This window comes from Proteiniclasticum aestuarii, from assembly GCF_017368455.1.
In the GTDB taxonomy this organism is placed as follows: Bacteria; Bacillota; Clostridia; order Clostridiales; family Clostridiaceae; genus Proteiniclasticum; species Proteiniclasticum aestuarii.
The window spans coordinates 112,727-170,123 of record NZ_JAFNJU010000005.1 but is presented as its reverse complement, the minus strand read 5'-3'; the positions used below and the strand labels follow the sequence as shown (position 1 = coordinate 170,123).

At 47.1% G+C, this 57,397-nt stretch carries 58 protein-coding genes, 2 tRNA genes, 2 riboswitches and 3 other annotated features (2 of these 65 cut by a window edge); of the genes, 20 read left to right on the top strand and 40 right to left on the bottom strand.

What is annotated here, in order from left to right:
• Together J3A84_RS08140 and J3A84_RS08135 are read right to left on the bottom strand one after the other, a co-directional pair.
• Positions 1–2,205 carry the 5' portion of a glycoside hydrolase family 2 protein gene (locus J3A84_RS08140; RefSeq protein ID WP_207599514.1) on the bottom strand. It extends 207 nt beyond the left edge of the window, so only the first 2,205 of its 2,412 coding nucleotides appear in the window; it begins with the start codon at positions 2,203–2,205; its stop codon lies beyond the left edge, outside the window.
• A gap of 192 nt (positions 2,206–2,397) precedes the next feature.
• Entirely contained in the window at positions 2,398–3,291 is an 894-nt protein-coding gene (locus J3A84_RS08135) for an AraC family transcriptional regulator (protein WP_207599513.1), read from the bottom strand.
• 294 nt (positions 3,292–3,585) lie between these two features.
• On the opposite strand from J3A84_RS08135, the gene uxuA reads away from it, so the two are divergent.
• Positions 3,586–4,632: a mannonate dehydratase gene (gene uxuA, locus J3A84_RS08130; protein ID WP_207599512.1), complete on the top strand. Its 1,047-nt coding sequence runs from the start codon at positions 3,586–3,588 to the stop codon at positions 4,630–4,632.
• A 92-nt stretch (positions 4,633–4,724) separates the two neighbouring features.
• Here uxuA and purR read toward each other — a convergent pair whose 3' ends face one another.
• Positions 4,725–5,534 carry a pur operon repressor gene (purR, locus tag J3A84_RS08125; protein WP_207599511.1) on the bottom strand — a complete coding sequence of 270 codons (810 nt, stop codon included), beginning with the start codon at positions 5,532–5,534 and terminating at the stop codon, positions 4,725–4,727.
• A gap of 190 nt (positions 5,535–5,724) precedes the next feature.
• On the opposite strand from purR, the gene murC reads away from it, so the two are divergent.
• The 4 genes from murC (at position 5,725) to J3A84_RS08105 (ending at position 10,494) form a co-directional block, all read left to right on the top strand.
• Complete coding sequence (gene murC / locus J3A84_RS08120; protein WP_207599510.1) at positions 5,725–7,122, top strand: UDP-N-acetylmuramate--L-alanine ligase; 1,398 nt, start codon at positions 5,725–5,727, stop codon at positions 7,120–7,122.
• Between the two features lie 30 nt (positions 7,123–7,152).
• Entirely contained in the window at positions 7,153–7,692 is a 540-nt protein-coding gene (locus J3A84_RS08115; RefSeq protein WP_207599509.1) for a GNAT family N-acetyltransferase, read from the top strand.
• A gap of 89 nt (positions 7,693–7,781) precedes the next feature.
• Positions 7,782–7,998 (top strand) — a binding site (T-box leader).
• A 74-nt stretch (positions 7,999–8,072) separates the two neighbouring features.
• Positions 8,073–9,458, top strand: a complete 1,386-nt coding sequence (gene asnS / locus J3A84_RS08110; protein ID WP_207599508.1) for an asparagine--tRNA ligase — start codon at positions 8,073–8,075, stop codon at positions 9,456–9,458.
• A 169-nt stretch (positions 9,459–9,627) separates the two neighbouring features.
• Positions 9,628–10,494: a universal stress protein gene (locus J3A84_RS08105; protein WP_207599507.1), complete on the top strand. Its 867-nt coding sequence runs from the start codon at positions 9,628–9,630 to the stop codon at positions 10,492–10,494.
• 60 nt (positions 10,495–10,554) lie between these two features.
• Here J3A84_RS08105 and J3A84_RS08100 read toward each other — a convergent pair whose 3' ends face one another.
• Complete coding sequence (locus tag J3A84_RS08100; RefSeq protein ID WP_207599506.1) at positions 10,555–11,631, bottom strand: M24 family metallopeptidase; 1,077 nt, start codon at positions 11,629–11,631, stop codon at positions 10,555–10,557.
• A 44-nt stretch (positions 11,632–11,675) separates the two neighbouring features.
• Positions 11,676–13,112: a leucyl aminopeptidase gene (locus tag J3A84_RS08095; protein WP_207599505.1), complete on the bottom strand. Its 1,437-nt coding sequence runs from the start codon at positions 13,110–13,112 to the stop codon at positions 11,676–11,678.
• 205 nt (positions 13,113–13,317) lie between these two features.
• Between J3A84_RS08095 and J3A84_RS08090 the strand changes: the two genes are divergently transcribed.
• Together J3A84_RS08090 and thiT are read left to right on the top strand one after the other, a co-directional pair.
• On the top strand, positions 13,318–14,169 hold the full coding sequence (locus J3A84_RS08090; protein ID WP_207599504.1) for a DegV family protein: 852 nt from the start codon (positions 13,318–13,320) through the stop codon (positions 14,167–14,169).
• 35 nt (positions 14,170–14,204) lie between these two features.
• A riboswitch (TPP riboswitch) is annotated at positions 14,205–14,302 on the top strand.
• Between the two features lie 74 nt (positions 14,303–14,376).
• Positions 14,377–15,060: an energy-coupled thiamine transporter ThiT gene (gene thiT / locus J3A84_RS08085; RefSeq protein WP_207599503.1), complete on the top strand. Its 684-nt coding sequence runs from the start codon at positions 14,377–14,379 to the stop codon at positions 15,058–15,060.
• A 70-nt stretch (positions 15,061–15,130) separates the two neighbouring features.
• On the opposite strand, the gene J3A84_RS08080 is transcribed toward thiT, so the two are convergent.
• The 6 genes from J3A84_RS08080 to J3A84_RS08055 form a co-directional block, all read right to left on the bottom strand.
• A complete protein-coding gene (locus J3A84_RS08080; RefSeq protein WP_207599502.1) occupies positions 15,131–16,021 on the bottom strand; it encodes an Mrp/NBP35 family ATP-binding protein in 891 nt (296 codons plus the stop codon).
• 12 nt (positions 16,022–16,033) lie between these two features.
• The gene (locus tag J3A84_RS08075) at positions 16,034–16,858 is read right to left on the bottom strand and encodes a YhfM domain-containing protein (protein WP_207599501.1); all 825 of its coding nucleotides are present in this window, start codon (positions 16,856–16,858) and stop codon (positions 16,034–16,036) included.
• Positions 16,842–17,687 (bottom strand): 16S rRNA (adenine(1518)-N(6)/adenine(1519)-N(6))-dimethyltransferase RsmA, encoded by an 846-nt coding sequence (rsmA, locus tag J3A84_RS08070; protein ID WP_207599500.1) that lies wholly within the window; start codon positions 17,685–17,687, stop codon positions 16,842–16,844. The genes J3A84_RS08075 and rsmA overlap by 17 nt, the downstream gene beginning before the upstream one ends.
• A complete protein-coding gene (rnmV, locus tag J3A84_RS08065; protein ID WP_207599499.1) occupies positions 17,680–18,231 on the bottom strand; it encodes a ribonuclease M5 in 552 nt (183 codons plus the stop codon). Before rnmV ends, rsmA begins: the two co-directional genes overlap by 8 nt.
• A gap of 129 nt (positions 18,232–18,360) precedes the next feature.
• On the bottom strand, positions 18,361–19,551 hold the full coding sequence (locus J3A84_RS08060; protein WP_207599498.1) for a resuscitation-promoting factor: 1,191 nt from the start codon (positions 19,549–19,551) through the stop codon (positions 18,361–18,363).
• Between the two features lie 154 nt (positions 19,552–19,705).
• Positions 19,706–20,473 (bottom strand): TatD family hydrolase, encoded by a 768-nt coding sequence (locus tag J3A84_RS08055; RefSeq protein WP_207599497.1) that lies wholly within the window; start codon positions 20,471–20,473, stop codon positions 19,706–19,708.
• A 464-nt stretch (positions 20,474–20,937) separates the two neighbouring features.
• On the opposite strand from J3A84_RS08055, the gene J3A84_RS08050 reads away from it, so the two are divergent.
• Complete coding sequence (locus J3A84_RS08050) at positions 20,938–21,267, top strand: PadR family transcriptional regulator (protein WP_207599496.1); 330 nt, start codon at positions 20,938–20,940, stop codon at positions 21,265–21,267.
• Positions 21,264–21,788, top strand: a complete 525-nt coding sequence (locus tag J3A84_RS08045) for a DUF2812 domain-containing protein (protein ID WP_207599495.1) — start codon at positions 21,264–21,266, stop codon at positions 21,786–21,788. Before J3A84_RS08050 ends, J3A84_RS08045 begins: the two co-directional genes overlap by 4 nt.
• Before the next feature lie 88 nt (positions 21,789–21,876).
• On the opposite strand, the gene metG is transcribed toward J3A84_RS08045, so the two are convergent.
• Entirely contained in the window at positions 21,877–23,796 is a 1,920-nt protein-coding gene (metG, locus tag J3A84_RS08040) for a methionine--tRNA ligase (protein ID WP_207599494.1), read from the bottom strand.
• Between the two features lie 46 nt (positions 23,797–23,842).
• Positions 23,843–24,077, bottom strand: a binding site (T-box leader).
• A 179-nt stretch (positions 24,078–24,256) separates the two neighbouring features.
• Here metG and J3A84_RS08035 point away from each other — a divergent pair.
• Both J3A84_RS08035 and J3A84_RS08030 read left to right on the top strand, forming a co-directional pair.
• Positions 24,257–24,332: transfer RNA gene (locus tag J3A84_RS08035), tRNA-Ala, on the top strand.
• A gap of 213 nt (positions 24,333–24,545) precedes the next feature.
• Positions 24,546–24,632, top strand: a tRNA-Leu gene (locus J3A84_RS08030).
• Positions 24,633–24,772: 140 nt separating this feature from the next.
• Here J3A84_RS08030 and J3A84_RS08025 read toward each other — a convergent pair.
• Positions 24,773–26,014: an aminopeptidase P family protein gene (locus tag J3A84_RS08025; RefSeq protein WP_207599493.1), complete on the bottom strand. Its 1,242-nt coding sequence runs from the start codon at positions 26,012–26,014 to the stop codon at positions 24,773–24,775.
• Between the two features lie 250 nt (positions 26,015–26,264).
• Positions 26,265–26,366, top strand: a riboswitch (THF riboswitch).
• 55 nt (positions 26,367–26,421) lie between these two features.
• On the opposite strand from J3A84_RS08025, the gene J3A84_RS08020 reads away from it, so the two are divergent.
• Positions 26,422–26,973 (top strand): folate family ECF transporter S component, encoded by a 552-nt coding sequence (locus J3A84_RS08020; RefSeq protein WP_207599492.1) that lies wholly within the window; start codon positions 26,422–26,424, stop codon positions 26,971–26,973.
• A gap of 146 nt (positions 26,974–27,119) precedes the next feature.
• Here J3A84_RS08020 and J3A84_RS08015 read toward each other — a convergent pair whose 3' ends face one another.
• The 4 genes from J3A84_RS08015 to J3A84_RS08000 all read right to left on the bottom strand — a co-directional run bounded on the left by J3A84_RS08015 (position 27,120) and on the right by J3A84_RS08000 (position 30,692).
• Positions 27,120–27,557 carry an ACT domain-containing protein gene (locus J3A84_RS08015; RefSeq protein WP_207599491.1) on the bottom strand — a complete coding sequence of 146 codons (438 nt, stop codon included), beginning with the start codon at positions 27,555–27,557 and terminating at the stop codon, positions 27,120–27,122.
• Positions 27,558–27,585: 28 nt separating this feature from the next.
• Positions 27,586–28,548: an L-threonine 3-dehydrogenase gene (locus J3A84_RS08010; protein ID WP_207599490.1), complete on the bottom strand. Its 963-nt coding sequence runs from the start codon at positions 28,546–28,548 to the stop codon at positions 27,586–27,588.
• A 12-nt stretch (positions 28,549–28,560) separates the two neighbouring features.
• Positions 28,561–29,748, bottom strand: coding sequence for a glycine C-acetyltransferase (locus J3A84_RS08005; RefSeq protein WP_207599489.1), 1,188 nt, complete (start codon positions 29,746–29,748; stop codon positions 28,561–28,563).
• A 185-nt stretch (positions 29,749–29,933) separates the two neighbouring features.
• Complete coding sequence (locus tag J3A84_RS08000) at positions 29,934–30,692, bottom strand: HNH endonuclease (protein WP_207599488.1); 759 nt, start codon at positions 30,690–30,692, stop codon at positions 29,934–29,936.
• 323 nt (positions 30,693–31,015) lie between these two features.
• Here J3A84_RS08000 and J3A84_RS07995 point away from each other — a divergent pair, with 323 nt between their 5' ends.
• The 3 genes from J3A84_RS07995 to J3A84_RS07985 all read left to right on the top strand — a co-directional run bounded on the left by J3A84_RS07995 (position 31,016) and on the right by J3A84_RS07985 (position 32,275).
• Positions 31,016–31,258 (top strand): metal-binding protein, encoded by a 243-nt coding sequence (locus J3A84_RS07995; RefSeq protein ID WP_207599487.1) that lies wholly within the window; start codon positions 31,016–31,018, stop codon positions 31,256–31,258.
• A gap of 9 nt (positions 31,259–31,267) precedes the next feature.
• On the top strand, positions 31,268–31,450 hold the full coding sequence (locus J3A84_RS07990; RefSeq protein WP_207599486.1) for a hypothetical protein: 183 nt from the start codon (positions 31,268–31,270) through the stop codon (positions 31,448–31,450).
• Positions 31,451–31,621: 171 nt separating this feature from the next.
• Positions 31,622–32,275, top strand: coding sequence for a cyclic nucleotide-binding domain-containing protein (locus J3A84_RS07985; protein ID WP_207599485.1), 654 nt, complete (start codon positions 31,622–31,624; stop codon positions 32,273–32,275).
• A 171-nt stretch (positions 32,276–32,446) separates the two neighbouring features.
• On the opposite strand, the gene rimO is transcribed toward J3A84_RS07985, so the two are convergent.
• The 3 genes from rimO to J3A84_RS07970 all read right to left on the bottom strand — a co-directional run bounded on the left by rimO (position 32,447) and on the right by J3A84_RS07970 (position 35,936).
• Entirely contained in the window at positions 32,447–33,781 is a 1,335-nt protein-coding gene (gene rimO / locus J3A84_RS07980) for a 30S ribosomal protein S12 methylthiotransferase RimO (protein ID WP_207599484.1), read from the bottom strand.
• A gap of 219 nt (positions 33,782–34,000) precedes the next feature.
• The gene (locus tag J3A84_RS07975; protein ID WP_207599483.1) at positions 34,001–35,257 is read right to left on the bottom strand and encodes a sensor histidine kinase; all 1,257 of its coding nucleotides are present in this window, start codon (positions 35,255–35,257) and stop codon (positions 34,001–34,003) included.
• Positions 35,238–35,936, bottom strand: a complete 699-nt coding sequence (locus J3A84_RS07970) for a response regulator transcription factor (RefSeq protein WP_207599482.1) — start codon at positions 35,934–35,936, stop codon at positions 35,238–35,240. The genes J3A84_RS07975 and J3A84_RS07970 overlap by 20 nt, the downstream gene beginning before the upstream one ends.
• 113 nt (positions 35,937–36,049) lie before the next feature.
• Between J3A84_RS07970 and J3A84_RS07965 the strand changes: the two genes are divergently transcribed.
• Positions 36,050–36,223: a hypothetical protein gene (locus tag J3A84_RS07965; protein ID WP_207599481.1), complete on the top strand. Its 174-nt coding sequence runs from the start codon at positions 36,050–36,052 to the stop codon at positions 36,221–36,223.
• Between the two features lie 93 nt (positions 36,224–36,316).
• Here the strand turns inward: J3A84_RS07965 and J3A84_RS07960 are convergent, their stop codons facing one another.
• The gene (locus J3A84_RS07960; RefSeq protein ID WP_207599480.1) at positions 36,317–36,763 is read right to left on the bottom strand and encodes a MarR family winged helix-turn-helix transcriptional regulator; all 447 of its coding nucleotides are present in this window, start codon (positions 36,761–36,763) and stop codon (positions 36,317–36,319) included.
• Positions 36,764–36,950: 187 nt separating this feature from the next.
• Between J3A84_RS07960 and J3A84_RS07955 the strand changes: the two genes are divergently transcribed.
• Both J3A84_RS07955 and J3A84_RS07950 read left to right on the top strand, forming a co-directional pair.
• Positions 36,951–39,155 carry an ABC transporter ATP-binding protein gene (locus J3A84_RS07955; protein ID WP_207599479.1) on the top strand — a complete coding sequence of 735 codons (2,205 nt, stop codon included), beginning with the start codon at positions 36,951–36,953 and terminating at the stop codon, positions 39,153–39,155.
• A complete protein-coding gene (locus tag J3A84_RS07950; RefSeq protein WP_425350736.1) occupies positions 39,152–41,005 on the top strand; it encodes an ABC transporter ATP-binding protein in 1,854 nt (617 codons plus the stop codon). Before J3A84_RS07955 ends, J3A84_RS07950 begins: the two co-directional genes overlap by 4 nt.
• Positions 41,006–41,106: 101 nt before the next feature.
• On the opposite strand, the gene J3A84_RS07945 is transcribed toward J3A84_RS07950, so the two are convergent.
• The 16 genes from J3A84_RS07945 to J3A84_RS07875 all read right to left on the bottom strand — a co-directional run bounded on the left by J3A84_RS07945 (position 41,107) and on the right by J3A84_RS07875 (position 54,121).
• The gene (locus J3A84_RS07945; RefSeq protein ID WP_207599478.1) at positions 41,107–41,316 is read right to left on the bottom strand and encodes a hypothetical protein; all 210 of its coding nucleotides are present in this window, start codon (positions 41,314–41,316) and stop codon (positions 41,107–41,109) included.
• A gap of 19 nt (positions 41,317–41,335) precedes the next feature.
• The gene (locus J3A84_RS07940) at positions 41,336–41,794 is read right to left on the bottom strand and encodes an immunoglobulin-like domain-containing protein (RefSeq protein WP_207599477.1); all 459 of its coding nucleotides are present in this window, start codon (positions 41,792–41,794) and stop codon (positions 41,336–41,338) included.
• Between the two features lie 14 nt (positions 41,795–41,808).
• Positions 41,809–42,378, bottom strand: coding sequence for a GNAT family N-acetyltransferase (locus J3A84_RS07935; protein WP_207599476.1), 570 nt, complete (start codon positions 42,376–42,378; stop codon positions 41,809–41,811).
• 35 nt (positions 42,379–42,413) lie between these two features.
• Entirely contained in the window at positions 42,414–42,548 is a 135-nt protein-coding gene (locus J3A84_RS15305; protein ID WP_242694081.1) for a DUF6019 family protein, read from the bottom strand.
• Positions 42,549–42,700: 152 nt separating this feature from the next.
• Positions 42,701–43,036 carry a hypothetical protein gene (locus J3A84_RS07930; protein ID WP_207599475.1) on the bottom strand — a complete coding sequence of 112 codons (336 nt, stop codon included), beginning with the start codon at positions 43,034–43,036 and terminating at the stop codon, positions 42,701–42,703.
• A gap of 73 nt (positions 43,037–43,109) precedes the next feature.
• Positions 43,110–43,748, bottom strand: a complete 639-nt coding sequence (locus J3A84_RS07925) for a hypothetical protein (protein ID WP_207599474.1) — start codon at positions 43,746–43,748, stop codon at positions 43,110–43,112.
• 100 nt (positions 43,749–43,848) lie between these two features.
• Positions 43,849–44,319 (bottom strand): cupin domain-containing protein, encoded by a 471-nt coding sequence (locus J3A84_RS07920; protein WP_207599473.1) that lies wholly within the window; start codon positions 44,317–44,319, stop codon positions 43,849–43,851.
• 37 nt (positions 44,320–44,356) lie between these two features.
• Complete coding sequence (locus tag J3A84_RS07915; protein WP_207599472.1) at positions 44,357–44,506, bottom strand: hypothetical protein; 150 nt, start codon at positions 44,504–44,506, stop codon at positions 44,357–44,359.
• A 307-nt stretch (positions 44,507–44,813) separates the two neighbouring features.
• Positions 44,814–46,232: an MATE family efflux transporter gene (locus tag J3A84_RS07910; RefSeq protein WP_242694080.1), complete on the bottom strand. Its 1,419-nt coding sequence runs from the start codon at positions 46,230–46,232 to the stop codon at positions 44,814–44,816.
• A gap of 260 nt (positions 46,233–46,492) precedes the next feature.
• Positions 46,493–46,990, bottom strand: a complete 498-nt coding sequence (locus J3A84_RS07905) for a phosphatidylglycerophosphatase A family protein (protein ID WP_242694079.1) — start codon at positions 46,988–46,990, stop codon at positions 46,493–46,495.
• 12 nt (positions 46,991–47,002) lie between these two features.
• Positions 47,003–47,998: a LacI family DNA-binding transcriptional regulator gene (locus tag J3A84_RS07900; protein WP_207599471.1), complete on the bottom strand. Its 996-nt coding sequence runs from the start codon at positions 47,996–47,998 to the stop codon at positions 47,003–47,005.
• A gap of 365 nt (positions 47,999–48,363) precedes the next feature.
• On the bottom strand, positions 48,364–51,477 hold the full coding sequence (ileS, locus tag J3A84_RS07895; RefSeq protein ID WP_207599470.1) for an isoleucine--tRNA ligase: 3,114 nt from the start codon (positions 51,475–51,477) through the stop codon (positions 48,364–48,366).
• 46 nt (positions 51,478–51,523) lie between these two features.
• Positions 51,524–51,758, bottom strand: a binding site (T-box leader).
• An 82-nt stretch (positions 51,759–51,840) separates the two neighbouring features.
• Entirely contained in the window at positions 51,841–52,947 is a 1,107-nt protein-coding gene (locus J3A84_RS07890) for a hypothetical protein (protein WP_207599469.1), read from the bottom strand.
• Positions 52,948–53,104: 157 nt separating this feature from the next.
• Entirely contained in the window at positions 53,105–53,377 is a 273-nt protein-coding gene (locus J3A84_RS07885; RefSeq protein WP_207599468.1) for a barstar family protein, read from the bottom strand.
• A 10-nt stretch (positions 53,378–53,387) separates the two neighbouring features.
• Complete coding sequence (locus J3A84_RS07880; protein ID WP_342590948.1) at positions 53,388–53,900, bottom strand: ribonuclease domain-containing protein; 513 nt, start codon at positions 53,898–53,900, stop codon at positions 53,388–53,390.
• Positions 53,897–54,121, bottom strand: a complete 225-nt coding sequence (locus J3A84_RS07875; RefSeq protein ID WP_207599467.1) for a (2Fe-2S)-binding protein — start codon at positions 54,119–54,121, stop codon at positions 53,897–53,899. The genes J3A84_RS07880 and J3A84_RS07875 overlap by 4 nt, the downstream gene beginning before the upstream one ends.
• 155 nt (positions 54,122–54,276) lie before the next feature.
• Between J3A84_RS07875 and J3A84_RS07870 the strand changes: the two genes are divergently transcribed.
• Entirely contained in the window at positions 54,277–54,750 is a 474-nt protein-coding gene (locus tag J3A84_RS07870) for a hypothetical protein (RefSeq protein ID WP_207599466.1), read from the top strand.
• A 2-nt stretch (positions 54,751–54,752) separates the two neighbouring features.
• Positions 54,753–55,109, top strand: coding sequence for an SH3 domain-containing protein (locus tag J3A84_RS07865; protein ID WP_207599465.1), 357 nt, complete (start codon positions 54,753–54,755; stop codon positions 55,107–55,109).
• A 59-nt stretch (positions 55,110–55,168) separates the two neighbouring features.
• Here the strand turns inward: J3A84_RS07865 and J3A84_RS07860 are convergent, their stop codons facing one another.
• From J3A84_RS07860 to J3A84_RS07850, 3 genes are all read right to left on the bottom strand, one after another.
• The gene (locus J3A84_RS07860) at positions 55,169–55,879 is read right to left on the bottom strand and encodes a 2-phosphosulfolactate phosphatase (protein ID WP_207599464.1); all 711 of its coding nucleotides are present in this window, start codon (positions 55,877–55,879) and stop codon (positions 55,169–55,171) included.
• Positions 55,876–56,859, bottom strand: a complete 984-nt coding sequence (gene mnmL, locus J3A84_RS07855) for a tRNA modification radical SAM protein MnmL/YtqA (RefSeq protein WP_242694078.1) — start codon at positions 56,857–56,859, stop codon at positions 55,876–55,878. The genes J3A84_RS07860 and mnmL overlap by 4 nt, the downstream gene beginning before the upstream one ends.
• 225 nt (positions 56,860–57,084) lie before the next feature.
• Positions 57,085–57,397: the end of an N-acetylmuramoyl-L-alanine amidase gene (locus J3A84_RS07850; protein ID WP_207599463.1), read on the bottom strand. The gene runs 875 nt beyond the window's last position; the window shows 313 of its 1,188 coding nt (coding positions 876–1,188); the start codon falls outside the window, past its right edge; the stop codon is at positions 57,085–57,087.

The following is a 57,397-nucleotide window of genomic DNA, read 5'->3' as shown; positions in this document are numbered from 1 at the left end:
GTCAAGGATCTCCTCGTGATTATTCCTTGCGCTGACAGATACCATAGCCACGTCATAGGTTTCTTCCACATGGAGCACCTGGGTGGATGGTGTCACCCTAAGATGCATCGAAGCGCCCGGCCCCTTGGTCACCGATGCCACTTCTTTTCCATCTTTGTATCCTTTGAACGTATAGGTAAGCTGGTCCTGTCCCCATCCGGCATAGTACTTCCCGAAAAGGTCCACCGCATCATCCATGTTCATCCTGTATTTCAGAAGGATTCTGCCCATGGTCATTTTCGATGTCAGAGGCAGATTCATGCCGTAGATGGCGGCTTTCCGGATGATTTTCTTCACCCTCTCCGCATCCCTGGCTGAAAAGCCTTCCTCTTCCACCAGCAGATTTCCGATGAAGTCATCCATAAGAATCGGTGGATGCTTCAGCCTGCTTTTCTGATCTTTCTCGAATCTCCTGATGAATCTGCCATTCTTGTATAGATCCACATAATCGCAGCTGGTGAAGGCATAGACCTTGCCCAGATTTCCGCCTGCATGGTCTCCGATGTTCATGGAGGATGAAACATGAAGGATGGGTTCGTCCTTCTGACTGGCATAGACATAGGCAGCGGTCTTCTTCTGACGGAACATATCCAGCACGCCATGATAGCAGACCCGATCTCCACTGCCGAAATCCACATGCGTATTGTAATCGGCCATGCTCCAGCCTATGGCGCCCGAAATCTTTGTGTTTTTCTCCATGTCCTCCAGTACCCTGGCATGCCTCAGTGCATGCTCTGTTCTCCGGTCTTCCGGGTCCGCGCTCTTGACGGGATACATGTGACCATTATGCTCCGTCACCAGATACGGAGCCTTGGAAGGAAGAATGTCATTGGGGCTGGACAGTCCCTCGTTGTCTCCCCTGTGCACAAAGTCGTTGTAGGTGTAGACATCCTCCAGAAGCTCACTCTTGGCGAAGTTCCTCACGCCACCTGTAGGTCTGGACTCATCGTAGATATGGGCGATCTTGTTCATTTCCTTATAAAAGAGCGTATCATCCTTAGACTCATTGATCCGCACTCCCCAGATGATGATGGAGGGATGATTCCGGTCTCTCTTGATCATCTTCTTCAGATTGTCTTTGCAGTTCTCCTTGAAATGTTCATCTCCGATATGCTGCCATCCGGGGATCTCTTCGAAGACCAGCAGGCCGATGCGGTCACAGTGGTCCAGAAAATGGCTGGACTGGGGATAATGTGAAGTGCGCACGATGTTGACACCCAGATCCTTTTTCAGAATCTCCGCATCCAGGATCTGCATGGATCTGGGCATGGCATAGCCCACATAGGGGTAGCTCTGATGCCGGTTGAGCCCCCTCAGCTTGATTTTCCGCCCGTTGAGATAGAATCCGTCTTCCCTGAATGTCGCTTCCCGAAAACCGATGATTTCGGTTTTCCTGTCCACTGCAAGGCCGTCACGGTCCACCAGTGTCACTTCAAGGGTATAGAGTCTGGGATCTTCGATATCCCAGAGCGAAACACCTTTTACGGACAGAGTGTTTCGCATGCGCTTGTCATCCACATTGCGAATGCTGGAAAAGAGAGCCTCGCCGACAGGATTATGGTTCCCGCCTTCAAAGAGCTTATAGAGGATACTCCCCCCCCGCTCTGCGGAGAGAATGGTCTGTACTGTAAGACTTTTCTCTTCTTCCAGAACATTTTCCGCGAAGGCGAAGATATTCTGGATGAAATACCGGTCATGAATCTCCAGGCTGACCTCTCTGTAGATTCCTCCATAGGTAAGAAAATCCACCACATGACCAAAAGGCGGAATCCATTCATGCTCTCTGGAATCCACCATGACCTCGATGATGTTTGCTTCTCCGAATCTGACCTCATCGGAGATCTCTTTGGAGAAGGGAAGAAAAGCACTTTCGCTATGAAAACTCTTTTTTCCGTTCACATAGACCACGGACATGTTCGCCACGCCTTCAAACACCAGGAACAGGGCCTTGTCTCTGTATTTCTCGTCAATGAAGACCTCTTTTCTGTAGAGGCTTTTGAACTGATAGTCTTTCTCGTTGAAGTTGTTGAAAGGCAGCATCTTCACTGTATGAGGAAGATCCACACGCTCTCCTCTCATATGCTTCAGTTTCCCTGCTACCTCCTGGTATTCTTCAATGTCGGGATAAAAGGTCCAGTTTCCATTCAGATGAATCTTTTCACGCATCGCACAACTCTCCTCACATGCTCGTTCCATCAGGGTTGTTCTTTCCAGATTGTATTTCATTTATCATACAATAGAAATATGAAAAATCTTTGACTATAGTCAGACTATTATAATAATCTTATCAGAAAAGAGCGAAAGATGTATCTGTTTTCACTTTACATCCCACGCTCTGTATCTTTCAGCCTGATTTCGCTATATTCTTGTATCTGCTCTCGTTTCACTGGCTTTACGCTCTTCCATGACGCCGAGAAACTCCTTCGGTGTCAGTCCATATTCGTTCTTGAACGCTCGAAAGAAATTGGAATAATCTCCAAAGCCGCACTCTTCATATACCGATGTGATGGGATTCCCCTCCAGAATCAGCCCTTTGGCCTTGATGAGCCGCTTCTGCACCACAAACCGATACAGCGTCGTACCCGTGTATTTCTTGAACTCACGGGAGAGATGATACTTGCTGATGAAAAACTCCGCCGCCAGCAGGTCCATGTTGATTTCCTCTTCCAGATGCTCATTGATGAAGCTGATGACGGAATCAATGAGCTGATTCTTCTTCACCTGAGGCTGCAGCTTGTCTTCTTCGAAACTCATGCGGTTCAGTTCGATCATGAGCTCTGTGAGCAGTGCTTTAGGAAGAAGATCCGCTCCGAAGCCGTCTTCTTTATTCTGATAATGGAGTTTATCGAGAATCCCTCGTATGAGCTGATGGTTTTCCATGGAGGTTCGGAGCAGCGTCTTCTTCTCCTGATCCAGAAAGCATCGGGTCAGATCCGTCCTGCCGCTGGAGAGTGAACGGAGATAATCCTTGTTCAGCCAGAGCACATAGCGCTCATAATAATGATCCGGGTTCTCTATGAGCACCTGATGCAGCTCCTTGTGATTCACAAGAAGGATATCCCCCGGCACAAGGTGATAATTTCTTCCTTCAATCTGGTAGCGCACTTCACCCTTCACGAAGAAATAGACTTCGAAGAAATCATGATGATGAAGGGAAACATTCTTGAACTGCATATCTTTGTAGTAAAACAGCTCATAATCCTTACGGTACATGTGCTGGCGGTTTGAATAATCGTTCTTGCTCTTGCTCATGACATTGCCTCCCGTTTTTCCTATTTTCATCTTATAGATAATGAGCAATATTTGCAAGTCCCTGGGCAACTTAAATCATCATCAAAAGACACGGGAATATGATACTATTAAGCAAAGAGATTAAATTCCGCCCTTTGGTTTCAATTATGAACAGAGAATTAACATCCTGTGAAATCATTCTGCATTCCAGCAGCTTTCATGGATGAACGATTTATCTTCATGGTGAAAAAACGATCAGCGATCGGCTAATGGGATGTTGTTACACTGAATTAAAATATATAGGAGATGAATGCCATGAAACTATCATTCAGATGGTACGGAGAAGACGATCCCGTAAAAATCGAATACATCAGACAGATTCCAGCCATGCACAGCATCGTTACCGCGGTATACGATGTTCCAGTAGGTGAAGTATGGTCTGTGGAGAGTATCGAAAGACTGAAGAAAATCACAGAGGACAATGGACTGCACTTTGATGTGATTGAAAGCGTACCCGTTCATGAAGACATCAAACTGGGACTGCCTTCAAGAGACGCGTACATCGAAAACTACAAGGAGAACATCAGAAGACTGGGCGCTGCAGGCGTCAAGGTCATCTGCTACAACTTCATGCCGATCTTCGACTGGACAAGAACACAGCTGGATTATGAGCTGCCAGACAAGTCCACTGCCCTTGTCTACTTCAAGGAGCAGCTGGAGAAGATGGATCCGCTCACCGGAGAGCTTTCCCTTCCAGGCTGGGATGCCAGCTATACCAAAGAAGGCATGAAAGCACTCTTTGATCAGTACAAAGACGTGGATGAGGAGAAGCTTTTCGAAAACCTGGAGTATTTCCTGAAAGCGATTATCCCAGTGGCTGAAGAGTCCGGCGTGAAAATGGCCATCCATCCCGATGATCCACCATATTCCATCTTCGGTCTGCCAAGAATCATCACCGGAGAAAAGAATCTGGACAGATTCCTGAAGCTCGTAGACAGTGAATACAATGGTCTCACTTTCTGTACGGGTTCCTTTGGCTCCGCCAATGCCAACGATGTGCTGGCCATGGTGGACAAGTATTCCAAGATGGGCAGAATCCACTTCATGCATGTAAGAAACGTGAAGCTCTATCCTGATGACAGCTTTGAGGAAAGCGCACATTATTCCCCATGCGGTTCCCTGGATATCGTAGCGATCCTGAAAGCTCTCCATAAAAACGGATTTGACGGATACCTGCGACCAGACCATGGACGAATGATCTGGGGCGAAACCGGAAGACCCGGATATGGCCTTCATGACAGAGCGCTGGGTGCTTCCTACATGACAGGAATCTGGGAAACCCTTACAAAACTGGACAAGTAATTCCCAAAACCCTCATAGAATCCCGAAAGGAGCTGCCTCAGGAAGTTATAATCTTCCCAGGCAGCTCCTTGTTTTTCCGTTTATACGCTATTCTATTTTTCAGATGCTTCCATGACCACATTGCCCTCTTCATCCACACCATGATAATCCACAAGGGAAATGTATGGAGTCGGCAGCTTCTTGGCCACTTCCTTGCTGTCCACCAGGACACCGATGCCGATGAGCTCCGAATCAAACTCGTTGAGAAGATCCGCGATGCCGTTCACTGTACCACCAGCTCTTAAGAAGTCATCAATGAAAAGACATCTGGAAGAGGTCTTCAGTGTTCTCTTGGCCAGTCCCATGTTTCCGAGCCTTCCGGTGGTGCCGGATACGTAGTTGATGGTGACGCTGGTCCCTTCTGTGACTTTCGAGTTCTTTCTGGCGACGATCAGTGGTACGCCCAGATACCTGGCCACTTCATAAGCCAGCGGAATGCCCTTGGTCTCCACTGTGATCACATAATCCGCTTTGGCTTTGGAGAATCTGGAAGCCAGAATCACACCCGCACGATGGACGATGGTCGGATCCAGCATAATATCCGTAATATAGAGGAAATTACCGGGAACAATTCTTGATTTATCCCTCAGTGTTTCGCAGATGGCATTCGCAAAGGCTTTTTCCTCCTCTTCTCCTATTCTCGCCACATATCTGACCCCACCCGTAGCTCCGGCGATGGTTTCAATCATCCCCATTTCCAGTGTCTCCATGATTTCTCTGATGACCAGAATATCTTCACTGATTGTGGATTTTGCCGCGTTCAGCATTTCAGAAAAATAATTCAGACTCATGATTTTATTGGGATTCTCAATCAGAATTTTTGTAATGGCACTTATTCGGCTGTTTCTCGAATATTTTTGCATAACGGTCCTCCTACCTGGATTTAATCTCTTCTAATTTTATAACATTATCGAATGTTTTACAATATAATACTACCTAATATTCGTATTGGGACCTTATCTTTTTCCATTTCTTCACGCTAGCATTCCTTTCAAAAAAATCTTTGAAATTTAAGCTATGTAGACTATGATATTAATGGAAGGAAGTGTGATCATGTTATTTGATTTAAAGGAATACGAAAACAAGAAGGTGCATTTCATTGGAATCGGCGGAGTCAGCATGAGCGGACTGGCAGCCATCCTTCTGAACAGCAACATCAAAGTCACAGGATCTGATTTCAAAGAATCAGACAACGTCAGACGATTAAGAGAAAAAGGGGCCGTCATTTTTTTCGGCCATCATAAAGAAAACATCACAGACCAGGACATCGTGGTCTATACCGCAGCCATACGGGATGACAACGAAGAGCTAATGCAAGCCAGAGAGCTTGGGATCACAACCTATGACCGAGCAGAGTTTCTGGGTCACATCATCCAGAACTTCACAAACTCCATCGCTGTGACCGGAACCCACGGCAAGACCTCCACCACCTCCATGCTTTCCGCCATATCTCTGGCAGCGGACGTAGACCCCACCATACTGGTCGGAGCGAATCTGCCCCTCATCGGCGGAAACTACAGAATCGGGGACAGCGACTTCTTCATCACAGAAGCCTGTGAATACAAGGAGTCTTTTCTGAGGTTTCCTGGAAAAGTGGCGCTGATTCTGAACATCGAAGCGGATCATCTGGATTACTACAGAGATCTCAATCATATTCTGGATACCTTCAGAGTGTATGTCTCTGTCATGCCAAAAGATGGTATTGTCGTAGCCAATGCAGATGATGCCAATATGGCATACGTTCTTCAGGATGCCACCATCAAGACTCTGACCTTCGGTATCAGAAACGGTGATCTGAGAGCGGAAGAGATTTCTTACAGCCCTCTGGGGAAGCCAAGTTTTAAAGTCGTGTATCAGGGTAAACCTCTCACTGAGCTGACCCTTCAGGTTCCCGGGGAATTCAACATCTATAATGCGCTGGGTGCCATCGGTGCATCTCTTTCTTCAGGCTTAAGCATGGATGCCATCAAAAGAGGTCTGGAAACCTATAGGGGCGTGGATAAGAGATTCCAGCATCTCTACACGGAAAACGGCATCATGGTCATCGATGACTATGCCCATCATCCCGGTGAAGTGACAAGTGCCATCGACACGGTCCTTAGAATGGAACATAGAAAAGTCCATGTGGTGTTCCAGTCTCATACCTATACAAGAACCCGCGCTCTTTTTGACGACTTTGTGGAGTGCTTCGACCGCGTGGACAGCCTGACCCTTCTGCCCATCTATGCCGCAAGAGAGCCTGATACAGGCCTTGTCAGTGCACAGGAGCTGGGTGATGCCATCCGCAGTCGAAAGACCGTGGAAACGAAGAACTTTGAAACCTTTGAAGAGGCCGCAAAGCATCTTGCATCCATCGCAAGATCCGGAGACATCGTCCTCACCATGGGCGCCGGCGAATCCGTGAAGGTGGCGGAATATCTGAAGCCACTACTTGAAAAGCAATTACTGTAGAATACGATCTGATTTCACTGGAGGAAAAGCATGAATAACATCATCTATCGACCCCTTCAGCTGGAGGAATGCCATAGAATCAGCGAAATCGACGCTTCCCAGTTCATTCATCGTGCTTACCGGGAAGTTAACGGAAGAAGATCTCTTGTGGACATCAGCTACCAGGACCCCACCTGGCCGGAAGGTTATGAAGCGCATCTTCACGCTCTTCATAAGACCCTGTCAGATGACGGCGCTGCCATCGGTGCCTTTTCGGAAGAAGGAGCTCTTCTCGGATTCATTTCCCTGAACAGGCCGTTTTTCGGAAAAACCTGTCATCATGTGCTGCTGGACCAGCTCTTCATCACCCTGAGTCATCGCAGAAAAGGAATCGGAAAAGCGCTGTTTCAGAAGGCGGCAGATATCGCCCGGATCTGGAAAGCCGATAAGCTCTATATCTGCGCAGGTTCCGCGGAAGAAACCGTGCACTTCTACTTCGCCTTAGGCTGTAGAGAAGCCAGTGAAATCCACAAGGAATACTACGAGAATGACCCGCGGGATTTTCAGCTGGAGTATGACCTCCATCTATAGATCCCGTACACGGACTGCACCTGAACCTCACCTATACCCCCTTGCCAGTCAAGGGGTTTTGTTATATACTGAATGAAGCGAAAGCGCAAATATCAGTTGTGAAGACGGGAAGAGTAATAAAGGAAACTGCCCATAGCGAGCTAATGATGGTGAAAGTTTAGCAGCAAGACCTTTCATGAAAAACGCCCCCGAGCATCTTTATGGAAAGAAGAGTACATAAAGACGGACCTCACCGTTACAGGATAAAGTGACAAGGAAATTATTTCCTTGTAAATTGGGTGGTACCGCGAGATCCTCGTCCCTTTATGGAGATGATGGTCTTTTTTATTTACACAAAAATGAAAGACTATAAAAAATAAGAATAGAAAGAAGGAATTATCATGGTTAGAATCAAAGAATTATACAGAAACGCAAAAGACTATGAAGGCCAGGTCGTCACACTCAATGGCTGGATCAGAACTTCAAGAGTATCCAAAGCCTTCGGCTTCATTGAACTCAATGATGGAGGGTTCTTCAAGAACGCACAGATCGTCTTCGATGAGACCCTGGAGAACTTCCTGGAAGTGTCCAAGTATCATATCGCCACTGCTCTCACCGTAACGGGTACAGTGGTCTATACGCCGGACGCGAAGCAGCCCTTTGAGATCAAGGCATCGGAGATCATTCTAGAAGGAAGCTCTTCCTCGGATTTCCCCCTGCAGAAAAAGAGACATACCTTTGAATACCTGCGATCCATCGCGCATCTGAGACCACGCGGCAACACCTACTCTGCAGTGTTCAGAGTCAGAAGCCTTGCTGCCTTTGCCATCCACAAGTTCTTCCAGGAAAGAGGCTTTGTCTATGTGCATACCCCAATCATCACCGGAAGCGATGCGGAAGGTGCCGGTGAAATGTTCAGAGTGAGCACCCTTGACCCCATTCATCCTCCGCTGACGGAAGACGGAAAAGTGGATTACAAGGAAGATTTCTTCGGAAAAGAATCCAACCTTACCGTATCCGGACAGCTCAATGCGGAAGCCTATGCCCTCGCATTCAAGGATGTGTATACCTTCGGACCTACCTTCAGAGCGGAAAACTCCAATACCGCACGACATGCGGCGGAGTTCTGGATGATCGAACCTGAGATCGCTTTTGCCGATCTGATGGATGATATGAAGCTGGCAGAAGACATGCTGAAGTATGTCATCCGCTACTGCCTCGAAGAAGCCCCTGAGGAAATGGCCTTCTTCAACCAGTTCATAGACAAGGGTCTCCTGGAGAGGCTGCACTTCCTTGTGGAATCCGACTTCAAGCATGTGACCTATACGGAAGCTGTGGAGCTTCTGGAGAAATCCGGCAAGAAATTCGAGTATCCTGTGTCCTGGGGAAGCGATCTCCAGACAGAGCATGAAAGATACCTGACAGAAGAGATCTTCAAGATGCCTGTGTTCGTCACAGACTATCCAAAGGAGATCAAGGCCTTCTACATGAGACAGAACGATGACGGAAAGACCGTAGCAGCTATGGACTGTCTGGTACCCGGCGTCGGTGAAATCATCGGAGGTTCCCAGAGAGAGGAAAGAATGGATGTCCTTCTTGCTCGAATCGAGGAAATGGGACTAAACAAAGAGGATTACTGGTGGTATCTTGAACTGAGAAAGTTCGGCGGCACCAAGCATGCTGGTTTTGGTCTCGGTTTTGAAAGACTCATCATGTACATCACGGGCATGACCAACATCAGAGATGTGATTCCTTTCCCAAGAACTACAAACAACGCAGAATTCTAGCAGACCCGGCAAGGAGAGCTCAAGCTCTCCTTTTTTATATGGTAAAATGATTAAAATCATATATACCGTTAACAAAATAAAGTTTCCGTTAAATTATCTTAATATTCAATATATTAGTGGTAAAATAAGAGTATAGACCTGAATACTTTAATCGAAGGGGGCATTAAACATGATTAAAAAATTACTTGTTGTGAACCAGACACTACCCTATGATCATCTTGTTCTGAAATTTGCCAGATCACTGAAATTTCTAGGCGCAAAAGAAGTGGTTGTCGCCAATAACATCACGACACTCAGTGACAGACTCATCGATGGATATGATCCTCTTGTCATTGAAGAAAGCCTCAAAGAGATCGAGAAGGAAGGATTTACAACCCGTACACTGGAACTTCAGGATCTGCCCGTGGAAGACATCAACAAGCTGGTCCAGAATGACGATACTTACGACTCCCTCATAATGGTCGGCGCAAAAAGATCTTCTCTGGGAAAACGAATCTTCGATACGGAATTCGCCTACGAGCTGATCCAGATGCCAAGTAAACCGATTCTCATCGTCAGGATCGATGAAGAAGATGAAAAATTCTCCACAGTCCCTGCGGAGTTATCCCCTGAAAGTCACATACTGTTCCCCACAGACTTCTCGGAAAATGCTCACCAGGCCTTCCAGTATCTCGAAAGAATGGTGGAAGCGGGCATCCGCAAAGTGACACTGATGCACATTCAGGATATTTCCAAGATCAGTCCCTATCTGGACTACAGAATCATTGAATTCAACCAGATTGACCGGGACAGACTGGAAGAACTGAAAAAGAGACTGGAAGAAAAAGGCGCAACTAAAGTGGAGATTATTCTGGAAATGGGTAGACCTTTCAGAGAAATCAGCCGGGTAGTGGAAGAAAACCATGTGGATCTGCTCATCTTAGGCAGACAGGGTAAGGGGATCATCAAGGACATCTTCATCGGAAGCAACAGTAACAACCTGGCAAGACGTGCCCATACCTCTGTTCTTCTTGTGCCTGAAATGAAGAAGAAATAGCACATACAGCAAAAGCCTGGCTCACGCCAGGCTTTCATTTATGCTATTTTCTATTCCCTGCTATCTGATGATCTGAAGATCCTTGGGATAACTGTTCAAGACTTCATGTCCCTCTTCCGTCACCAGAACCAGATCCTCGATTCTCACACCCAGTTCACCTTCCAGATAGATGCCAGGCTCCACGGAAAAGATCATACCGGGCATCAGAAGATCCTCATTGGCTGAGGACACATCCCCATATTCATGCACTTCAATGCCGATGGAGTGACCTGTTCTGTGGGTGAAGTATTTTCCATAGCCTTTCTCTTCAATGACCGCTCTCGCCGCCTGGTCGATCTCACTGAATTTCATCCCAGGCTTCACCTTGTCAATGGCTTTCCGATTTGCCTCCAGGACGGTCTCATAGACTTCTTTCGCTTTTTCATCCACTTCCATGTAGAATACCGTTCTTGTCATATCCGAAGCATAGTTGTCTTTTCTGCATCCGATGTCGAGAATCACGGAATCGCCCTCTTTCAGCAGCCTGTGACTGTTTTCATGATGAGGATTCGCCCCGTTCTTTCCGTAGGCGATGATGGGCGTGAAGGAGAATCCTTCGGCGCCCAGGCTGTCATAGATTTCTCTGAGCCTGTCTTCCATCTCCTTTTCCGTCATATCCTCATGCAGAGCATCGATGAGCATCGTCATGGCATCGTCATTGAGCCTGGATGCCTCTCTCATGAACTGAATCTCCTCTTCATCCTTCCTGGACCGAATCAGATCCAGAAGCAGTGAGGAATTCACAACCTTTGCTGAACCTGTGGTTTCCATCAGGCGGATGAGAAAGCCCGATGGCCAATTCTTGTCGATACCGAGTATCTCTTCCTTTTCCAGCTTTTCCGCAAGGAGTGCAATGGAGTCTGTGGTGTCCTTGATCCACACAAAATCCAGGTCCTCTGATTCTTTTTCCGGAAACAGCTCATTGATGAAGAACACCGGTTTTCCGGACTGCCTGATGAGAAGAACCAGAAGTCTTTCTCCAGCTTCAATCCAGCGTCCAGTGAGATAGAAAATGGATGCGGTGTCTGTCACCAGAAGCTGCGTCAGATTCTTCTCCTTCATTAAGGCTCTCAGTTTTTCAATTCTTTCCGAATACAAATTTCCCACCTCCAAAATGGTTTGATTCTCTATAGTCTAAGCGTCTACTTCTTTGCACCCTTGGCATAGTAGTACAGGGTCTTCACAGGCATCCCTGTGGCACCCTTGGGCAGATATCCTCTTGCAGCAGCAATGTCTGAAGTTCCTGCGATATCCAGATGCACCCAGGGCGTATCTTCCACAAAGGCTTCTATGAAGGCTGCCGCGGTACTTGCTCCGCCCCATCTTCCACCGGTGTTTTTAAGATCACCCCGGTCTCCTTTGATGAGGTCTCTGTATCCCTTGGATAATGGAAGCTGCCACATAGGCTCTCCTGCCTCTTCTGCGGCTTTTTCGATTTTTCCGTAGAGTTCCTTGCTGTTTGTGAATGCACCTGTATTGAACTCTCCCAGAGCCACTACGCATGCGCCTGTAAGCGTGGCCACATCCACCACTTCACTGACCCCTTCATGCTTGATGCTGTAATAGACGGCATCCGCCAGAGTGAGTCTTCCTTCTGCATCGGTGCTGTGGATTTCGATGGTCTTTCCCGCCATGGAACCTACAATATCTCCAGGCACATAGGCATCCCCTGAAATCACATTATCTGTAGCCAGAACCACAGCTGTCACATTTCTTTTCACCTTGTTGAGGGCAATGGCCTTCATGGCCCCAATGACGACACCAGAGCCTCCCATATCGCCGTTCATGGTCATCATGGAAGGTCCTGGTTTGAGAGAGTATCCACCCGTATCAAAGGTGACGCCTTTTCCTACCAGTCCGATGGGCGCTTCATCCTTTCCGCCCTTGTATCTCATGATGATACCCTGAGGCTCATTGGTGGATCCCTTCGCCACGGAAAGGAAGGCTGTCATGCCCAGCTTCTCGCAGGCTTCTCTTCCCAGGATCGTCACTTCCACGCCCAGGGGTTCCAGCTCTTCCTTTGCCGCTTTCGCTAAGGCTACTGGTGTGAGGGTTATGGCAGGTTCATTGATGAGATTCCTTGTCAGGAAGATCCCGTCCATGAGGTTTTCAATTTCAGAAAGCTCCGGAAGAACCTTTTCCTCTTTTCCTTCCAGAAGAATCAGAGAGACCTCTTCCAGATGGAAGTCCTTCTTCTTGGAAAGATATTTATCAAATCGGTACTCCGCATGATAGAGCCCTTCCGCAAATGCTTTGGAGGACTTTCTGTAGCATAGACCTGAGAACTTCGGAAGCTTAGCGGAGGCTTTCCTGATCTTCAGCTTTGAAAGCTCCTTCGCTCCTTTGAAGGCTGCCAGTCGAAGGGCCTCCTCATCCACCTTCTCCTCTTCTCCAAGTCCCAGGTATACGGAAACCTTGCCGCTTTCCATATCCACATGACTGAACAGCTCTTCCGCTTCTCCCTTGAACAGGTCCTTCTCCTTCAGCTGCTCCAGGACTTTTTCCAGACCTTCATGGGTCTGGTCCTTGCATACCAAAATCAGCTTCGCATTCTCTTTCTGTCCGATGGTTATTTTCAAATTCATCACCCTTTCAAATATAGTATCTGTCTTTCATTCTACTATAAGCGTCTGAAAAATAGTAGGCACGTAAGGCACCATCTATAGTGGATTCCGCGAATCTCTGTACTACTTTTCTTCTCAGGGTATTCACCTTCTCTTCATTGCTACACCTAATTCCAAGTGGTATACTTGATACAAATAAACTCTTTCGGAGGAATATTTAATGGAAAAAATAGCAATATTTACAGATAGCGCCTGTGACCTGCGTGATAAGGATCTTGAGGAATACGGAATCAGAATTCTGCCGCTGCAGATCATATACAAAGACGCAACCTATCGGGACCGTGTGGAAATCAGTGCGGACACCGTCTATGAGAACTTTGAGAAAGAAGTGCCCAAGACCAGCCTTCCTAAAGGCGTAGACATTGATCAGCTATTCAAAGATCTGGTGGCTGAAGGTTATACCCATGCCATCGGTGTTCTCATTTCAGGAGGACTGTCCGGGACAGCCAACTCCGTGAAGCTGGTGGCTCAGGAACACCCTGAAATCGAGACCTTCATCTTTGATACCCTCAATCTGTCCATGGCAGAAGGCATTCAGGCACTGAATGCGGCCAAGATGGTCAGAGAAGGCAAGAGCTTCAGTGAAATCAAGGAAGCTCTGCCGAAGCAGAGAAAAACCGTAGATACCTATTACTGCCTGTCAACCCTTGAGTATCTCATCAAAGGAGGCAGAATCGGCAAGGTTTCCGGTACCATCGGTCAGATGCTGAACATCAAACCCATCATCTCCGTCAACGAAGAAGGTGTCTATTACACCGTGGACAAGGCCAGAGGAACCAACCAGGCCTACAGCAAGCTCATCGATATCCTGAAGGACAATCTGGAAAAGACAAAATGCAGAGTCTGGGTCATGCATGGGGGCGCAAAGAAGGAAGCGCAGAAGATCGTGGAGCGCATCAAGGATCTTCCAGGCATCCTGAGCCTGGAATACGATCAGATCAGCCCTGCACTGGGCGTGCATACCGGAAAAGGTCTTGTGGGCATTTGCGTGGAGAGAATCATCGGAAAGTAGAGCCTTGACGAAGTCACTATCGTATACTACAATCTATTTATGGCTAGGGGTGCTTAAAAAGCTGAGAGACACATTGTCAACCCTGTTACCTGATCTGGTTAGTACCAGCGTAGGGAAGCGGATAAACGAAAGTTTTTACTGTCTTACCTATAAGTAAGACAGTTTTTTTATTTTATCCTGGCCTTTTAACAAAAGGAGGTATAAAAAATGACCCTGTTCCTAAGCAGTGCCAAGGAGGCACTAAACACACTGATCGCTGAACCCGCATCACTTGCCGCCCTGGTGATCGTCCTCTTGATGATCATCTTCATCCTGGTGGTGAAGAAAGTGAAGCTGACCCCGCTCCTCATGGCACAGATCAGCATTTCCGTGGCCATCTGCGCGGTGCTGAATGCATTTCCCATGTTCAGAATGCCCCAGGGCGGAAGCGTGACCCTGGCATCCACTCTCCCCATCATCATCATGGCCTATGCCTATGGACCCGAGGTGGGCATGCTCACCGGATTTCTGTTCGGCGTGGTCAATCTGTTCCTGGGACCCTATATCATCCATCCCCTGCAGACGCTGCTGGATTATCCGCTGCCCTTCATGCTGGTGGGTGCATCGGGCTATTTCAGAAACCGCTATCTCGGTAGCATCATCGGTCAGGCACTGCGGCTATTCATGCATATCCTCTCCGGCGTCATCTTCTTTTCCTCCTATGCCCCTGTGGGTCAGCAGGAAGGACTGGGACTCTGGATCTACTCCACAGGATACAACGGCTCCTTCGTGGCCGTGGAGCTGCTCATACTGCTTGTGATCCTTGCGGTGATTCCATGGGAGCGATTCATGAAGGTTCTGAAAAATACACAGCCCAGACTGTCCATGAAGAGCACAACGGATCATCAGTAACTTATCCATATACCTAAAAAACCGCCAGGGTTCATCCCCTGACGGTTTTTTCATATGCTTTTTCCGGTTCCTACAGGAAAGGGATCACCTTTCTCTTCACCGCTTTGTTTCTTGCATAGATGTCTTTCTCATCATCCTTGAAGGCTTCCAGGATCACATCATATTCCGGGTTGGTCGCTGCAAATCTCTCTGCCTGCCCCGCCTCCATATGTTCTGCGAACTCCGGATTGATGGGGAGCTCCGCGATGAGGGGCAGCCCCATCTTCTCCGCCTGACTCTCCGCGGAATTGTTCGAGAACACGTTCATACGCTCTCCGCACTTGCCGCACTGGATGTAGGACATGTTCTGGATGACGCCCTTCACTGGAATCTCCAGCTTCTCCGCCATATTGACCACCTTCTGGACAATCATGGAGACCATGCTCTGAGGAGTGGAAACCACCACCAGGTAATCCACCGGGAACTGTTCCATGATGGTCATGGCCACATCTCCCGTACCAGGTGGCATATCGATGAGCAGATAATCCAGCTCACCCCAGTCCGTATCCGTAAACAGCTGCATCAGCACATTTCCAAGGACCGGCCCCTTCCAGAGAAGCGGTTCTTCTTCATCGATCATGAAGTTCATGGAAATGGATTTGATGCCAAGTCCCGTCTCCACAGGAACGAACTTATACACATCCTCCACCTCGGTGGGGGCATATCCCGTCTTTTCCTTTTCCAGGCCAAAGAATCTGGGCATGGAGGGTCCGGTGATGTCACCATCCAGAACCCCCACTTTGTAACCCAGTTTTCTCAGCTGCACGGCCAGCACACCTGTCACCGTGGATTTTCCTACGCCACCTTTACCGCTTATGACACCGACAACGTGCTTGATCTTGCCATATTTGGGCTTGATCAGATCGCACTTCATATCTTTGAGACATTTATTCTTCACTGCGCATGTCGCACACTTCACCATATGGTATACCTCCTAGAATTCTTCGGGCTCTGCATCTGAAATGATGGTTTCCCAGCCTTCCAGATCATTGACATAATTTCCCAGGATATAGTACTTCTTTGCCTCATGCTCCGCAGTCACCTTGAGGTTCACCACCGCTTTATACACGATGGTCGTATACCCTTGGGTATTCACCTCCAGCACCACGTCTGCCGTCTCCCCATGGGATAGGACCACAGCACCTTCTTTCAGGGCTTCTTCCCTGAACGTCTCGATGTCTCTTGAGAGCTGATACTTCAAAGTCTCCACATCATCATAGAATTTTATGCCAATACTCTTCCCATTATACTCCTCTTTCACCCTTTTGATAAGGTCTATAAAGGAGCCGTAATAGATCTCCTGGAAGAACTTGGGTTTACGGATGCTGTAGAGATTCTGAATGAGATTGTTGTCGATCCGGTCCGTGACGGCATAACTGCCTTCCTCATTATAGAAGTTGGCCTGCTCCTGGTCCGAAACACCCGCCACATAGTTGTAGTAGCGTACCTCTCCGTCCATATCGTGGATCTCGAACACATAATCCGGTTCATGAGAAATGATCTCTTCCACTTTCTTCGCAGTGGAAAGACTCTCATAAAGTCCGCTTATGGTGCTCTTGTCCGTGACGATGAATCTGAACCCCTTATCCCTTGTACTCTGAATGATGATCTTACTGATCTCCTGGGATTTCAGGTATTCAAAGTCCGTATTCTTGAACCCGTATTTCACCTTCAGAGACTCCAGTCTTGTACAGCCGCCGAGAATCAGCACTGCAAGAACAAGAAGAATCAGTATATTTCTCTTACTTGGCTTCACCACTATTCATCTCCTTGATGGTATTGGCAAGATGTGCAAACCTTTCAACGGTCAGGGTCTCTCCTCTTGCTTTAAGATCGATGCCCGCTTTCTCCAGAGCCTCTTCGATGAATTCCCTGGAGTAGCCCATGGCCTTTAGATTGTTGGAGAGGGTCTTTCTTCTCATATTGAAGACCTGGCGGACGAGTTTGAAAAAGAGGGCTTCATCGGTGACCTTCGCCCTGGGCTCAGAGAGCTTCGTCAGTCTGATGACGGTGGAATCCACCTTGGGTCTTGGTATGAAAGACTCCGGAGGAACCGTCCTTATGATCTTCGAGTCGCAGTAGTACTGAACCAGCACCGACAGTGCGCCATAGTCCTTGGTGCCTGGGCCTGCGTTCATACGCTCCGCCACTTCCTTCTGGATCATGATGGTAAGGGACTGGAAGTCCGTCTTGTCGTTGAGGATCTTCGTGATGATGGGTGTGGTCACATAGTAGGGCAGATTCGCCACAAGCTTTATGGATGCTCCATCGGCAATCTCCCCTAGATCCACCTTGGTGGCATCCTCATGCAGCAGCGTGAAATGCTCATAGCCCTTCAGCTCTTCTTTCAGAATCGGAATGAGCTTTTCATCCAGCTCTATGGCCGTCACTTTACCAGCCGCTTCCAGAAGACCCCTTGTAAGGGTGCCCACCCCAGGTCCGATTTCAATGACATGGTCTTCCTTTGTGATTTCCGCCCCTCTGATGATATCCTTCACAATGTTCATGTCCACCAGGAAATTCTGTCCCAGACTCTTGGTGAAACGGAACCCGTATTTTTCCACAATCTGTTTTGTTGTATTACTCATACCTATACTCCTCAAAATTACTTACGATGGCTTTTTCGAATTCTTCCTTGGAAACCTTGTAGGCATTCAGTCTGGACAGGAAGGAGGACGTATTGCCGTACCCGATGCCTAAAGCCTTCCCCAGAATCTGCCTTCTCTTCTTCGAATCCTTCGCACCGGACAGTTTGAAGAAGACCATGTCTCTGGTGCTGAACAGCACTGCCTTGTCTTCCACCACCGCCTTCGCATTTTCCAGCGCCCGGATGATGGCGGCGGCATCGGCATTCTCCACACCCACATTACCGTTCTTCGTACCTTCGTCTCTCATGATGTAGGCATGTTTGGCATCGGGCACTCTCTTCGCGATCATTCTTCTGATTCTTTCCCCTGCATGGTCCGGGTCGGTCAGAATGATGACACCGGTTCTTTTTGCAGCTTCTCTGATCTTGTTCATGGAATCCTCATTGATTCCGTATCCGTGGACTGCAAGGACCTCCGCATCCACCGCTTTCTTCACAGCGGAGATATCGTCTTTGCCCTCCACCACAATCACTTCTTTTATCATAATATTATCACCTTCAAAATTTCTACCCCTTATTATAACAGAAAAACCATTATACATGAAAAAAAGGAACAGACAAGTTTTTCCACTTGACTATTCCCTGATTTCTTTCTGAATCAACGCATCTCTATCCTAGTTCAGGATATAGATGGTCACGTTTCTTCTTCCCCAGTTCAGTGCTGCACTGACGGAGTTCATATAAAGATCCACTCTGTTGCCCTTGATGGCTCCACCGGTATCTTCTGCTATGGCATAACCGTAGTTTTCCACGTAGACCTTCGTACCATAAGGGATGACTCTTGGATCCACCGCGATGGTAGACCATCCGCCTTCCACTCTTCTCGGTACGGTTCCTGTTGCAGTGATGCCATCCAGTGCATAAGCTGTGGCTTCCACAGTGAATGCCTTGGAATAACTCAGACTGCTCGGAATCGCTCCACCTCTGGATGCGACGATGGATGATGTGGATGGTTTCTTCACTGTCTGAACCACTTTGGTTCCTACAGCCACGATCTTGTCCACAGGCTCCTTGATCACTTCTTCGGAAAGCTCTACAGATGCGACTTCCACGCCGTCTTCATAGGTGATTTCCTTAGTGATCTTCTTTTCGCCCTTGACACCTTCCTGCTTCACTACCGTCTTGCCTTTGTACATGGTGCTGTCTTTCTTTTCCTGAACACCGAAAGCGATGCTCTGGATTTCTTCAACGACTTCAGATGTCACTCTGACGATGGACATCTGAAGTCCTGCAATGACACGCTCTTCCAGTGCCACGGAGAACTTATCCTTTTCGTTGAAGGGAATCTTTTCCGCTTCCAGAAATTCTCTTACCGTTTTCTCCGGTGTCAGATACGTCTGGGTCTCCCCATCTGCAGTGAGCTCCACTGCAACTGCTCTGTCGATCCTCATGCTCATGCCGCTGACGATCTGTGCATCAAGGTCCACGGACACTTTGTCCTTTTCATAGAGCGTCACATCCTCAGCTTTCAAGAAAGCTCTTACAGTTTTTTCCGGAGTCAGATAAGACTGCACTGCTCCATCGGCAATGAGTTCCACTGGAACTGCCCGATCGATCTCAATCTTGTCCGTCTTTGCTAACACATCAGATGTATTTCTGCTGACTCTATCTTTCTTTTCTATGGTGATGCCGTTTTCTTCTAAAACTTCATCCACGGTATTTTTAAATGTTGATACTACTTGCTCTTTTCCATCGATAACAATAGTAACGTGTTTCTTCATGCTATTCACAGTTATGGATACAGCGAGTATAACCACCGCTGCGAATAATGAAATGAAAACACTCTTTGAAAAAAATCTTTTCATATTACCCTCCTTTGAGCTACGGACATATTATAGCTAGGGGTAATATAAGTGTCAAAAAACAGCGATAACCTTTGTATTTCAATGGGTATCGCCGTTTAAACTCTTAAATATGAATAATTTGTTAACGCGCAACTTCACAATCTCCATCCTTGTTTTACAAGGAAAGTAATCGTTTCATATTCTCGGCCGTGATTTCAAGAACTTCCTCTCTTGTGAGTCCTCTGATTTCCGCAATCTTCTCCGCCACCCCATACAGGTAATCGGACCGGTTTCTCTTGCCTCGGTAAGGTACAGGTGCCATATAGGGTGCATCTGTTTCGATGAGCATCCTCTCCATGGGGATTTCCTTCACCACCTCCGGAAGCTTTCTGGCGTTTTTGAAAGTCAGCACGCCGGATACGCCGATGTACCCTCCGATCTTGATGATCTCTCTGGCCATTTCCACACTTCCTGAATAGGAATGAAATACCGATACTACATCTTTATATTCTTTTGCGATGGCGAGAATATCCTCATGAGATTCCCGATCGTGTAAAATGATAGGAAGTTCAAGACTTTTCGCAAGTTCATACTGATCTCTGAGCACACGGATCTGCACCTCCCTGGGTGGATTGGAATCCCAGTAGTAATCCAGGCCCACTTCTCCTACTGCCCTGAATTTTTCCCCTTTCAGGATTTCGGTGAGTTCTTTTCTCACCTCTTCGTTGTACTCCTCTGCATGTTCCGGATGAATTCCCACTGCTCCATAGATAAAATCGTATTTTTCCGTCAGCTCCACGGTCCTTTTCACGGACGTATAGTCCGAAGACATATTAAGAATTGCTCCCACTCCATTATTCTTCAAATCCTGAAGAAGCATATCCCGATCTTCATCAAACTGTTCATCGTCATAATGGGCATGAGAGTCAAAAATCTGTGCCATTTTTCATCCACCTTTCCGTTTTATCGATTCCTGGACTTATGAAGTGAAAACTTTACATTCATGAACGAATTGTAAACAATTAGCGCGAACGTTCATTGTTTATACATACATGCATCAAACCCTCTGTTTCCAATGGTTACAGCAGTTATGAAGACGTCTTTACAGCTTTAAACTTTCTAAATCCAGCGATTTTTGTAAGATTTCTGTCATAATCCACGTGATTTTTTATAGTAAATCCCTATCCGAATCATATGTTTTTCCAGGTCAGAACCTCTTACTCTTTCAGTGTAACATGAATCGAACCTTCAATAAACACTAAGCGGATCTCTGAAAACACCGACAGATGGTTCCAGATGATCTTTCCAATTTTCATCAGCGATTATATCTTGACGCGATATATCACGTTATGATATAATTACTGTATCGAACCTTGATATAACAACTTGTGATATAGGAGGGTGCCAATGGATACGGATTTATTAATGAAGCAGTTTTTACCCATGACGGAAAGCGCTTACTACATTCTTCTCAGTCTTCATGAGCCTAGACACGGATACGCCATCATGCAGCATGTGGAGGAAATCACCGATGGAAGAATCCGGATCGGTCCGGGGACCATTTACGGAACGCTGTCGAAACTGGAAAAAGAGGAACTGATTCTGCAGAAGGCTGAGACGGATCGAAAGAAAATATACAGCCTCAGCGAGAAAGGCAAAGCGGTCCTTCAGCTGGAACTGAAAAGACTGCAGGAACTGGTCCAAAACGGACGCAGAGAAATGGAGGTGCAACGATGAAACATATCAAAACTGTCTGGTACTGGTGGTGGGGATGGAATCCTACTCACATGGAGACTATGCTCGAAAGGATGGAAGCCGCAGGCTGGAAACTCTTTCAGGTGGATTTCTTCGGAATCCGCTTCCGGTTCACCAGAGGCAAGGAAGAGACCGTCCGGTACTCTGTGGACTATCAGCCTGAAATCGAGGAAGACTATCTGTCCATTTTCGAGGAGGATGGATGGCAGATGAAATGGAGCGGAGGCGGCGGATGGTATCTATGGAGAAAGCCCTACACGACGCAGAAGCCTGAAATTTTCACTGAAAACAGCTCCCTCATCGAGCGGAACAACCGCCTTCTGAAGCTTCTGACCCCACTGTTCTACATGCTTCTCTTCATTTTCGTGATCCTTCTCATTGCTGGATATGAAAAATTCCAGTGGCTGATCTGGGTCTATGTCATCCTCATCGGGCTCTATGTCTATATGCTGACGCAGCTCCGAAAGTATAATCAGAAGCTGAAAAGCGAAATCAGAGAATGAATATCCATTCCTATATATAAGAAGAGATGAAGTTGAGCGCATAATCTGCTCCACTTCATCTCTTTCATTTACTATCATTTACTTTCTTTTAGCTGACTACAGTTCCTTCTTCCATATCCTGGTCCAGCCCTACAAGAGCCAGCGCGTCCTTGGTTGCTGCCGCAAGAATCATGCCCTGGGAGACTTCCCCTCTCAGCTTCGCACTCTTCAGGTTGGCTACCAGAATCACTTTCTTTCCGATGATGTCCTTAGGATCGTAATACTCTGCTATCCCTGAAATGACCTGTCTGACTTCATTGCCCAGATCCACTTTCAGTTTCAGTAGCTTCTTGGCGCCTTTCATAGGCTCGCATTCAAGAACCTTGGCCACTCTGAAATCCAGCTTTGCGAAGTCCTCGATGGTGATTTCCTCTTTCAGAGGTTTGATTTCTTTCTTGGGCTTTACTTCTTCCTGTAGGGAAGCCAGTTCCTCCAGCTTCTTTTCCACATCGATTCTAGGGAAGATGATTTCTCCCTTGCTTACCTTGACACCAGACTTTGTGGCGCCAAAGGATGCAGTGCTTTCAAAGGTGATGTCTTCTGCACTGATCTGCGTGCGGATCTTCTCTGCGGTGGTTGGCAGGAAAGGTTCCACAAGGGCCGCCACAATGCGTAGAGACTCGATGAGATTGTACAGTACGCCGCCCAGTCTTTCCTTCTGCTCTTCGTCTCTTGCAAGAATCCAGGGTGTTGTTTCATCTATATACTTGTTCGCACGACCAATGAGGGTCCAGATGTGACTGAGCGCTTCCGGAATCTTCAGCCCGTCTATGGCATCGGATACGAGCTTTGGCGTTTTCTCGCATAAGAAGATCAGTGACGCGTCAAACTCTCCCTCGATCTTCTTCTCCGGTATGATCCCTTCGAAGTACTTGTCCACCATGGATACGGTACGGGATAGAAGATTGCCCAGGTCATTGGCCAGGTCCGAATTGATCTTCTTGATGAAGGTCTCGTTGTTGAACAGACCATCGCTGCCGAATGGAATTTCTCTCAGCAGGAAGTATCTCACTGCATCCACACCGAAGTGGTCCACGAGAACTACAGGGTCTACCACATTCCCTTTGGACTTGCTCATTTTACCTCCGTCCACCAGAAGCCATCCATGACCGAAGACCTGCTTAGGCAGCTCCACGTCCAGTGCCATGAGCATGATGGGCCAGTAGATGGTATGGAATCTTAAGATGTCCTTTCCGATGAGATGCACATCCGCTGGCCAGTACTTCTTGAAGAAATCATTCTCTTCACTTCCATATCCCAGAGCGGTGATGTAGTTGGAAAGCGCATCGATCCAAACATAGACCACGTGCCCCTCATCAAAGGTCACCGGAATGCCCCAGTCGAAGCTGGTTCTGGAGACACAAAGGTCTGTAAGTCCTGGTCTCAGGAAGTTATTGAGCATTTCATTCTTTCTGGATTCAGGCTGGATGAAATGAGGATTGTCTTCTATATGCCTAATGAGTCTGTCCGCATACTTGCTCATTTTAAAGAAGTAGGCTTCTTCCTTGGCTTTTTCCACCGCTCTTCCGCAGTCCGGACATTTGCCGTCCACCAGCTGGGAATCGGTCCAGAAGGATTCATCCGGTGTGCAGTACCATCCTTCATAGACACTCTTGTAGATGTCTCCCTGGTCATAGAGCTTCTTGAAGATATCCTGTACCGCTTTGATATGGTAATCATCTGTGGTTCTGATGAATTTATCATAGCTGATGTCCATGAGCTTCCACAGGTCCTTGATGCCCGCAACAATATGATCCACATAGGCCTTCGGCGTTACGCCTTTTTCTTCTGCCAGCCTCTGGATCTTCTGTCCGTGTTCATCGCTTCCTGTAAGAAACATCACGTCATAGCCGTCTTTTCTTTTGTATCTTGCCAGTGCATCCGCCGCAACGGTGGTGTAGGTATTCCCGATATGAAGATTTGCGGATGGGTAGTAGATCGGGGTGGTGATGTAATAAGTTTTACTCATTCTTGATTTCCCTCCTATAATATAAAAAATCTCTATGGCTGTAAGCCATAGAGACGCATTCAAAACGTGTTACCACTCTAGTTCGCATCCTCCTCGCGCAGGAATGCCTTATAAGGTGACGTGATCACCTAAGCCATGTAACGGTGGCAACCGTGCATCTTAAGCTATTCAGATGCAGGACTCCAAGGCCATCTTCCGAAACTTCTTTCCTGCCTCTCTTTCACCATGCGTAGGCTCTCTAAAAGGATTCCATCCCGTACTCTTCTCTTCTTCGTCCTTCAGTTATATCGTATTTCATTCTAGCAAAGAATCAGGGAATATGCAATGCATCTCTTCAGGTTTCAGCCCCAGAGATTTTTCAGAGATTTTCCAAAATTTCAGTTGAAACCCCCTCCTCACTTTATTTATCGTAAAAACCTATGGATATTTGATCCTTCCTGTACTATAATAGTCTTTGTACGGGGGCGTAGCTCAGCTGGGAGAGTGCCACACTGGCAGTGTGGAAGTCGTGGGTTCGAGTCCCATCGTCTCCACCATACGATCTTGAAGAAATCCAGAACCATGCATGTGGTATCCGGGTTTCTTTTTTAGGAAATATCTTCATATTTCTTCATGCTCAATCACTTCATAGCATGGTCCTGAACTGATGAAAGAGAGCAGTTTGAAGTCCTCATGATTTTTATAATATTTTTTATAAGAAGTAGTTGAAAAATCTCTTATAAAGTTGTATTATGTAATAGTTGACTTATGCAGATATGGCGGAATTGGCAGACGCGCTAGCTTCAGGTGCTAGTGGGGGCAACCTCGTGCAGGTTCAACTCCTGTTATCTGCACCAGCAGAGAAAGACTTCATTTTTAAAATGAAGTCTTTTTTCATGCCTTCTATTCGACAGACAGCCTCAATAAAAAAGCAGCAGAGATCTCCCCTGCATCAGCATGGGCAATCTCTGCTGTTTCATTTTCTGTGATTCTTCTTCTATCTCTTGGCCAGGAACTCCTCCACTTCATCGGGTGTGATCATGATGTCCTTGGACAGATTCTCACAGCCGTCCTTGGTGATGAGAATATCATTTTCCAGTCTGATTCCGATGCTCTCTTCCTCTATATAGAGTCCAGGTTCCACCGTGATGACCATGCCTTCTTCCAGAATCACATCACGCTTGCCCACATCATGGGTATCCAGACCCAGATAATGGGAAGTGTTATGATAGTAGTACTTTCTGACTTCCTCATCCTTCTCTATGAGTCCCAGCACTTTCAGCTCCCTGGCATAGATCTCATGGACCAGTTCGTTGATTTTGCTGTAGGGAACCCCAGGCCTTAGCATCTTCAGCACTTCATCATGGGCCTTCAGAACAAGCTCGTAGAAGATTCTCTGCCTTTCGGTGAACTTTCCGCTCACAGGGAAGGTTCTGGAAATATCTCCATGGTAATATTCATACTGGGCACCCAGGTCCAGAAGCACCATCTCATTTTCCTTCACTTCCTGGTTGTTGGCCACATAGTGCAGCACCGTGGCGTTATGACCACCGGCACAGATGGTGGTGAAGGCGAAATCCTTTCCTCCACGGGACTTCACAGTGAAATCGAAATAGGCTTCCATCTCGTTTTCCTTCATACCGGCCTTCGCATGCTTCATGAGATTCAGGATGCCTTCCCCGGTGATTTCGATGGCCTTTCTGATCTTATCCACCTCTTCCTTGGATTTGATGACACGCAGGCTGCAGATCTCATTATAGATATTCTTCACCTTCACCTGTGGATACTTCGCTAAAATTTCTTTGGCGAAAGCCACTCCTCTGGTGTCCAGGGAATCGTAGCTGTCCTTCTCCAGATCCAGATAGATTCTGCAGAGATCCTCCTTGGCGATGGCCAGGTTCAGGAATCCTTCGAAGGTGTCTAAGAACCTGATATCCTCTACGCCGGATACTTCCTTGGCTTTCTCTTCGGAAATGGTTTCTCCAACCCATTTCACCATCACAGGATCTCTCCTTTTGATGAAAAGGCTCTCTGTGATCTTTCCTTCCTGCTTCTTCACAGCAAGAATCACATGTTCCTCATCAATTCCTGTCATATAGTAGAAATTCCGGTTCGGTGTGAACTTATAGGCTTCATCTGCCGTCTTCTTCGGTGCCTGCCCGGCAAAAAGAAGAAGCATGGAATTGTCTTTCATCATTTCACCGATTCTGTTTCTTCTGCTTACATGAAAATCTTTCATTCTATTCCTCCTCAGGGATATTTTCAGTCTCTTTCTTGATTGTAACATACTATATGAGAAGGCTTAACAGGCAAGACGATATTTTCTGCACTTCATGAAAAGGTTCTGTAATCCTGCCCTTCATGATGAAATAGAAGAAATATACCCCTTCTGAAAAACAAATTGCTTTCAGAGCATGAAATCCATCTCAGAATCCGTATATTTTCTGGCCCCGTTGAAAAGTTCATTTCCATTGTTTACAATAGAACTAGGCAAAGTAGGAATAACCGCGTGAAGTGCCAGTAGGACGGGAAGTTGCCGCTGGACGAAAAACCCATGGAGGTTTACGGTGTTTATTCCGCATTCCGTTGCCACAGAAGAGTCTTCTCTTTGTGTGGTTCATTCACCAATAAGGGAGGTCATTTTTTATGGAAAAAATGATAAGTTTATTCAAGTTGTCCGCACAGGAGATGAAAAAAACCAGAGTCATCGCTCTGGGCGGCATGTTCATCGCCATCAGCGTTGTGCTGTCTCTGTTCAAGGTTCCACTGGGACCAACCCTTCAGATCAGCTTCGCATCTCTGCCCATCGCCGCAGGCGGTATGCTGTTCGGCCCTTTCGTAGGGGCCATCATCGGATTCATCAGTGATATTCTGGGCTACATCGTCCGTCCCCACGGATTCTTTTTCCCAGGCTTCACCCTGAACGCCATCCTCATAGGCATGTTCTTCGGGTTCTTCTTCTACAGAAAGAAACTCACCTTCATGAGCGTCATTCTAAGCTCCCTCCTGATCACGGTGGTGATCAATCTGGGACTGACCACCCTCTGGCTGAGCATGATGTACGGCGATGCCTTCATTGCGCTTCTTGGTGCAAGAGTGGTCAAGAACCTCATCGAGTTTCCCGTCTACACTTCCCTTCTTTTCATGGTCCTGAAGCTGGTGGAAAGGCTCCGGGAGAGAATGAAGACGCTGGGTTAGACAAACCTGTGCAGGAAAATGCCAGAGCATATACAGTAAAGAATCTTAATAGAAGATACCGGCTTTCAAAAGATGAAAGCCGGTATCTTCTATTATGCTATATATCCAAGTACATTCCTTACTCGATTTCCAGGAACTTTTTTAATCTATTCCACAGCCACCAGCTGAACATTGATGATGTATTCCTCCTGATCAAAACTGTCCAGAAGTTCCTTCACGCTCATGCCCATTTCCGAAGTATCGATGGTGAGGTTGACACTCGCCGCATTGTTGATCGGAATATCCTGATTGATGGTAATTATGTTAGCTTTCGCCTCTCTCAGCTTTTCAAGAATTCTCGAAAGCACCCCTGCTTCATGACTGATGAGGAAGGAAAATGTGGCTTTTCTCCCCTTGCTCCCTTCCGAAAGCAGAAACACATGGTCCTTGTACTTATAATAAGCGCTTCTGGAGATGCCCACCGCTTTTACACCCTCACTGATATCCTTGACCTTTCCCGTATGAATCAGTGTTTTGACTTCCAGCACCTTGGAGAAAATCTCAGGGAGGATCCTGCTGTTTACAATATACAGTTCATCGTCCATTAAATCACCTTCTTCTTCACATTTTTCATTATCTGTCAGTGATGCTAAGCTTCACTCTCAGCTTCTCCAGCATGTCGATCGTCATGGTTTCCAGATTGTATCTGGTCTTGAATCCCCACTCCTCGATGGCAGCCGAATAGTCGATGCTGTCTGGCCAGTTGTCCGCAATACCCTGTCTTACAGGATCCACCTTGTAGGTCATCTTGAAGTCCTTGATATGCTTACGGATTTCCCCTGCGATCATCTCAGGATCGAAGGACATGGCGGAAATATTGAATGCGTTTCTGTGGATCAGTTTCGATGGATCCGCTTCCATCAGCTGGATGATGGCATCCAGCGCATCGGGCATGTACATCATGTCCATGAAGGTACCTTTATCGATGTAGGATTCATAGGATCCCTTCTTCAGGGCATCATAGTAGATGTCCACCGCATAGTCTGTGGTTCCGCCACCAGGAGGCGTCACATATCCGATGAGGCCAGGGAATCTGACACCTCTGGTATCCAGACCGAATTTCTGGAAGTAGTAGTCACAGAGAAGTTCTCCGGATACCTTGGTCACGCCATAGATGGTGGTCGGTCTCTGAATGGTATCCTGAGGCGTTGCAACCTTTGGTGTACTCGGTCCGAAGGCTCCTATGCTGCTTGGCGTGAAGAACTGTGTATTGTTTTCACGAGCCACTTCCAGTGCGTTGACAAGACCGCCCATATTGATGTTCCAGGCAAGCTGCGGGTTGGCTTCAGCGGTGGCTGATAAGAGCGCTGCCAGATGAATGATGGTATCCACCTTTTCCTTCTTGACGATGTCCGCCATATTCTGGGCGTCCAGCACATTCAGTATTTCAAATGGCCCCGCCAGCAGCGGTGAATCTTCATCCGGTCTTCTTATGTCTGTTCCGATGACGTTATCCACGCCATACTGCTCTCTTAATATGGTGGTCAGCTCTGATCCAAGCTGTCCCATGGCTCCTGTGATGAGTATTTTCTTCATGCTCTGTCTCCCTTAAATTACACCTAATTCTTTTCCGACTTTTTCATAGATTCTTACTGCTTCCATGAGCATCTCTCTTGTATGCTCAGCAGTCGGCATGTTTCTCACCCTTCCTGTACCTAGTGGCACTGTAGGGAATACGATGGATTTCGCGTAGACGCCTTCTTCATTCAGTCTCTTCGAGAACTTCTGAGTGAGGTTTTCATCCCCAATGATCACTGGCGTGATCGGTGTTTCTGAATGTCCGATGTCAAATCCCAGATTCTTCAGCTCTTCTTTCAGGAACCTTCCGTTTTCCCAGAGCTTTTCATGAAGAGATGGATCTTCTTCCATGATGGTGATGGCTTCAATGCAGGCAGCTGCATTGGCTGGGGTCAGTGATGTGGAGAAAAGGAAAGGTCTGGCTCTGACTTTCAGCCAGTCGATGAGATCCTTCGTTCCTGCCACATATCCGCCTACTACACCGATGGCCTTTGACAGTGTGCCCATCTGGAAATCGATGTCCTTGGCATGACCGAAGTGCTTCACGGTACCTGCTCCTTTGCCCATGACACCTGAACCATGCGCATCGTCTATATAGGAAATGAGATCCAGTTCCTTGCAGACTTCCACGATTCCGTCGATGTTCGCCACGTCTCCATCCATGGAAAAGACACCGTCACTGATGTACATGATCTTTTCATACAGACCGGATTCTATGGCCTCTTTTCCCTTTGCTCTTAAGTCATCCATATCCTGATGCTTCACGCGGATGATCTTCGCACCGGATAATCTGCATCCGTCAATGATGGAAGCATGATTCAGTTCATCCGAAAGAATCGCATCCTTCTTGGTCATGACAGCGGAGATGGCCCCCATGTTGCAGTTGAATCCGGACTGGAAGGCGATGGCCGCTTCCGTTCCCTTGAACTTCGCGATCTTCTCCTCCAGCTCCACATGGATGTCCATGGTTCCGTTGATGGTTCGAACAGCGCCGGCACCCACTCCATATTTGTCCGTGGCATCCTTGGCGGCTTTCTTCAGTCTTTCATTGCCTGCAAGCCCCAGATAGTTGTTGGAGGAAAGATTGATCAGCTCTCTTCCATTTATCTTGATCTTTGGTCCGTTACTTCCTTCTAATACGTCAATTTCATTATAGAGTCCCTTTTTCTTCAGGTCATCCAGATTTTCTGTCAGGAATCTCTCCAGTAGTTTACTCATTTCATAACCTCCTGTGTTCTTCGTGTATTTACAAATAGTTCTATTTGTCCATATACTTTATTATAGCAGACAGGGAAAAGTTATAAAACCTCTCCCGAAGAATTTGACTGTTTATTAAGAAATCCTTTACACAAAAGGGCAGAATGACAAAAAGAGCAAGGTCCTATCATAAAAACTGATATCCCTTACTCTTTCTCTGTTTTTCTCAGTTCGTGTCTGAGCTTGATGATCTGCTTCAGTTCGGACACTGAGAGATTATTCTCCTTGTTTCTGTGGAGGATGCCATGACAGTTCTCACAGATGGGTATGAAGTCTTTCTCGATGTCATATTCCTCCATATGGTTTTCATCCCGTATGATGTGATGAATCTGGATATATCCTCTGGCCACATCTCCATAGTAATTTTCATAATTGAATCCGCAGATGGCGCAGCTCATGCCTTTCAGCTTAAGCACCTTCATTCGGATGTCCGGATCGTTTTCGAATCTGGCTTTCACGCCGTAGATGAACTTATCCGCATGAAGCATGTACTCCCTGGCATCTCTTTCCACATCTTCCGGAAAGATGATGTCGGCATTGAAGGTTTTCCTGTCGATCTTTTCCAGCCTTAAAAGCGGCGTGCTCTCTTCCCTGATTTCATAGCCATAGCTCTCAAATACATACTTGGCAGTGACGTTGCTCAGCTCTCTTGTGAGGTCTTTGCCCCACCTGAGCTTTCCCCTGAGCCTCTTGTAATCATCCAGATACAGTACACCATAAAATTCGGTCTTGTTGTAATGGATGGTGATGTCCCATCGGTCATGCTTTTCCATCTCATGAAAATGGAAGAAGTCTCTCAGGTAGTTGGGAATCCTGATCTCACCATAGGTCAGAAGCGATTTGTCTATTCTTTTGATGATGATCTGCTCATCAACGACTTCGAAGGAATTGAACGACTTCTGCATGGGAATCCCACCACCTTTCCTGTTTATTTAGACCAGAGTTTCAGACTCCTGGGCTGGACCTGAAATCAGCGCACATTTTCTCATGAACTTGCCACCTGTCCGATCCCCTGTTTTTTCAAGGGGTTCCGGTGATATATCAACATCATTCTCTCCAGAAAGGAGAAAAATCGATATAAAATTCTGTCTATTTTCTATTATAAATTATTACAATGCTTTTCTCCACCAATATAATAAACTTTTTTACTTAGCCCAGTTTTCTTTGTTGCATTAAATGAATCTTAGTGCTAACATAATGAAGAATTATTCCTAAGGGAGGCTAACTAGTGAATTTAAATGAAGTAATGAAATTCGTGGAAAGTGAATATATAGTCATCAACAACACCCCGTGCGAAATCTGCGGTGGCGATTTCCTGACAGAATCTGTAGGACTCACCTTTGAGAACGGGAAACCTGAAAATATTACACACTGTGTCTGTGAAAACTGTGGTCATGAAAGAGAATTTTCTTTCAGAGCACCTTTCATCGGCGCCATGAATCAGGAACCAGAACAGGAAGAATTAAATTAGAGGTGAAGCATGAAAAAAGAAATCATTGATGCCATCAACAAGGATATCGAAGATGCACTGACAGAAGTAACAGACATGGAAGCGATTCTAGGAGAAGGACCGGAGCAGGAACTCATCAAGGAAAAGTTCAGAACCCTATCAGAGAAAGTATCCAGTCTTGAATCCCTGCTGAAGAAAGAGGGAATCCTCTAATTGGAAACAGAATGCATCTGCATTCTGTTTTTTTTGTTGATAAATTTTATCATACGTGGTTAACTGAAGCTATAGTTAATCAACATAAACGAAGGACAGGTGAAACCCATGCTATTAGAAACAGGCTGCAACTGCTCATGTGATAACTGCCGGAAAAACGGCGTCACATGTGTGGATAAAATCAGTCTCTTTGATTCCCTATCCACGGAGCAGAAAAATCTCATTCTCTCGAAATCCATCCACAGAAACTATGATAAAGGTGAGATCATCTTCTCTCCTGGTGATCCTGGAGACAATCTCTATATCATCAACAGCGGAGAAGTGAAAATATACAAGCTGTCCAGCCAGGGAAAGCAGCAGGTTCTCCATGTGCTGGGACCCAAAGATTTCCTGGGCGAACATGCGCTCTTTGACCAGAAGCCCATCATGAACACCGCGGAAGCCATGAAGAAGACCAGCATCTGCATCCTCAAAGGCTCCGACATCAGGGATCTCCTCATGGAGCATCCGGAGATGGGGCTGAAGATTCTGGCCCAGTATGCCAAGAAGAATGTGCAGGTTCTGGACATCGTGGAATCCATGGGCCTTTACGATGTGGAGCAGAGAATCGCGAAGTATCTACTGGACCTCTCCAGAGAGTTCTCCATGAATGCCTTCCGGCTCCCCTTCAGCAAAGGGACCCTGGCCAGCATCATCGGAACCTCCCAGGAGACACTCTCGAGAAAGCTCTCCAGCATGCAGGAGGAAGGAATTCTGGCTCTTTCAGGTCAGCGTAACATCGAAATCCTCGACATGGAAGCACTGGAGGATATTCTGGAAGGCTGATCCTTTTGACACACTCCCTGTCACGAATACGACCATATTAAAGGGCATTCGTACCATCAGCGTACGAATGCCCTATTTCTTTTCTTCAGTTCTTCCTGTTCTTGTTTCCCTTCAAGGACTTCTATCGTTTCTCATAAGGCTATGACAAGGGTGGTATTCACTGGATTATCACTATAGGGATGCTGCAAGCTCTCCCACAAGATCATACTCCATGGCTTCTCGGATCACGACCTTCACAAAAGATCCGACCATGAGTTCCTCTTTCGATTCGATGAAGACCATGCCGTCAATTTCCGGTGACATCTCATAGCTTCTGCCATAGTATCCGTTCTCATCCAGGCCTTCCACCAGCACTTCGTAGACTCTTCCGATTTTCTTCTCATTGACTTCTCTGCTGACTTCCTGCTGTCTTCTCATGATGAGGTCCAGTCTCTTTTCCTTGTCCGCCTTCTTCACCTGACCCTTCATGAGGGCCGCTGCGGTGCCTTCCTCCTTGGAATAGGTGAACACGCCCAGCTTATCAAACTTCACATCCTTCACGAAGTCATAAAGCTCAGTAAACTCCTCTTCCGTTTCCTGCGGGAATCCCACAATGAGAGACGTTCGAAGCACAATCCCAGGCACTTCCTTCCGGAGCTTTTCAATGAGGGTCAAGATGCCCTCCTTGGTGGTTCTTCTGGCCATTCTTTTCAGCACACCGTCACTGATGTGCTGAATGGGCAGATCCAGATACTTCACCACTTTCTCGTTGTCTCTGATTTCAGCGATAAGTGCATCATCAAACTCTTCCGGATAGAGATACAGCACTCGGATCCAGCGGATGCCTTCGATCTCCTTGAGCTTCTGCAGCAAAAGCGTCAGGCTCTTCTTCCCGTAGAGGTCAGTGCCGTATCTTGTGGTGTCCTGTCCCACCACGATGATCTCCGATACGCCGCCTTCTGCCAGGATCTTCGCTTCTTCCAGAATGTTCTCCATAGGTCTGCTTCTGTATTTTCCGCGGATCTTCGGAATGATGCAGTAGGTGCAGAAATTGCTGCAGCCCTCCGAAATTCTAAGGTACGCCGTCTGACCGAATCCTGTGGTGAGGACACGCTCCCCTTCATTGATTCCTTCTTCCAGGTAATCGATGGCCATGATCTTCTCTCTGGTTTCGATGAACTTCTCCACATACTGGTCCAGGAATCCGTAATTGTTCACCCCTAGAATGATATCCAGCTCCGGCATGAGCGTCAGAAGCTCCTCTCCGTACCTTTGGGTCAGGCATCCTGTGGCCATGAGAAGCTTACAGTTATGATGCTTCTTGTAGTCCGCCATTTCCAGAATGGTATCGATGGATTCCTGCTTGGCGCTTTCAATGAAGCCGCAGGTATTGACGATGATGATCTCCGCTTCCTTCGGATCCTCTGTGATCTCATATTTATTCTTCAGCATACCCAGCATGATTTCCGAATCCACACGATTCTTGTCACAGCCGAGACTGATCAGTCCGATTTTATATTTTCCCAAATCTCTCTTCTCCCCGTTTCCCTCTTACTCATAGTGCATGCGCTGTTCTCTTTCATTTCAGTTCCGGTATATTATATCTTTAATTTCTGGAATTGCCAATGCTTCTCTTCAAGAAGTCTTTCCACTAAGCCTGCTAAACTCTTAAAACAGGTGAACCTTTGAAAAAGCCATCCGGTGAAGCCTGATCTGATATCATGCTTCTCCGGACGGCTCTGCAGTCTATTCCATATCCTTCGGTTTCCCGTTTCGGTTTCTGTTTTCTTTGGGCAGCTGCACTTCGATGATGGTGCCGCCTTCTTTTCTTCTTTGGGCTGAAATGGTTCCGCCATGGCAGTCCGTGATCCATTTGGCGATGGAAAGACCCAGGCCCGTGCCGCCGTTGTTTCTGTTTCTTGCCTTGTCTTCTCTGAAGAACCTCGTGAACACCTTATTAAGGTTTTCCTCCTTGATGCCGACACCGTTGTCTGACACCCGGATGATGCCCTTGTCCTTGTTGGACGTGATGGAGAGCTCTATGTCTCCTTCATCCTTGGTGTACTTCAAGGCATTGTCCATGAGAATGATCAGCAGCTGATGCAGATTCTCATAGTTCCCTTCAATGACCACCTCTTCGGAAGGTGGAACATAACGGAACCTTTTGTTCTGAATCATGGCGAACTCCCCATAGATGATGGCGATGTCATCGCCCAGTTTTCTCAGGTCAAACTGCTCCACCTTATCAAGGGTCGCCCCCGCATCGGCTCTGGTGAGAATCATGAGATTGGAAACCATTCTCGAGATTCTCCTGCTTTCCCGCAGGGCCGGTTCGATGTACTCGTATTTGTCGATGATCTTTTCTTCCGGATTCCGAAGCAGACCTTCCAGTCGGCTCTGTATCACCGCAATGGGCGTTCGCAGCTCATGAGAAGCATCCTGCAGAAAGGCTCTTTCCTTTTCGATGGATTCCTTCATGGGTCGTATGGTTGCATTGGCCAGCACATAACTGATGCCTATGGAGGTTAGGATGATGAGAATGCTGCCGTTTATGAGAATCTTCTTGAGACTGTTCAGCACTCTGATATCGGAATCAATATTGTAGAGCACCTGCACCTCTCTCAGCTCATCTTCCAGAAAAAGATTGAAGCGGATGGTTCTGTAGTGACCTCCTTTGTAGGAAATGGTTCGGATCTCCTCCATGGGAATATCCTGAATCTCACCGAGTCCGTCCCGATAGAATTCCGTTAATGGAAAGTCCGGGTCCAGTCTGCCGTCACTGCCGCGTACGATGGTGATGGTCTTGGGATTCAGTGGAAGGGCCACCTTGAGTTCACTGTCATAGACTCTCTGAACCGCGGATTTGAAGAGCATCAGGTCCTGATCCACCTTGCTGATCTGATTGGTGGAAACAAACATGAAGATGCTCACCGCAAAGAGCAGAATGATGATGAAAAAGGCGGAAACATACCCGATGATGATCCTAAGCTTTTTCTTCTTCATCCGATTCTTCCTCCACAGAGAACATATATCCTAATCCCCTGACGGTTTTGATAGGAAGTGTATATCCGTAATTTTTCAGCGCTTTTCTGAGATTGGACACATAGACTTCCACGACACTGACCATGGTGTCGGAATCAAATCCCCAGATTCTGTCGAAAATCTGCTCCTTGGTCAGGATGGTGTCCTTGTTGGAGATGAGATACTCCAGAAGATCATACTGTTTACCCTGGAGGAAGATCTCCTTGTCCTTCAGAAAGACTCTCTTGGATTTTCGCTCCAGCGTCAGATCCTTGTATTTAATGGTTGCGATGTCCATGAGTCTGCCGCTTCTTCGAAGAACCGCTTCCACTCGAGCCAGGAGTTCTTCTCTGAAGAAAGGCTTCACGATGTAGTCATCGGCACCCAGTTTCAGCCCCTTGATCTTGTCATCCAGACCATCCTTTGCCGTAATCATGATGACAGGCGTCGTGATGCCCTGTTTCCGGAGATTCTCCAGCACCTCATAGCCGTTCATCTCCGGCATCATGATATCCAGAAGAATACAGTCATATATATCTTTTTCTGCCTCATAAAGGCCTTCTTCTCCATCGCGGGCAAGATCCACAGAAAAACTGTCAGAAAGGTAATCCGCAATGGATTCCGCCAGGAGCTTGTCGTCCTCTATTATCAACATTTTCATTGTTTTCACCTCTACCTATTTAACAAAGAAACACGCACAATATTCATGAAACCTTGTGCTATAATGGATTATAAGCTTTTATAATTAAACTTGTCTTAAAGGAGGCGTATCCCTTGGATTTCATCGTCATCGCCCTGGCGTTCTTCGCCATCGTCATCGTCCTGAAAATCATGAAATCAGCATTCAAATTCGTACTGACTGTGGGTATTCTGCTTTTCATCGCCTACTATCTGGATCTGCAGGGAATCATCGATATCAGTCCCTTCCTGGATATGCTGGGAATCTGACTCAAGTAGAAGCAGTACCGCTGAAAGAAATATCATCAGAAAGTCGAAAGAGGAAGAGAAACAGGATCCGCAAGGGCCTTTCTCTTCCTCTTCTTATTTCAGTTTCCGGATGATTTCAATGATTTTCTGAGAGGCGTTTTTCAGGTCTGTGAGGTCTTCCTCTGAAAGGCTTTCCAGTTTATCTGCAGTATGGCCCTTCACCTTCTGTTCCACCTCTTCCAGGTATGCTCTGCCCGCATCGGTCAGGGAAATCACAAGCTTTCTGCGGTCCTTGGGACCGGGTTTCCGCTCCACATAGCCATCCAGAATGAGCCTGTCGATGACCGGAGTGAGATTGGGCTTGGAGATCACCATGATTTTAGCCATTTCAGACATGGTCATTTCCCTGAATTTCTTCAGTATGAACAGCACCCGGACATAGCTTTGCGGCACTTCGCAGGTTTTGGATATGGTATGGAAATTCACGAACTTGCTATGCATGAGAATGGTCATTCCCAGGATGTTTTCCCCCGCATCTTGCATTTTCTCTCTTTTTCCCAAAATAATCTCCTCACTTTTCTTCTCGTCGTTTCTCCCTTTAGATTATAAGGACAATCACGACAATTTGCAATAACTATTTATGATTTCATAATTATTATTGACTTATAACTTTCCCTAAAATATAATGAATGAGATATAATGACCTCTGGTCAGATACCATAGACCATCACAAAGGAGAGACCTCACTATGATAAAACTGATGTCATTTTTAAAGAAATACAGTCTGCACATACTGGTAGTCATCGCGCTGCTGTTTGCTCAGGCTGCCCTTGAATTATCTCTTCCTGATTATATGTCAAAGATCGTCAATGTGGGCATTCAGCAGGGCGGCATCGAGTCCCCTTACCCTGAAGTGATCCGCGAAAGTGAAGTGACACTTCTGGACCATCTTATGACCCAGGAAGAAACCGAAAAGTTCAAAGAGTCCTACACCCTTTTCGAAGGGGAGGATCCGGATCTTCTGAAAGACTATCCCGTCATGGCGGAGGTGCCTGTGTACAGACTCACCGGAGAGACAGACGATGCCTCCTTAAGCTATCTCAACCCCTATCTGCTCATGATGTATGGGCTGCGAGATGTGGAGCAGGCGGAGGCGCTGATTCCCGGCGGAGATTTTTCCCAGCTCCCTCCAGGGGTTTCTCCCATCCAGGCCATCTCCATGATGCCTGAAGCAGAGAAAAGAGCTTTCATCGACACCGTCCTTGAAAAGCTCTCCATCATGCCGGAAGCGGTCATCACCCAGACCGCCGCTTTGTATACCAGAGGCGAATATGAAGCACTGGGTGCGGATCTCAATCAAATCCAGACAGACTACGTGCTCATGGCCGGTCTACAGATGATCGGCATCGCCTTCCTCGCCATGCTGGTGGCCGTCTCTGTGAGCTTCATCGCCAGCAGGGTCAGTGCATTCCTCGGAAGAGACCTGAGGTCTTCTCTCTTTCGAAAAGTCGCTTCCTTCAACACGGAAGAGTATGGCGACTTCTCCACCGCTTCCCTCATCACGAGAAGCACCAACGACATTCAGCAGGTCCAGATGTTTTCCGTTCTGCTTCTGAGAATGGTGTTCTTCGCGCCGATCCTGGGTATCGGTGGTATCATCAAGGCCCTGAACACCAACCGTTCCATGGCATGGGTCATCGCAGTGGGCGTCATGGCTATCCTTACGGTGGTGGTCATCATGTTCGCCACAGCCCTGCCCAAATTCAAGAGGCTGCAGACCCTGGTGGATAAGGTGAATATGGTGGTGAGAGACTCCCTGGTGGGTCTCATGGTCATCCGAGCCTTCAATACGGAAAGACATGAAGAGAAGAAGTTCGATGTGGCCAACAAGGACCTGACGAAGACCAATCTCTTCGTCTCCAGACTCATGGGGGTCATGCAGCCCCTGATGATGCTCATCATGAACGCCTTAAGCATCCTCATCGTCTGGGTCGGCTCCTCTCAGGTGGACCTGGGGAACATGCAGGTGGGTGATATGATGGCGTACATCCAGTACACCATGCAGATCATGATGTCCTTCCTCATGCTGTCCATGGTCTCCATCATCCTCCCTCGAGCCATGGTCTCCATGAACCGAATCGGAGAGGTGCTGGACAAGGAGGTTTCCATTCTGGATCCGCTGGAACCCAAGACGCTGCCTGCCGGCATCAAGGGAGAGATCGAGTTCAAGGATGTCTCCTTCAAGTATCCCGGTGCAGAGGACTGCGTACTGGAGAACATCTCCTTCAAAGCCCACAACGGTCAGACCACAGCCTTCATCGGCTCCACGGGTTCAGGTAAATCCACCCTGGTGAACCTGATTCCGAGATTCTACGACGTGACCCGGGGAGAGATTCTGCTAAATGGTGTCAACATCAAGGACATCCCACTGAAGGAGCTTCGAAGAAGAATCTCCTACGTCCCCCAGAAGGGCATCCTTTTCTCCGGTACTGCAGAGACCAACATCAAGTATGCCGATGAGCACATGAGTGACGAGAAAATGAGAAAAGCCGCCCGAATCGCCCAGGCGGAAGACTTCATCAATGAGAAGGAAGACAAATTCGACTTTTCCATCGCCCAGGGCGGAAGCAACGTCTCCGGCGGACAGAGGCAGAGACTCTCCATCGCCAGAGCCCTGGCAGCGGATGCGGAAGCCATCATCTTTGATGACAGCTTTTCCGCACTGGACTATAAAACCGATTCGAAGCTGAGAGCGACTCTGAAGAAAGAAGTCAACAACACCGTCATCATCGTGGCCCAGAGAATCAGCACCATCAAGACCGCAGACCGCATCATCGTCCTGGATGAAGGAAAGATCGTCGGCCAGGGCACCCATGAGGAGCTCTTGAAAGACTGCCCGGTCTATATCGAAATCGCCAAATCACAGCTTTCAAAGGAGGAGATGGCATCATGAGTAAAGAGACAAAAGCTCCTATGAGAGGTCCCCGAGGCGGTGGAGGATTCGGACATCCCGGAGCCGGCGCCATGGGAGACAAGCCCAAAAACTTCAAGGAAACCTTCCGGAAGCTCCGCAGTTTCCTGAAACCCTATCTTGTGCCGCTTCTTTTCGTGTTGATCTTCTCCATCGGAAGCACCATCTTCGCCATTCTCGGACCCAGAATCCTCGGCGATGTGACCAACGAAATCTTCGAGGGACTCCAGAGAAAAGTGGCCGGCACAGGAGAAGGCATCAACTTCGAGAGCATCCAGAGAACCCTTCTGTTCCTCCTGGGACTGTATGTCATCTCCGCCATTCTGAATTTCATCCAGAACTTCATAGTGTCAGGAGTAGCCCAGAAGGTATCCTACAACCTGAGAACCAGCATTTCCGATAAGATCAGTAAGCTCCCCCTGAAATACTTCGACAAGAACAGTCATGGTGACGTGCTTTCCAGAATGACCAATGATGTAGACACTGTTTCCCAGAGCCTCAACCAGTCTCTATCGCAGATCATCACCTCGGTGACCACCATCATCGGAATTCTCATCATGATGCTGTCCATCAGCGTGTCCATGACCCTCATCGCACTGCTCATCCTACCTGTCAGCATGGGACTCATGGTGACCATCATCAAGCGTTCCCAGAAATTCTTCAAGGAGCAGCAGACCTTCCTCGGGGAAGCCAACGGATACGTGGAGGAGGCCTATGGCGGTCATGTGATCATGAAAGCCTTCAACCGGGAGGAAAAAGCTGTGGAGGAATTCAGTGAGATCAATGAAAGGCTCCAGAAATCCGCATGGAAGTCCCAGTTCTTTTCCGGACTGACCCAGCCCATCATGATGTTTGTAGGAAACCTTGGCTATGTGCTTGTCTCCATTGTGGGCGGATACCTGGCCATCAGAGGTTCCATCAAAGTAGGACATATCCTGTCCTTCATTCAGTACATCCGAAGATTCACACAGCCCATTGCTCAGGTGGCCCAGATCTCCAACGTACTGCAGTCCACCGTGGCCGCTTCCGAAAGAATCTTCGAATTCCTGGGTGAAGAAGAGATTGAAGAGGAAGATGGCATCCGCGTGAACCCGGATGAAGTGAAGGGGGCTGTCACCTTCCAGAACGTTCAGTTTGGCTACAATAAGGATCAGATGATCATCAAAGACTTCACCCTGAATGTGAAACCCGGCAAGAGAGTGGCCATCGTCGGTCCCACCGGTGCCGGAAAGACCACCCTTGTGAAGCTCCTCATGAGGTATTATGAGCTGAACAGCGGAACCATTCACCTGGACGGCATCGACATCCATCAGATGAACCGGAGAGATCTTCGAGAGACCATCGGCATGGTGCTGCAGGACACCTGGCTCTTCCACGGATCCATCATGGATAATATCCGCTATGGTAAGCTTGACGCCTCTGACGAGGATGTGGTGAAAGCCTCCAAGGCCTCCTATGTCCATCACTTCGTGAAGACGCTGCCTGGCGGGTATGATATGGAAATCAATGAAGAAGCCTCCAATATCAGCCAGGGTCAGAAACAGCTTCTGACCATCGCCAGAGTCTTCCTGAAAGACCCTTCCATCATCATCCTGGACGAGGCCACAAGCTCCGTGGATACCAGAACGGAAGTGCTGATTCAGGAAAGCATGGAAGAGCTCATGAAGGGCAGAACAAGCTTTGTCATCGCCCACAGACTGTCCACCATCCGCACCGCGGATGTGATTCTGGTCATGAATGAGGGAGACATCGTGGAAACAGGAACCCATGAAGAGCTCATCGAAAAGAAGGGCTTCTACGAAAAACTGTACAATGCACAGTTTGAAGTCTAGTAAAGCTTCCTGAAACTGAAAACAAGAGCCTATGCAGAGTGCCGGATCAATCTTCCGGTTCTGCATAGGCTCTTTGCTGTTCTTCTATAAAGGGTACCGTGTTATTTATCAGCATTCATTCTGTCCGAGAGATACTTCGTGCATATCACAACCGTGGACAGTAAGACTGAAAACCCGATGAGCATCAGCATGACTTCAAATTCACGCAAGATATTCGTGAATGTCGTTCGGCTGATGGCCGATACGACGACATACAGCAGAAAACCTGTAGCAGCACTGCATCCAATCCACCCTATGAAATACTTCATCATTCTATTTCCTCCTCAGTTCTTACTTTTTGATTTCAAATTCACAGGAAACATGATACCTCTCTTTCCCGGGTTCTTCCATCTTTCTCAACTCATTGTACTCTGTGAGATAGAAGGTCTTGATGAGCCTGTATGTTCCACTTCTCATGTCCTTGAAGCTGTCCAGATTGAGCCTCATCCCCTTCTCGCTGCCGGAAGAAAGCCCGTAAATCTCTGCGGTGAAATCCGCCACCGGCTCCACTTTATACCACTTTCCGGCTTTTTCTGTTTCCAGACGGATTTCGGCTCCATACCACATGGTTTCCCCTGCATGGTTTGACAGCGAATAAGCCAGCCTGTTCCCGTCCTGCATCACCTCACCAAGCTCTATACCAGGCACCGTATTTAGATCCTTCTCCTCGAAGGAGGATCTCATCTGACCCGTGCATCCCATGGTAAGCACCAGAATCAGGAGGAGCAGGGCTACTGCACGCTTCTTCACAATCACACTCTCCTTCACCGATTCTTATTCTTCTCATAGTCTGCCCGCACAAGTCCATACATGGAGTAATCGCAGATGCCCTGATTGTTCCAGTCTCCCTGTCTCATGGTTCCTTCATAGAGGAGACCACATTTCTCCATGACTTTTCCTGAATTGGCGTTTCTCGGATCGAATCTGGATTCAAAACGGTTCACCAGAACTTCCTCAAAGAAGAAGCGGATCACCCTGTCCAGGGCTTCAGACGTGATGCCCTGATGCCACCATTTTCTTCCGATGCAGTAACCCACATGGACCATCTTGACGTTCTTGTCCTGCCTGACGATGCTGATGGAGCCGACGGGTTCAGGACCTTCAGATTTCAGGACAATGGCCCACTGGTAATAGGTCTTGTCGGCATAGTTCTCCACCCAGTCCTCCAGCACCGCCTCGGATACGCTGATGTTCTTATGGGTCGGCCACATGAGATATTTAGTGACCTCCGGATCGCTGGCCCAGTTTCTGTACATGGCCTCTGCATCATCTGCTCTGAACCTTCGAAGCAGAAGTCTTTCCGTTTCCAGTTCTTTCGTACCTAAATGCTTCATTTTACTCTTCTCCATTCATGAGAGATTTCGGTCCACTATAATGTGTTTTCTTTTCTCAGTTCTCTGATCGCGTTTTTTACCGCCAGCTTGATGATGAAATACAGAATCAGAAGCGGTATGGCTGCGAATACCGGTATCAGAATCAGATACATGAATATAAATCTTTCCATTCTTTTCTCCTCTCTCAAGGTCAGTTGCAGTGACTACTATGGGTTCAGTTTTCTATTCTATATTTTTCAATCAGGTTTAATATGTCCGCCGCTCTGTCGCCTGTCAGTTTTTTGTAGAGAGGGACTTCTGAATGAAATTCGTCTTAAAGTATTCAAAATAGATTCAATCTAATATATGAGATTATATGAATTATAGATTCAATCGTAACGAAAACAAGCAGAAGTAAAAACAGAGCTATAAAGAAAATCCGGATCTTCTCTGCTGGTTTTCTGTTTTGTTGTTTTTTGAATTCACCTTTCAGCAAAAAAGCAACATTCAATGATACATATATACTGAAAGTGATTTGAATTAATCTGAAAGAAATATACGCATAAGGAATATCTGCTATTTTCTCATTATTATTTAGTGCCATAAGTACGACGATGAAAAGAATAAATGTTAATTGGAATAAGGGACTTTTTTCCTTTTCATCAAATAAGCTACCCATTTTTACCTCCAAAGCATTGAGTTTATCTCATAAAAAATCTGCAATTATGTAATACAATCTGAACTCTATCTACTTATTTCGCAATGTTTATTTCAATCTCATTACCATCCAGTTCCAGATGCCCCTTCAGTTCATCCGACAGATAGATCGTGAGCCTCTCCAGAGGTTTTTCCTTGCTGAAGGTATAGATGAAGGCTTGCACATGGGTTCCGTCGGTGACATCCATCTCTTCCGGGTCCACTTCTCTGAAGCTTATGTGCTCGTCTACGCTTCCCGTCAAAGTTCCTGCGGACTCCAGCTTCTGCGGAAGATTGATGTCGAGCAGCATTTCAGAGACGATCTTCACTTCCACAGGACCTTCAGGAACCGTAACAGCTTGTGCTCCCTCTAGTACTTCTCCATTGATCATTAAAGTGTACCGATGCTTCAGCCTTGCTAGGCTCTTCAGATCCTCTTCATTCATATACTCCATAGAAGATTCCAGAAACGCCGCATACTGACGGTTTAGCTCCTCCAGCACTTCGATCTCTTCGTTCATCTCTAGAATCTTCTCTTCCAGCCCGCTGATTGTCTCATCAGAGCTGCTCTTCACTATGATCGGCTCCTGATTCCCATTATCCACTTCTTCTGACCTTTCAGATTCCATTGCGAAGCATCCTGCCATAAGCATCATGGCTGCTGCAGTCAGAAGAACCAGTTTGACTGTCTTCATTACTATCACCCCCTAATCTCATATTCAAGCTGAAATAACAACTACCTGAGTATTTTCATTACTGCCCTTCCAACCTGAATCCTCTTCTCGGCGCTTCCTCCTATTGCTTGATGGTCAGCCTTCTGATGATTTCCTCATGCTGCGGGTATTCTTTCAGAAGCTCTTCTTCTGTGAAAAGAGCGAAATCGGAAAAATCAAATCCCGGCACCACTGTGCAGCTGACCAGTGCATACCCTTCCTCCACCGTGGACCCGAAGATCTCTCCTGCGGGTACAGTATGGTGAAGATGCTGCCCTTCTGAAAGGCCCAGTACATTTTTCTCATAGGTGCCATCGGATTTTATGGAATGAATGGTCAGCGCATTGCCCCCATGATAGAACCAGAGCTCATCCGATGTCAGTCTATGAAAGTGCGATGGGCTTTCCTTTGTCAGCAGAAAATAGATGTTGGTGTATAGTGGCAGCATCTTCTTCCCATATATAGCCGCAGACCTGTCGGTCTGTCTGTAGTATCCACCCTCGGGATGAGGGATCAGTTCCAGGTCTCGTATCCACTCTTCCTTTGTTCTCATTGTTTTTCCTTCCTTTCTACTCTATGGAAAAGAAAAATCAGCCTTCCTCTTTCACCAGATTCTCCAGTTCCATAATCCTTCTCTCCAGTCTTCTGATCTCTTCCCTGTTGCTTCTGATCATCCTGACGGATCGAAGAAACTCCAGCGTCAGAATCAGTATGACCCCTGCGGCGATGCCCAGTTCCATAATCATTTCCTCCCTTTGATTCAGATTGAAACCCATTGAGCTGGTGATACTTCTCTTCAGCTAACATGCTTCTCCGAATCTGCTTATCCTATCATGGTCTATATAAGGCGCACTCTTCTTTTCCTATAGCATTTCAATCTTTTCTTATAATGGTATTATACGCATACTATACTGAAGAAAGAAAGTAGAATCCCGAACTTCTTTGGAAAAAATGACAATCTTCTCACAAATCAACGAAAGAAAACGTCATGATGAAATCACTTGGATTTCACCATGACGTCTATGGTCTATTTCTTTTACCTGCCTGTTATATTTCTACACCAAGCTTCTTTTCCACTCTTTCTTCGATTTCTTCCATTCTGTGTTCTCTGAAATGCTGTTCTTCCTTGTTCATGGTTCTGACCTGGAAGTAGAGCAGTACAGCAGTTGTAACAGTGGCTGCACTATCGGCGATGGGGGCTGCAGTGAAAATACCCACAAGGCCGAAGAATCTGGGCAGAATGAGGATCAGCGGAATCAGAAAAATCACCTGTCTCGACATGGACAGGAAGAATGCCTTCTTCGCCTGGCCGATGGCCTGGAAGAAATTGGCACTGATGATCTGCATCCCGATGACCGGCATGGCCAGCATGAATCTTCGAAGACCCAGCACACCCATTTCACGGATTTCGGGATCCTTGGAGATGAAGTTGATGAACACATGAGGAATCGCCTGAATGAGGATGAATCCGACAACACTCACGAGTGTGGCCGACAGAATCCCCACCTTCAGCGCACCTTTGACTCTGCTGAAATTCTTCGCACCGTAGTTGAAGCCAATGATAGGCTGCAGCCCCTGATTCATTCCGAAGATCGGCATGAAGAACAGGATCACCACAGAGTTGATGGCGGCATAGGCACCAATGGCCAGCGAACCTCCATACTCAGAAAGACTTCTGTTGAGAAGGATTCCGATGATGCTTCCAGCTACCTGCATGGCAAAAGGGGATGACCCGATGGAGACGATCATCATCACCGTTTCCTTTCTGAATCGGATATAGTGCTTATGAAGCGCAAGCATGCTCTTTCCGGACAGGAAGTATCTCATGGTCCAGACGAAGCTTGCGAACTGAGCAATGATTGTGGCAAGTGCTGCCCCCTCAACCCCCATGTCCAGTCCATAAATCAGAATCGGATCCAGGATGATGTTGGTTACGGCACCGATGACCATGGTCAGCATACCGATTTTCGCATTTCCTTCCGCTCTTATGATGTTGTTCAGACCGAAGGCGATGGTATTGAATACATTCCCGTAGAGAATGATTCTGAAATAGCCTGTGGCATAGGACCTTATGGTGTCGTCCGCTCCGTAGAGGTTGACGATCTGATCCAGAAACAGCAGGCCGATGACGGTGATGGCAAGGCCTGTGACCACCAGCATGAAGAAGCCTGTTCCGAAGATCTGTTCCGCTTCATCCTTTTTGTTTTGTCCCAGCTTGATGGATATGTTCGCGCCGGAACCGATGCCGAAAAGCATGGAAAATCCCATGATGATAAAGGTGATGGGCAGGATAACACCGATACCACTGATGGCAAGGCCTCCTGTCACCGGAATATTTCCGATGAATATTCTGTCTACAATATTATATAGGGACTGTATGATCATCCCGATGATGGCTGGAATGGAAAATCTCAAGAACAGCTTGAAAATCTTCTCTTCCCTCATTAATTTAGCTCGATCGCCCAATTCTAATTCCTCCTAAGTCCAAAAGGACATCTATTGTGAACCCTGTGCGGGTTCCTTCTTTTGTTCAGTTTCCGCCTCTTTGTTGTCGACACGAAAAATTGTTCTATAAACATAACTAATATCATAGTCTCATTCCACGCTTTTGGGTATAGACCAGACGCAGAATCAGGTTGTAATCTGCAAAATCTGTACTGCACTCAAAAAAGAAAGATACACAAATCACTTGTGCATCTTTCTTCGAATTGTACTGCTGTAAGATTCTACGGACGATCAGAATGGGCTATTCTACTAGCCGCCGCTGCCGCCAGTGCCGCAACGATGTCATCGAGGAAAGTGTTCACATGGATACCGTGCTTTTCCCGATCCAGTTTCTTGATGATTCCGATTTTTTCTTTGTCCAGATACCCGAAGTTGGTCAGACCGATACTGCCATAGACATTCACAATGGAAAGGGGCAGTATTTCATCAATGCCATAGAGTCCTTCATCGCTCTCCACGATTTCCTGAAGAGGCTGGGGCAGTAGCTTCTTTTCCGCGATTTCATCCAGAGCGATTCCAGTAAGGACCGCATGGATGATTTCTCTTTTTCTCAGCACCGCCATCAGGTTCTCCACACACATTTCATGTGTCAGATCCTCCTTGTATCCCTGCTGAAGAATCAGCACGATATCCGCGATATCGCTTAAGGTGACTCCTCTTCGCTCCAGAGTCTCAATGGTCATCTTCTGAAGCTCTTCCATATTGTAATCGTAAGCCATATCCTACTCCTTCTACTTTACAGAATCTCTTTCCACCAGATAGTACTGAAGTACATACTGATCATCATCAAGAGGTTTGTTGTTCACGATCTTGATGAGCATTCTCATGCCTACGGAACCCATGTCATACATAGGCTGCGCCACGGTGGAAATCTTTGGATAGAATACAGCCGCCATGGAGTTGTCGTTGAATCCCATGACATCCACATCCTTAGGACAGTCCAGTCCCTTGTCTCTCAGTGCATTGATGGCGCCCATGGCCACTTCATCAGACGCGCAGAATACTGCATCGATTTCACTGTTTTCCAGAATCACATTGATGCCGTTGTATCCGTCAGCAGCTTTGAGGCCTCCGAAATACACAAGACTTGGATCCACTTCGATGCCGCTGTCCTTCAGCGCCTTCTCATAGCCGTTGTAACGTCTGGATACGGCGTTGGTTCTGTCTTTCTTCAGTCCGATGTAGGCTACCTTTTTATTTCCTTTTTCAAGAAGATATTTGGTCGCATCATAAGCGGCCTTCTTATTGTCGATGGTGACGCTTGGAAGCTTCCCGCCGGAAATCTTTGTTTCCACAAGAACGGTCTTCAGTTCCAGTTCATCGATGAGATCCAGAATCTCGCCTTCCAGGGATGAACTCATATAAAGCATGCCATCCACCATCTTTTCCTTCAGGACGCGGATATACTCTTTCTCTTTGTCCAGGTCGGAATCCGAGTTACACAGAATGATGTTGTAGTCGTAGATGTTTGCTACGTCCTCTGCACCTCTCACGACTTCAGGATAGAACTGATTGGAGATATCCGGAACCAGAATGCCGATGGTCTTGGTCTTCTGGGTCTTGAGGCTTCTTGCCACGATATTCGGTCTATAGCTCAGTTTCTTGATTGCATCCTGAACTCTTTTTTTTGTGTCTTCATTAACTACGTCCACATTGTTAAGTACACGAGATACGGTTGCGATGGATACGCCCGCTTCTCTTGCAACGTCTTTGATTGAAGCTGCCATGTTACCACTCCTCATATTTATAAATTAATATTCATTCTCTGTTGAAATCCGATATTTTATATTAGTATATCACTTCACACACGAATATTCTGTGTAATTTCGGTTAAAATATTAAACAGTAAACCTTATCATATACATTGTAATATATATTTACTGAAAATACTCTACCTTTTTACAGAAAAATGTAAAAGAAACCCATTATTTACATCTGTTCTATTTACTATCTTACCATCTTCCAGAGAAAAATGAAAATGTTTCATGAAAATTTAACCTGTGTTTTCATTGCATATTCAGAAATCAAGAACCGGGCTACACATCCATAGCCCGGTCTTCATGAAAACTGTTTATCTTAACTCTATCTTGGGTTATTTCACCACTTCAACACCGATGAGGATGGTTTCCCCGTTGATGTTGAATTCTTCCGCTGCATGTTCTTCATTATATCTGATTTCCACTGTGAGGGTTTCCTTCTTCAGGTGGTCTTCAAACTTCTTCATGATGGCCGTAAGCTTCTCATTTCCTGATACATACAGTCTGATCTTGTCCGCCACCTGGAATCCGGATTCCTTTCTGAGGTTCTGGATCTTGGAGATCATTTCACGGACGTCTCCTTCTTCCTTCAGCTCAGGTGTCAGGTTCGTATCCAGGATTACGCCCAGTTCTCCTTCTCCGGCAAAGGCGAATCCTTCCAGACCCTGCATGGTCACAAGAAGATTGTCTCCGTTTAGAAGAATCTCCTCTCCATCAATAGACACGGAAACATTTTCTCCGCGGCTCACCTTCTGAGCAAGCTCCATCTGATCCATGCCGTTTATGGCGGCTCGGATCTTTGGAATCATCTTTCCGTAGGATTTGCCCAGAACCGGCAGGTTCGGTTTGATCTCGTAATTCACATACTTGGAAAGGTCTGCGCCCAGCACAACGTCCTTGATGTTCAACTCATCCTTGATGATGTCTCCATAATACTCAGGAAGCTCCTTCTCCGAAATCAGCATCTGAGACAGAGGCTGTCTGTTCTTCATGTTGGAGGTGTTTCTTGCACTTCTGCCCAGGGTCACCAGGTTATAGGCAAGTCCCATTTCTCTTTCCAGGTCCCCATTGATGAGGGCTTCGTCCGCTTCAGGATAGCTGGTGAAGTGGATGGATTCCTTGGCATCCTTATCGAGGCCCACCACCAGATTCTGATAGATGGTTTCTGCGATGTAGGGCACAAATGGTGCCGCAGTCTTGGCCAGGGTCACCAGCACATTATAAAGTGTGGTGTAGGCACTGATCTTATCCTCTGTCAGTTCATCGGACCAGAATCTGGAACGATTTCTTCTTACATACCAGTTGGATAGTTCATCTGTGAAGGCTTCAATGGCAAGAGCCGCCTGGGTGATTCTGTATCCGTCCAGATTTTCCGTGACGGTCTTCACCAGGGAGTTCAGCTTGGACAGAATCCACTTGTCCATGACGTTTTCAGATGTGTGGTCCTTGTAGTCCAGCGGATTGAAATTGTCGATGTCCGCATAGAGAACATAGAAGGAATACACATTGTACAGGGTCAGAAGGAACTTTCTCTGGCTTTCCGCCACATCATCCTGTGAGAATCTTGTAGGAAGCCATGGCATGGAAGCGGTATAGAAATGCCATCTGGTGGCGTCTGCCCCCTGCTCGTTGATGACCTTCATCGGTTCCACCACATTGCCCTTATGCTTGGACATCTTGATGCCCTTCTTGTCCAGTACATGTCCCATGACAATGACGTTTTCAAAAGGACTCTTCTTGAAGATGGCCGTTGAAATGGCCAGGAGTGTATAGAACCATCCTCTGGTCTGGTCCACTGCCTCAGAAATGAACTGTGCAGGGAAATTCTCCTCGAACATTTCCTTGTTTTCAAATGGATAGTGCCACTGCGCAAAAGGCATGGAACCTGAATCAAACCAGGCATCGATGACTTCATGGGTTCTGTCCATGACACCGCCGCACTTCGGACAGTTCAGATGCACTTTGTCTATGTAGGGCTTATGAAGCTCGATGTTTTCTGGAACTTCGATGCCCTTTTCCTTCAGCTCTTCAATGGATCCGATGCATTCCCTGTGTCCACAGGAACATTCCCAGATCGGCAGTGGCGTTCCCCAGTACCTATCTCTGGAGATGCCCCAGTCGATGACATTTTCCAGGAACTTACCCATTCTGCCTGTTCTGACGTTATCAGGATACCAGTTGACGCTGTTGGAGTTCTCCAGCAGTTCGTCTCTTAAGGAGCTCATGCGGATGAACCAGCTGTCCTTTGGATAGTAGAGAAGCGGTGTGTCGCATCTCCAGCAGTGGGGGTAGGAGTGAGTATACTTTTCCGTGTGGAAAAGCTTGTTCTCATCCTGCAGCCACTGAAGGATCGCCTTGTCGGCCTTTCTGACATCCATGCCCTTGAAAGGCTGCACTTCATCGTTGAATTTTCCTTCTTCATTGACCAGATGGATGAACGGAATGTTGTTCTTCATGCCCACCATGTAGTCATCTTCACCATAGGCAGGTGCTGTATGAACCACACCGGTACCATCTGAAAGGGTGACGAAGTCTCCGTGGATGACAAAGAACGCTCTCTTTTCCGGTGTATGGAAAGGCATGAGCTGCTCGTAATCCATATTGACCAGTTCTTCACCCAGGAATTCACGAATGATCTCATATTCTTTTCCGTCCAGAACCTTTTCCACCAGTTCCTTGGCCAGGATGTAGATTTCCTCTTCCACTTGTGCTTCCACATAGGTGAAGGTTCTGTTCACTGCCAGGGCCGCATTGGAAGGCAGTGTCCATGGGGTGGTTGTCCAGGCGAGAATGTACTTGTTCTCAGTCCCTGCCACCTTGAACTTGGCGATGGCTGTGCTGTCTTTGACATCCTTATAGCCCTGGGCCACTTCATGGGAGGAAAGCCCTGTTCCACAACGTGGACAGTAAGGCATGACCTTGAATCCCTTGTAGAGCAGATCCGACTCCCACATGGTTTTCAGTGCCCACCACTCTGACTCGATATAATCGTTCTTGTAGGTGATGTAAGGATCTTCCATGTCTACCCAGAAACCGATCTTTTCAGACATTTCCTTCCACATGGTGGTGTACTTGAATACACTTTCCTTACATTCATTGATGAAGTTTTCCACTCCATACTCTTCAATGCCTTCTTTTCCGTCGATTCCCAGTTTCTTCTCAATTTCCAGCTCTACAGGCAGACCATGGGTATCCCATCCTGCCTTTCTTAAAACCTTGTATCCTTTCATGACCTTGTATCTTGGAATGAGGTCCTTGATGACTCTTGTGAGAACATGGCCCACATGAGGCTTTCCGTTGGCTGTCGGTGGTCCGTCAAAGAATGTGAAGACCTCCCCGTCCTGGTTCAGCTTGTAGTTCTTTTCCACGATCTCTTTTTCCTGCCACAGTTCTCTTACTTCATCTTCCATCGATACAAAGGATTTTCCCGCATCAACTTTTTTATACATGCTTACAACTCCTTCTTCCCTTATATATATAAAAAAGACCCGCCCAAAATAGGGCGAGGTCTCGCTATACCACCTAATACATTTCATTTTCAGATACACGAAGAATCTCTTCTTTTTCATATCCTATTTCTTAACGCGAAACCACGTATCCGCTTACTTCCATTTTTCAGCAGATCCACTCCCAGGTGATATTCTCTTCTTTCAGGCTAAGGTTTTTCAGCAGCCAACCTCTCTCTGTAAGCCTTTTTCCGGAAGATACTTGTCCTGTTCACAGCGTTTGACCTAATCATTATAGTATATGCATAATCCCTTGTCAAACAACTGAATCTGGGGCTATCAGCCCCATGATCCGGAAGAGTCATGCTACTTTTTCTTTTTGCCCAGATAGGCTTTCATGTGCACCACATTCTGATTGTCCAGCTTCAGTTTCGGCATCTCATCGTTGGCGAATCCCAGATTGTCCCATCTGCTGACCTTGTTGAGATAATCCATGACAAGCTTTCTGCCTTCCCTCTTTTCCTCTTCAGACGAGAACTCCATCTCTTCCAGGAAAGCTTCCACAACTTCATCAGTCTCCCCGGCTTTTCTACCCAGATCCAGAAGCAGTTCGATAAAATAGCTGTAGTAGAAGTCATCGGGTATGTGGCTGTACTTCTTCTTCACATCCTCGCTGATGGTGAACTTGTCGTAGAAGTAGTCGTAGATTTCATCATACTCCTCTTCTTTCTCCACATAGAGGGGGTCACCCGCTTCCAGAAAATCAGGCCTTTCGAACTCCTTGTACCCCTGCCCTCTGTTCCACGAAAGGGTATCCTCGATTTCATAGAAATTCTCGAAGTCCGCATCCACAATGTATTCCTTGTCCTCCATATAGACGGATTCATATTCATGGGTCAGAGAATGCCTGTAGGAGAGTACTCTGTTAAAGAGCTTCCGGTCCATGTTCCCATGATTCTTCATGACGATTTCATGCAGCTTATCCAGCTCCAGAGCCCCATAATAGTAGAGAGCGCCCTTAATGATCTTTGCAGCCTCATCCAGATACCCGGCCATGCTGAGTCTTTCCGGAACCAGGAAGCTTTCGAAGAGATCCAGGAACTCCTTGCTCACATGCACGGTGATGAGCTCTGGATTCTCCTCATCCATCTCCGGATACACAAGGCATAGATCCATGAGCCCCATGATTTCCATGAGCTCTTCCGGTGGGCCTGCCGAAGGATCCTCACTGTCTCTGAAGGTGAATCGCCCATGATTCTCTTTCATTCGGGAAAGATGAGTCAGGTCATCATGACCCAGCATATAGAAAAGCTCGATGCCATACTGCCTGAGTCCTTCTTCCAGAATGCTTATGAGCTCCGTTTCCTCCGCATCCTCCTCAAACTCCAGATGCATGTAGTCCAGCGCATCCATAAGCTGATCCTCTTCATACTTCTCAAGGATCTCTCTGATGGTCTTGTATTTATACTCCATAGTTCCCTCTCCTTCTCTGTCCATGACCGGACACTCTGTTTTACTTTACTTTCCTACTATTATAACGTATCTCTTTCCTTCTTAGTCGATTTTTACGGAGAAAGTGAAAAAAGAATCCTGAAACAGAAAGTTCGCACTGCCCGTTTCAGGATTCTTTTCAGTTGAGATAGAACACCTTCATGCGTCTGTTTTCCTCCTGAAGATCCTCAAAGACCTTCAGAAGGGATGTGCCATAGTGCCCCAGATTCTCTCTGATGCAGTGGGCATTGACGATGACGATTTCCGTTTCCTTCGCCCTGGTGGACAGAAGATCCCACAGCGCATCCAGATTCCGTCCGTAGTAATCGGGAAAGGAGAATTTCCTCTTGAGATAGGCATGGGTCACTTCTCTTGTGATCATTCTTTTACCGTTCAACATGATTCTATTCATTGCAGTCCTCCTAATAGAGCTTCTTGAAGGATTCATAGTGGTCATCCGTATAGTAGATGAGCCCATCACTGGAGTAGACGATGCGCAGAGCGTTCCTGTACCCACCTTCATAGTCGATGTCCGCTTCATACCACTGTCTGCCGCTTTCATCGGGAAGGAGCCCTTCCCTGTTACCGAATCGGTCTCCCCCGATGCTCATCTCATCGGTCACATCCCAGAGATTCCCTTTACTGGCATCCCACCCCAGGTCCATGGCATCATTTTTCCGGATGTAGTTTCCAGGCAGTCTGCCGTAGGTGTGGATGTAGAGCGCCACTTCGTCTTTAGACGTATAATGGCCGTCTTCGTCGATGGCAGGGGTTTCAACACCTGTCTCTCCTTCCGACTCCGATGGATTTTCCACCTGAGGTGCGTTTCCCTCTTCCACAAGTTCCATCTCCAGAATGGAGCATCCGGAGAAGGTGAAAAGAAGAAGCAGCGTCAGAAACAGCGAAGCACTTCTTTTCAGGAGCTTTCTCATCATTCCCACTCTCCCTTCTTGTATCCGTCCACCAGAGCCTTGATCTTGAGTCCGCATCTTCTTCCGCGGCACTCTCCCTGTCCGGAACCCGTGACTTCATTCACTTTCACGACACTGTCTGCACCGCTTCTTATGGCGTTCTTTATCTTGCTTCTCGGTATGGCTTTGCATATGCATACTTTCGTTATGTTATCCATGATCTTCGGATCGATTTCATTATCCATTTCATCACCCCTCATCTGAATTATACCGGAGGAAACCGCCCATTGACAAGAAATCACGAAATATTCATGTGTCGTTCACCCTGCCTTTACAGCATTCATTGTGTTTTTTTCAGAATAATGTCATAATTAATTAAGTTCATCAAGGAGGTTCCCGCATGGAAGATAAAATACTCGTCATCACAAGCAGCATACTCGATCAGGGCGCTCTGCCGGAAAACAGAAGAGCGGGTCATGGGCCCTTATCCGTCGTATCGGATCTGATCGATCTAGGGGTCAACCTGGTTCCGGTGCCGAATATCAGCAAACATTTTGACCTCTACAGAAAAGATATCACTAAAGAGGAATATACGGAGGAAGCCTATCAGAAATACATCAAATCCCATCTTGTTCCCCTCGTCAACGAGGTCATGGAAAGAGTACGAAACGGAGCCACCTTTCTGGGGATTCTCTCCTATGGCGCAGATGAAACCCAGCGGGTCGAACCCGAAAGCAGTCCCATCATGATTGAGCTCTTCCGCCTGTTTGACCGGAACTGCATGCTCACACCCTACTATGAAATCAAGGAGAATCTGCCTCCTGAAGAGATGGAACTCATCATTTCAGAGATCGCAGTTTCACTGAGCATCTAGTCATGAGATACGTAGTGATCAAGAATCATGTGGTCAACGAGGCGAACCTCATCAAGCTCAAGGAGAACGACCGGGTACTCAGGCTGGAAGAGTACATCGGCAATCCCGTCTGGCAGAACTGGGTCTACTGCATCGCAAAGGACACCCTGAAGGAGGGCTGGATTCCAAGAGCATACCTGAAGGACATGGGGGATGAGTCCACTCTGCTGGAGGATTATTCTTCCAGAGAACTGGATGTCTCCACAGGAGATATCGTATCGGTGAAAAAGACCGTGAATAGCTGGGCATACTGCATCCATGAACATAATGGAGAGGAAGGATGGGTCCCTCTGGAAAATCTGGAAAGCATTAATGAGTAGCCACTAAAAAGGAAGAAGCTTCATCATGAACGTATGAAGCTTCTTCCTTTACTGCTGGTCTAGAAATTCAGTTTGATGATTCCGTTCTTGTACTCCGGAACGATGTCGTAGAGATCCTTGTGCAGACAAAGCCGGATGTCCTCCTCCAGTCCCAGGTCCATCAGCACCTTGTAGTGTCTGGCTTCCCTGATGTAGCTCAGAAAATCCGGATGGGCTTTGTAGATGAGAAGGGCGGTCTTCGCCACATCACTCAGTTCATAATCTCTGATGCTCAGCATCTCCGAAATGACGGCACCCGATGCGATGAAATCGTCCATGGAAAACTGTCCGTTGGTACCGGAGTTCACGATGACCACGTCATCTCCTCCCTCAGCCACCTTTTCGGAAACCGCCCTGGCATTGAGCAGTGCACCGATGTACACCTTGTTGGCTGCGCTGCTTTTTGAAATGGCATGGGTTCCATTGGTGGTCGTGAGAATCACATTCTTGTCGTAAACGGCCGTAGAGCCATATTCCAGAGGTGAATTGGAGAGCTCGAAACCTTCAATCTTCTGGGCTTTCCGCTCTCCACCCAGGATGACATTCTCAAGTTTCTTCTTGGTCTCCAGTGCCTCTTCCACTGAGGTCACAGGCACCACACTCTTGGCTCCGTTTTTTAATGCGGAGATGATGACGGATGTGGCTCTCAGCACATCGATGACGATGACTGTGGTATTCTTTACAGACTCCGGTGTCACATGGTTACCGGTGGTGATGATATCGATTTTCATTTATTCTCTCCCTCTAGAGGCCTCTGGCCTCTGTTATCCTTGGTTTCTCTATAGTTTTTCCCTTGATACAGGTCATGTTTTCTGAAATAATCGTCGATGGCATTTAAGACCTCCCACTTGTTCAGGGACCACATGGGTCCGATGAGAAGATCTCTGGGCGCATCGCCCGTGGTGCGGTGAATGACCATATGCTCCGGAAGCAGCGCTATGGACTCCGCCACAAGGGAAACATATTCCTCCATCTCCAGAAAGACCAGTTTCCCCCGCTCATACAGATGAACCATGGGGGTGTCCTTCATGAGATGCAGCAGATGGAACTTCACACCCTGGATATTCATGCCCGCAAGGTACTTCACCGTACGGAGCATGTCGTCTCGAGTCTCTCCCGGCAGTCCGAAAATCACATGAACCACCACATCGATGTCAAGGGCTCTGAGCCTGCTCACGGCTTTCTCGAAAACCGGCAGATCGTAGCCTCTGTTGATCATGCGGCCGGTCCTGTCGCTGACGGTCTGCAGTCCCAGTTCCACGAAGGTATACACCTTGCCGCGAAACTCCGACAGTACCTCCAGAACTTCCTCGCCCAGACAGTCTGGCCTGGTAGCGATGGAAAGGGCCACAACGCCCTCCTGACTGATAGCTTCCTGGTATTTCTCGCGGAGCACTAAAGGCTCCGCATAGGTATTGGTATAGGCCTGAAAATAGGCGATGTACTTTCCGTTTTTCCATTTCTTCTCCATCATGGCGCTGATGTCGTCAAACTGCTTCTGGATGCTGAAGTTCCGGTCTCCCGCAAAGTCTCCGGATCCTCTCTCACTGCAGAAGATGCATCCGGTTCCATTTAACGTTCCATCTCTGTTGGGACAGGAAAATCCTGCATCAAGGCTGATCTTATATACTTTTTCGTTGAATTTTTCCCTTAAAAAATAATTCAGGCTATGATATCTTTTATCATTCCATGTCTTCAATCCACTCACCAATCTTTCCTTCTCCCTAACCACAGCTTCTCATTTTTCATGGGTTTTCGAATCTCATTTATCACATTAGCTAAATTATACCGATTTTTGAAGTAATTACAAAGGATAATCTCTATTATTTACAATTTCCCGCTGGATTTCCGGCTGAGATTGTCTCAGTTTCAACGTATGAGAAGAACAAAAAAAAGCGGAACCCCAGGCCTTGCAGGCCCCAGGTTCCACTGCTTCCTATTCTTTATACTGCTCGAAATACTTCTGGATTCCTCTGACCAGGCCTTCCACAAGCTTCGCCTGATAGGCTTCTGTTTGAAGCAGCAGGTCTTCCTCTTCATTGGACATATAGCCCAGCTCCACGATGGATACAGGCACCTTGGACCAGTTGATCCCCACCATGTTGTCCATGGCCTGGATGCCGGCACTTTTCCCTTCCGTCCCACTTACCATCTCATCATGAAGATCCCTGGATAAACGGTAGCTCTCTTCACTTAGATGCCCCACGAAGGGATTGTCTTTGGAGGGGTGAATGGTCATGATGCCCTGT

Excerpts from the sequence above, each read along its gene's own strand:
- J3A84_RS08135 (WP_207599513.1), bottom strand. The coding sequence starts at position 3,291 with ATGAGCAAGAGCAAGAACGATTATTCAAACCGCCAGCACATGTACCGT.
- uxuA (WP_207599512.1), top strand. The coding sequence starts at position 3,586 with ATGAAACTATCATTCAGATGGTACGGAGAAGACGATCCCGTAAAAATC.
- purR (WP_207599511.1), bottom strand. The coding sequence starts at position 5,534 with ATGCAAAAATATTCGAGAAACAGCCGAATAAGTGCCATTACAAAAATT.
- murC (WP_207599510.1), top strand. The coding sequence starts at position 5,725 with ATGTTATTTGATTTAAAGGAATACGAAAACAAGAAGGTGCATTTCATT.
- J3A84_RS08115 (WP_207599509.1), top strand. The coding sequence starts at position 7,153 with ATGAATAACATCATCTATCGACCCCTTCAGCTGGAGGAATGCCATAGA.
- asnS (WP_207599508.1), top strand. The coding sequence starts at position 8,073 with ATGGTTAGAATCAAAGAATTATACAGAAACGCAAAAGACTATGAAGGC.
- J3A84_RS08105 (WP_207599507.1), top strand. The coding sequence starts at position 9,628 with ATGATTAAAAAATTACTTGTTGTGAACCAGACACTACCCTATGATCAT.
- J3A84_RS08090 (WP_207599504.1), top strand. The coding sequence starts at position 13,318 with ATGGAAAAAATAGCAATATTTACAGATAGCGCCTGTGACCTGCGTGAT.
- thiT (WP_207599503.1), top strand. The coding sequence starts at position 14,377 with ATGACCCTGTTCCTAAGCAGTGCCAAGGAGGCACTAAACACACTGATC.
- J3A84_RS08080 (WP_207599502.1), bottom strand. The coding sequence starts at position 16,021 with ATGGTGAAGTGTGCGACATGCGCAGTGAAGAATAAATGTCTCAAAGAT.
- rsmA (WP_207599500.1), bottom strand. The coding sequence starts at position 17,687 with ATGAGTAATACAACAAAACAGATTGTGGAAAAATACGGGTTCCGTTTC.
- rnmV (WP_207599499.1), bottom strand. The coding sequence starts at position 18,231 with ATGATAAAAGAAGTGATTGTGGTGGAGGGCAAAGACGATATCTCCGCT.
- J3A84_RS08060 (WP_207599498.1), bottom strand. The coding sequence starts at position 19,551 with ATGAAAAGATTTTTTTCAAAGAGTGTTTTCATTTCATTATTCGCAGCG.
- J3A84_RS08055 (WP_207599497.1), bottom strand. The coding sequence starts at position 20,473 with ATGGCACAGATTTTTGACTCTCATGCCCATTATGACGATGAACAGTTT.
- J3A84_RS08050 (WP_207599496.1), top strand. The coding sequence starts at position 20,938 with ATGGATACGGATTTATTAATGAAGCAGTTTTTACCCATGACGGAAAGC.
- J3A84_RS08045 (WP_207599495.1), top strand. The coding sequence starts at position 21,264 with ATGAAACATATCAAAACTGTCTGGTACTGGTGGTGGGGATGGAATCCT.
- metG (WP_207599494.1), bottom strand. The coding sequence starts at position 23,796 with ATGAGTAAAACTTATTACATCACCACCCCGATCTACTACCCATCCGCA.
- J3A84_RS08025 (WP_207599493.1), bottom strand. The coding sequence starts at position 26,014 with ATGAAAGATTTTCATGTAAGCAGAAGAAACAGAATCGGTGAAATGATG.
- J3A84_RS08020 (WP_207599492.1), top strand. The coding sequence starts at position 26,422 with ATGGAAAAAATGATAAGTTTATTCAAGTTGTCCGCACAGGAGATGAAA.
- J3A84_RS08015 (WP_207599491.1), bottom strand. The coding sequence starts at position 27,557 with ATGGACGATGAACTGTATATTGTAAACAGCAGGATCCTCCCTGAGATT.
- J3A84_RS08010 (WP_207599490.1), bottom strand. The coding sequence starts at position 28,548 with ATGAAGAAAATACTCATCACAGGAGCCATGGGACAGCTTGGATCAGAG.
- J3A84_RS08005 (WP_207599489.1), bottom strand. The coding sequence starts at position 29,748 with ATGAGTAAACTACTGGAGAGATTCCTGACAGAAAATCTGGATGACCTG.
- J3A84_RS08000 (WP_207599488.1), bottom strand. The coding sequence starts at position 30,692 with ATGCAGAAGTCGTTCAATTCCTTCGAAGTCGTTGATGAGCAGATCATC.
- J3A84_RS07990 (WP_207599486.1), top strand. The coding sequence starts at position 31,268 with ATGAAAAAAGAAATCATTGATGCCATCAACAAGGATATCGAAGATGCA.
- J3A84_RS07975 (WP_207599483.1), bottom strand. The coding sequence starts at position 35,257 with ATGAAGAAGAAAAAGCTTAGGATCATCATCGGGTATGTTTCCGCCTTT.
- J3A84_RS07970 (WP_207599482.1), bottom strand. The coding sequence starts at position 35,936 with ATGAAAATGTTGATAATAGAGGACGACAAGCTCCTGGCGGAATCCATT.
- J3A84_RS07955 (WP_207599479.1), top strand. The coding sequence starts at position 36,951 with ATGATAAAACTGATGTCATTTTTAAAGAAATACAGTCTGCACATACTG.
- J3A84_RS07950 (WP_425350736.1), top strand. The coding sequence starts at position 39,152 with ATGAGTAAAGAGACAAAAGCTCCTATGAGAGGTCCCCGAGGCGGTGGA.
- J3A84_RS07945 (WP_207599478.1), bottom strand. The coding sequence starts at position 41,316 with ATGATGAAGTATTTCATAGGGTGGATTGGATGCAGTGCTGCTACAGGT.
- J3A84_RS07935 (WP_207599476.1), bottom strand. The coding sequence starts at position 42,378 with ATGAAGCATTTAGGTACGAAAGAACTGGAAACGGAAAGACTTCTGCTT.
- J3A84_RS15305 (WP_242694081.1), bottom strand. The coding sequence starts at position 42,548 with ATGGAAAGATTTATATTCATGTATCTGATTCTGATACCGGTATTCGCA.
- J3A84_RS07930 (WP_207599475.1), bottom strand. The coding sequence starts at position 43,036 with ATGGGTAGCTTATTTGATGAAAAGGAAAAAAGTCCCTTATTCCAATTA.
- J3A84_RS07925 (WP_207599474.1), bottom strand. The coding sequence starts at position 43,748 with ATGAAGACAGTCAAACTGGTTCTTCTGACTGCAGCAGCCATGATGCTT.
- J3A84_RS07920 (WP_207599473.1), bottom strand. The coding sequence starts at position 44,319 with ATGAGAACAAAGGAAGAGTGGATACGAGACCTGGAACTGATCCCTCAT.
- J3A84_RS07915 (WP_207599472.1), bottom strand. The coding sequence starts at position 44,506 with ATGGAACTGGGCATCGCCGCAGGGGTCATACTGATTCTGACGCTGGAG.
- J3A84_RS07905 (WP_242694079.1), bottom strand. The coding sequence starts at position 46,990 with ATGGCTTACGATTACAATATGGAAGAGCTTCAGAAGATGACCATTGAG.
- J3A84_RS07900 (WP_207599471.1), bottom strand. The coding sequence starts at position 47,998 with ATGGCAGCTTCAATCAAAGACGTTGCAAGAGAAGCGGGCGTATCCATC.
- ileS (WP_207599470.1), bottom strand. The coding sequence starts at position 51,477 with ATGTATAAAAAAGTTGATGCGGGAAAATCCTTTGTATCGATGGAAGAT.
- J3A84_RS07890 (WP_207599469.1), bottom strand. The coding sequence starts at position 52,947 with ATGGAGTATAAATACAAGACCATCAGAGAGATCCTTGAGAAGTATGAA.
- J3A84_RS07885 (WP_207599468.1), bottom strand. The coding sequence starts at position 53,377 with ATGAATAGAATCATGTTGAACGGTAAAAGAATGATCACAAGAGAAGTG.
- J3A84_RS07880 (WP_342590948.1), bottom strand. The coding sequence starts at position 53,900 with ATGATGAGAAAGCTCCTGAAAAGAAGTGCTTCGCTGTTTCTGACGCTG.
- J3A84_RS07875 (WP_207599467.1), bottom strand. The coding sequence starts at position 54,121 with ATGGATAATGAAATCGATCCGAAGATCATGGATAACATAACGAAAGTA.
- J3A84_RS07870 (WP_207599466.1), top strand. The coding sequence starts at position 54,277 with ATGGAAGATAAAATACTCGTCATCACAAGCAGCATACTCGATCAGGGC.
- J3A84_RS07865 (WP_207599465.1), top strand. The coding sequence starts at position 54,753 with ATGAGATACGTAGTGATCAAGAATCATGTGGTCAACGAGGCGAACCTC.
- J3A84_RS07860 (WP_207599464.1), bottom strand. The coding sequence starts at position 55,879 with ATGAAAATCGATATCATCACCACCGGTAACCATGTGACACCGGAGTCT.